The 57,671-nt window shown below is 70.9% G+C and carries 45 protein-coding genes and 1 pseudogene (1 of these 46 running past the window's edge); 15 read left to right on the top strand and 31 right to left on the bottom strand.

Annotation, left to right across the window (positions count from 1 at the left end):
• On the top strand, positions 1-381 hold the final stretch of the coding sequence (gene hemG / locus ACWFR3_RS28290; RefSeq protein ID WP_453737464.1) for a protoporphyrinogen oxidase. It extends 1,014 nt beyond the left edge of the window; the window shows 381 of its 1,395 coding nt (coding positions 1,015-1,395); its start codon lies beyond the left edge, outside the window; its stop codon occupies positions 379-381.
• Positions 382-451: 70 nt separating this feature from the next.
• On the opposite strand, the gene ACWFR3_RS28285 is transcribed toward hemG, so the two are convergent.
• Together ACWFR3_RS28285 and ACWFR3_RS28280 are read right to left on the bottom strand one after the other, a co-directional pair.
• Positions 452-3,436 carry a CARDB domain-containing protein gene (locus ACWFR3_RS28285; protein ID WP_453737463.1) on the bottom strand — a complete coding sequence of 995 codons (2,985 nt, stop codon included), beginning with the start codon at positions 3,434-3,436 and terminating at the stop codon, positions 452-454.
• 456 nt (positions 3,437-3,892) lie between these two features.
• Entirely contained in the window at positions 3,893-5,203 is a 1,311-nt protein-coding gene (locus tag ACWFR3_RS28280) for a PAS domain S-box protein (RefSeq protein WP_453737462.1), read from the bottom strand.
• Positions 5,204-5,554: 351 nt separating this feature from the next.
• On the opposite strand from ACWFR3_RS28280, the gene ACWFR3_RS28275 reads away from it, so the two are divergent.
• Genes ACWFR3_RS28275 through ACWFR3_RS28265 form a run of 3 tightly spaced genes read left to right on the top strand, consistent with a single transcriptional unit; the run spans position 5,555 to position 10,307 of the window.
• Positions 5,555-6,919: an ATP-grasp domain-containing protein gene (locus ACWFR3_RS28275; RefSeq protein WP_453737461.1), complete on the top strand. Its 1,365-nt coding sequence runs from the start codon at positions 5,555-5,557 to the stop codon at positions 6,917-6,919.
• On the top strand, positions 6,916-8,955 hold the full coding sequence (locus ACWFR3_RS28270) for a PEP/pyruvate-binding domain-containing protein (RefSeq protein ID WP_453737460.1): 2,040 nt from the start codon (positions 6,916-6,918) through the stop codon (positions 8,953-8,955). The genes ACWFR3_RS28275 and ACWFR3_RS28270 overlap by 4 nt, the downstream gene beginning before the upstream one ends.
• Positions 8,895-10,307, top strand: coding sequence for an MFS transporter (locus ACWFR3_RS28265; protein ID WP_453737459.1), 1,413 nt, complete (start codon positions 8,895-8,897; stop codon positions 10,305-10,307). Before ACWFR3_RS28270 ends, ACWFR3_RS28265 begins: the two co-directional genes overlap by 61 nt.
• Before the next feature lie 18 nt (positions 10,308-10,325).
• Here the strand turns inward: ACWFR3_RS28265 and ACWFR3_RS28260 are convergent, their stop codons facing one another.
• The gene (locus ACWFR3_RS28260; protein ID WP_453737458.1) at positions 10,326-10,994 is read right to left on the bottom strand and encodes a hypothetical protein; all 669 of its coding nucleotides are present in this window, start codon (positions 10,992-10,994) and stop codon (positions 10,326-10,328) included.
• Positions 10,995-11,308: 314 nt separating this feature from the next.
• On the opposite strand from ACWFR3_RS28260, the gene ACWFR3_RS28255 reads away from it, so the two are divergent.
• Positions 11,309-12,409 carry a hypothetical protein gene (locus ACWFR3_RS28255; protein WP_453737457.1) on the top strand — a complete coding sequence of 367 codons (1,101 nt, stop codon included), beginning with the start codon at positions 11,309-11,311 and terminating at the stop codon, positions 12,407-12,409.
• A gap of 19 nt (positions 12,410-12,428) precedes the next feature.
• Here ACWFR3_RS28255 and ACWFR3_RS28250 read toward each other — a convergent pair whose 3' ends face one another.
• Positions 12,429-12,878, bottom strand: a complete 450-nt coding sequence (locus ACWFR3_RS28250) for a MarR family winged helix-turn-helix transcriptional regulator (RefSeq protein ID WP_453737456.1) — start codon at positions 12,876-12,878, stop codon at positions 12,429-12,431.
• A gap of 207 nt (positions 12,879-13,085) precedes the next feature.
• Here ACWFR3_RS28250 and ACWFR3_RS28245 point away from each other — a divergent pair, with 207 nt between their 5' ends.
• Positions 13,086-14,615, top strand: a complete 1,530-nt coding sequence (locus ACWFR3_RS28245; RefSeq protein ID WP_453737455.1) for a CoA transferase — start codon at positions 13,086-13,088, stop codon at positions 14,613-14,615.
• A gap of 18 nt (positions 14,616-14,633) precedes the next feature.
• Here ACWFR3_RS28245 and ACWFR3_RS28240 read toward each other — a convergent pair whose 3' ends face one another.
• From ACWFR3_RS28240 to ACWFR3_RS28200, 9 genes are all read right to left on the bottom strand, one after another.
• A complete protein-coding gene (locus ACWFR3_RS28240) occupies positions 14,634-15,698 on the bottom strand; it encodes an LLM class flavin-dependent oxidoreductase (protein ID WP_453737454.1) in 1,065 nt (354 codons plus the stop codon).
• A gap of 57 nt (positions 15,699-15,755) precedes the next feature.
• Positions 15,756-17,258, bottom strand: coding sequence for an MFS transporter (locus ACWFR3_RS28235; protein WP_453737453.1), 1,503 nt, complete (start codon positions 17,256-17,258; stop codon positions 15,756-15,758).
• On the bottom strand, positions 17,259-18,083 hold the full coding sequence (locus tag ACWFR3_RS28230; protein ID WP_453737452.1) for a TauD/TfdA dioxygenase family protein: 825 nt from the start codon (positions 18,081-18,083) through the stop codon (positions 17,259-17,261).
• Between the two features lie 467 nt (positions 18,084-18,550).
• Positions 18,551-19,522 (bottom strand): fumarylacetoacetate hydrolase family protein, encoded by a 972-nt coding sequence (locus tag ACWFR3_RS28225; protein WP_453737451.1) that lies wholly within the window; start codon positions 19,520-19,522, stop codon positions 18,551-18,553.
• 94 nt (positions 19,523-19,616) lie between these two features.
• Positions 19,617-20,555, bottom strand: a complete 939-nt coding sequence (locus ACWFR3_RS28220; RefSeq protein WP_453737450.1) for a VOC family protein — start codon at positions 20,553-20,555, stop codon at positions 19,617-19,619.
• 12 nt (positions 20,556-20,567) lie between these two features.
• A complete protein-coding gene (locus ACWFR3_RS28215; RefSeq protein ID WP_453737475.1) occupies positions 20,568-21,566 on the bottom strand; it encodes an amidohydrolase family protein in 999 nt (332 codons plus the stop codon).
• Positions 21,567-21,622: 56 nt separating this feature from the next.
• A complete protein-coding gene (locus tag ACWFR3_RS28210) occupies positions 21,623-22,777 on the bottom strand; it encodes an FAD-dependent oxidoreductase (protein ID WP_453737449.1) in 1,155 nt (384 codons plus the stop codon).
• Between the two features lie 73 nt (positions 22,778-22,850).
• A complete protein-coding gene (locus tag ACWFR3_RS28205) occupies positions 22,851-23,834 on the bottom strand; it encodes a cyclase family protein (RefSeq protein WP_453737448.1) in 984 nt (327 codons plus the stop codon).
• Positions 23,810-24,793: a fumarylacetoacetate hydrolase family protein gene (locus tag ACWFR3_RS28200; RefSeq protein ID WP_453737447.1), complete on the bottom strand. Its 984-nt coding sequence runs from the start codon at positions 24,791-24,793 to the stop codon at positions 23,810-23,812. The genes ACWFR3_RS28205 and ACWFR3_RS28200 overlap by 25 nt, the downstream gene beginning before the upstream one ends.
• Positions 24,794-24,910: 117 nt before the next feature.
• Between ACWFR3_RS28200 and ACWFR3_RS28195 the strand changes: the two genes are divergently transcribed.
• Together ACWFR3_RS28195 and ACWFR3_RS28190 are read left to right on the top strand one after the other, a co-directional pair.
• The gene (locus ACWFR3_RS28195) at positions 24,911-25,825 is read left to right on the top strand and encodes a LysR family transcriptional regulator (protein ID WP_453737446.1); all 915 of its coding nucleotides are present in this window, start codon (positions 24,911-24,913) and stop codon (positions 25,823-25,825) included.
• 116 nt (positions 25,826-25,941) lie between these two features.
• Positions 25,942-26,976, top strand: a complete 1,035-nt coding sequence (locus ACWFR3_RS28190) for a sulfotransferase family protein (protein WP_453737445.1) — start codon at positions 25,942-25,944, stop codon at positions 26,974-26,976.
• Between the two features lie 282 nt (positions 26,977-27,258).
• Here the strand turns inward: ACWFR3_RS28190 and ACWFR3_RS28185 are convergent, their stop codons facing one another.
• Positions 27,259-28,395 (bottom strand): protein-L-isoaspartate O-methyltransferase family protein, encoded by a 1,137-nt coding sequence (locus tag ACWFR3_RS28185; protein ID WP_453737444.1) that lies wholly within the window; start codon positions 28,393-28,395, stop codon positions 27,259-27,261.
• 580 nt (positions 28,396-28,975) lie between these two features.
• Here ACWFR3_RS28185 and ACWFR3_RS28180 point away from each other — a divergent pair.
• Positions 28,976-30,313, top strand: coding sequence for a hypothetical protein (locus ACWFR3_RS28180; RefSeq protein ID WP_453737443.1), 1,338 nt, complete (start codon positions 28,976-28,978; stop codon positions 30,311-30,313).
• Between the two features lie 187 nt (positions 30,314-30,500).
• Here ACWFR3_RS28180 and ACWFR3_RS28175 read toward each other — a convergent pair whose 3' ends face one another.
• The 8 genes from ACWFR3_RS28175 to ACWFR3_RS28140 all read right to left on the bottom strand — a co-directional run bounded on the left by ACWFR3_RS28175 (position 30,501) and on the right by ACWFR3_RS28140 (position 39,164).
• Positions 30,501-31,646 (bottom strand): acyl-CoA dehydrogenase family protein, encoded by a 1,146-nt coding sequence (locus tag ACWFR3_RS28175; protein ID WP_453737442.1) that lies wholly within the window; start codon positions 31,644-31,646, stop codon positions 30,501-30,503.
• Between the two features lie 10 nt (positions 31,647-31,656).
• A complete protein-coding gene (locus ACWFR3_RS28170; RefSeq protein WP_453737441.1) occupies positions 31,657-32,484 on the bottom strand; it encodes an SDR family NAD(P)-dependent oxidoreductase in 828 nt (275 codons plus the stop codon).
• Between the two features lie 28 nt (positions 32,485-32,512).
• Complete coding sequence (locus tag ACWFR3_RS28165) at positions 32,513-32,923, bottom strand: MaoC/PaaZ C-terminal domain-containing protein (protein ID WP_453737440.1); 411 nt, start codon at positions 32,921-32,923, stop codon at positions 32,513-32,515.
• The gene (locus tag ACWFR3_RS28160) at positions 32,920-33,378 is read right to left on the bottom strand and encodes a MaoC family dehydratase N-terminal domain-containing protein (protein WP_453737439.1); all 459 of its coding nucleotides are present in this window, start codon (positions 33,376-33,378) and stop codon (positions 32,920-32,922) included. Before ACWFR3_RS28160 ends, ACWFR3_RS28165 begins: the two co-directional genes overlap by 4 nt.
• Complete coding sequence (locus ACWFR3_RS28155) at positions 33,375-34,565, bottom strand: lipid-transfer protein (protein WP_453737438.1); 1,191 nt, start codon at positions 34,563-34,565, stop codon at positions 33,375-33,377. The genes ACWFR3_RS28160 and ACWFR3_RS28155 overlap by 4 nt, the downstream gene beginning before the upstream one ends.
• Positions 34,566-34,652: 87 nt before the next feature.
• Positions 34,653-36,191 carry an acyl-CoA synthetase gene (locus ACWFR3_RS28150; protein WP_453737437.1) on the bottom strand — a complete coding sequence of 513 codons (1,539 nt, stop codon included), beginning with the start codon at positions 36,189-36,191 and terminating at the stop codon, positions 34,653-34,655.
• A 223-nt stretch (positions 36,192-36,414) separates the two neighbouring features.
• A complete protein-coding gene (locus ACWFR3_RS28145; RefSeq protein WP_453737436.1) occupies positions 36,415-37,896 on the bottom strand; it encodes a carboxylesterase/lipase family protein in 1,482 nt (493 codons plus the stop codon).
• Positions 37,897-37,994: 98 nt separating this feature from the next.
• Positions 37,995-39,164 (bottom strand): TetR/AcrR family transcriptional regulator, encoded by a 1,170-nt coding sequence (locus tag ACWFR3_RS28140; protein WP_453737435.1) that lies wholly within the window; start codon positions 39,162-39,164, stop codon positions 37,995-37,997.
• Positions 39,165-39,498: 334 nt separating this feature from the next.
• Between ACWFR3_RS28140 and ACWFR3_RS28135 the strand changes: the two genes are divergently transcribed.
• Positions 39,499-41,589 carry a DUF6351 family protein gene (locus tag ACWFR3_RS28135; protein ID WP_453737434.1) on the top strand — a complete coding sequence of 697 codons (2,091 nt, stop codon included), beginning with the start codon at positions 39,499-39,501 and terminating at the stop codon, positions 41,587-41,589.
• Positions 41,590-41,634: 45 nt separating this feature from the next.
• On the opposite strand, the gene ACWFR3_RS28130 is transcribed toward ACWFR3_RS28135, so the two are convergent.
• Complete coding sequence (locus ACWFR3_RS28130; protein ID WP_453737433.1) at positions 41,635-42,624, bottom strand: LacI family DNA-binding transcriptional regulator; 990 nt, start codon at positions 42,622-42,624, stop codon at positions 41,635-41,637.
• Positions 42,625-42,743: 119 nt separating this feature from the next.
• Here ACWFR3_RS28130 and ACWFR3_RS28125 point away from each other — a divergent pair, with 119 nt between their 5' ends.
• The 4 genes from ACWFR3_RS28125 (at position 42,744) to ACWFR3_RS28110 (ending at position 48,035) form a co-directional block, all read left to right on the top strand.
• Positions 42,744-43,745 (top strand): alpha/beta hydrolase, encoded by a 1,002-nt coding sequence (locus ACWFR3_RS28125; RefSeq protein ID WP_453737432.1) that lies wholly within the window; start codon positions 42,744-42,746, stop codon positions 43,743-43,745.
• 13 nt (positions 43,746-43,758) lie between these two features.
• On the top strand, positions 43,759-44,709 hold the full coding sequence (locus tag ACWFR3_RS28120; RefSeq protein ID WP_453737431.1) for an alpha/beta hydrolase: 951 nt from the start codon (positions 43,759-43,761) through the stop codon (positions 44,707-44,709).
• 31 nt (positions 44,710-44,740) lie between these two features.
• Positions 44,741-46,009, top strand: coding sequence for an MFS transporter (locus ACWFR3_RS28115; RefSeq protein ID WP_453737430.1), 1,269 nt, complete (start codon positions 44,741-44,743; stop codon positions 46,007-46,009).
• 97 nt (positions 46,010-46,106) lie between these two features.
• Positions 46,107-48,035 carry a glycoside hydrolase family 15 protein gene (locus tag ACWFR3_RS28110; RefSeq protein WP_453737429.1) on the top strand — a complete coding sequence of 643 codons (1,929 nt, stop codon included), beginning with the start codon at positions 46,107-46,109 and terminating at the stop codon, positions 48,033-48,035.
• Here the strand turns inward: ACWFR3_RS28110 and ACWFR3_RS28105 are convergent.
• From ACWFR3_RS28105 to ACWFR3_RS28090, 4 genes are all read right to left on the bottom strand, one after another.
• Positions 48,032-48,190, bottom strand: coding sequence for a hypothetical protein (locus tag ACWFR3_RS28105; RefSeq protein ID WP_453737428.1), 159 nt, complete (start codon positions 48,188-48,190; stop codon positions 48,032-48,034). The genes ACWFR3_RS28110 and ACWFR3_RS28105 overlap by 4 nt on opposite strands.
• A gap of 164 nt (positions 48,191-48,354) precedes the next feature.
• The gene (locus ACWFR3_RS28100) at positions 48,355-49,152 is read right to left on the bottom strand and encodes an SDR family oxidoreductase (RefSeq protein ID WP_453737427.1); all 798 of its coding nucleotides are present in this window, start codon (positions 49,150-49,152) and stop codon (positions 48,355-48,357) included.
• Between the two features lie 92 nt (positions 49,153-49,244).
• Positions 49,245-50,558, bottom strand: a complete 1,314-nt coding sequence (locus ACWFR3_RS28095) for a cytochrome P450 (RefSeq protein WP_453737426.1) — start codon at positions 50,556-50,558, stop codon at positions 49,245-49,247.
• Positions 50,559-50,801: 243 nt separating this feature from the next.
• Positions 50,802-51,737, bottom strand: coding sequence for an endo-beta-N-acetylglucosaminidase H (locus tag ACWFR3_RS28090; RefSeq protein WP_453737425.1), 936 nt, complete (start codon positions 51,735-51,737; stop codon positions 50,802-50,804).
• A 698-nt stretch (positions 51,738-52,435) separates the two neighbouring features.
• On the opposite strand from ACWFR3_RS28090, the gene ACWFR3_RS28085 reads away from it, so the two are divergent.
• Positions 52,436-52,861: a hypothetical protein gene (locus ACWFR3_RS28085; RefSeq protein ID WP_453737424.1), complete on the top strand. Its 426-nt coding sequence runs from the start codon at positions 52,436-52,438 to the stop codon at positions 52,859-52,861.
• Here ACWFR3_RS28085 and ACWFR3_RS28080 read toward each other — a convergent pair.
• The 4 genes and pseudogenes from ACWFR3_RS28080 to ACWFR3_RS28065 all read right to left on the bottom strand — a co-directional run.
• Entirely contained in the window at positions 52,796-53,923 is a 1,128-nt protein-coding gene (locus ACWFR3_RS28080; protein ID WP_453737423.1) for a peptidase C39 family protein, read from the bottom strand. The two genes, ACWFR3_RS28085 and ACWFR3_RS28080, sit on opposite strands and share 66 nt — an antisense overlap.
• A gap of 182 nt (positions 53,924-54,105) precedes the next feature.
• Complete coding sequence (locus ACWFR3_RS28075; RefSeq protein ID WP_453737474.1) at positions 54,106-56,211, bottom strand: iron ABC transporter permease; 2,106 nt, start codon at positions 56,209-56,211, stop codon at positions 54,106-54,108.
• A 35-nt stretch (positions 56,212-56,246) separates the two neighbouring features.
• Positions 56,247-57,311: an iron-siderophore ABC transporter substrate-binding protein gene (locus ACWFR3_RS28070; protein WP_453737422.1), complete on the bottom strand. Its 1,065-nt coding sequence runs from the start codon at positions 57,309-57,311 to the stop codon at positions 56,247-56,249.
• Between the two features lie 135 nt (positions 57,312-57,446).
• Positions 57,447-57,671, bottom strand: a pseudogene (locus tag ACWFR3_RS28065) (hypothetical protein); the annotation flags it as partial.

Genomic DNA, 57,671 nt, shown 5'->3' with positions numbered 1-57,671 from the left:
AAGGCCGCCACACTCCTGTCCCACAAGTGGGCCTGGCAGCGTGAGGAGGCACCGTCGAAACTGATCGTGCGCGCCTCGGTGGGCCGGGTGGGCGAGGAGCACCTGCTCGATCTCGACGACCGGCGCCTGGTCGCTCTCGCCCGGGCCGAACTGAGCCAGGCCCTGGGCCCGATGAGCGACCTGCACGCCTCGAAAGTCACGCGCTGGCGCCAGGGCCTGCCGCAGTACGAGGTGGGGCACGCGGATCGGGTCGCCGCCATCCGGGAGGCGGTCGGCAAGCTATCCGGTGTCGCACTGTGCGGGGCGCTGTACGAAGGGGTGGGCGTCGCCGCCTGCGTCGCGACGGGGCGGGCAGCGGCCCAGCGGCTGCGGGAGGAGTAGGCACAAGCGGTGGAGCCGCCCGCCCCCAGGGGCGGGCGGCTCTTTCCTGCATACCGGGCAGGTGTCGCCGTCAGCGGGCGGTGAACGACCGGACGGAGGACTTCTTGACACCCCCTCCGTTGATCACGAACTGGGATCCGGGCTCCTTGAAGATGTCGCCGTCGCGCGAGCCGCTGATCGTCACGTCCGTGAGCGTGGCACTGCCGCGGGCGCCGCCCATGGCCAGGATGCCCGAGCCGTTGTTGGACTTGGAGATCGTCACGTCGGAGATCTTCACGTCCGGCATGGCGCCGCCGCCCGTCTTGAACTGGATGCCGTCGTAGGTGGAGTCATGGATGTCGGTGTCGCGGATCGTGACGCCGGGGATGTCCGGGCCCTGGGCGAACAGCGTGATGGCGCCGAACTCCTGGTCCTCGTTCCAGAACGCGCCGCCGGTGCGGTAGAGCCCGTTGTTGGCGATCAGCGTCTGGCCGGTGAAGGGGATCGGGTCGTGGTCGGTGGCGAGCATGATGCCGGGGTAGTTCATGGTGTCGTACACGAGATTGTTCTCGATCTTGTTGCCGTAGCCGCCGTACACCGCGATGCCGTTGGCGCGCCAGGGCAGCTGCACGGTGTTGTTGCGGAAGACGTTGTCGTGGCCGACGTCCGTCGAGGTGTCCTTGACGTACTTGCTGGCCCACACGGCCAGGGCGTCGTCGCCCGTGTTGCGGAAGGAGGAGTTGAACACGGTTGAGTTGCGGGTGCCGTTGGTGAAGTTCACGCCGTCGGCGTAGGTGTTGCGGATGCGCATCCCGTTGAACTCCAGGCCGTCGCCCGGACCCCACAGCTCGGGGATGTTGCTGTAGTCGCGACCGACCCACGTTCCGACGTTGGCGTGCTCGATCCACACATCATTGATCTTGGTGTTCTTGCCGAAGCGGCCGTTGAGGCCCACGCCGCCTTCCGCGTTGCCGTCGCCGCCGCGGATGGTGCCCGAGCCGAAGATGGCGATGCCGGAGATCTTGGTGTTGTCGTCGATGTCGAAGCCGAAGTTGCCCTCGTGCGGGTGGTTGATGCCGCCGGCCTCGTGCGGCGGGGTCAGGGTGTAGAGCTGGGAGTGCCACATGCCCGCGCCGCGGATGGTCACGTCACGGATGCCGACCTGGTTGAACTGGCCGCGGTTGAGCGGGTCGTCGGTGAGGATCTTCTGTTCCTGGCGCCACTGTCCGGCCGGGATCCACACGCAGGCGATGTCGCCCTTCTGGTCGGCGGTCACGGCCTTCTGGATGGCGTTCGTGTCGTCGATGCCGTCGTTGGGGACCGCTCCGTAGGCGGTGATCGAGGTGCATTCGGCGGGCTTGCTCGCGGCGGGCGCCACCTGCTCCAGGTCGACCAGGTCGACGATGTAGAACGCGGCGTCGTCACCGGCGTCGCGCTGCAGCTTGAACTTGGTGCCCTGCGGATAGGTCTGGGTGAGCAGGGCGTGCGATTCGTCGAAGAGGCGCCGCGCGTCGCCGCCGGGCCGGTTGGTCAGGCCCTCGGGCTGGTCGGTGTTGCCGTAGAGCCAGCTGTGCTTGGAGGACAGGGTCAGCTTCTGCACGAACTTGCCGTCCGCGTACAGGCTCAGGGTCTTCTCCTGGCCGCCGCCGCCCGCGGCGTCGGGGATCGAGTTGCGTACGACGATGGAGTTGGCCGCGCTGGTGGAGGTGAACTCCACGAACTGGCCGGCGGAGTTGAGGCGCACGGACTTGCGGCCCGAGGACTCGGTGGCGAAGTTGGTGTGGCCGAAGGTGCGCTCGGCGTCGGCCTCCAGGAGCGTGCCTTCGTAGCGTCCGTCCTCCGCCTCGTACTCGGCATACGGCACGGCCGCGCCGCGTCCGACCACGATGGAGCGGGCGAAGACGTTGTTGTTCTCGTTGGTCTCGGCGACGGTGTTGGTGGCGTCGGCGGTGGCGGTGAGCGTGGCGCCGCCGCTGGTCGCCGTCCAGCTGCCGCTGATGTCCACGGTGGCCGTCTCGCCCGCGGCGATGGCCGGGGCCGAGCCGTTGAGGGTGGCATCGCCCACCGTCAGGCGGGTCACCGATCCGGCGCTCACCCCGCTGGTGCCGCGGTTGTGGACCTTCGCGGCGAAGGTGACCTTGGCGCCCACAGCGGGGTTGGCGGGATTGGACGTGATGCCGGTGATTTCGAGGTCGGGGCCGGGGCTCTGGCCGACCGTCAGCTTCTCCTCGGCGGTGCGGCTGTTGTTGTCGTCGTTCTGCTCGTCGATGGTGTCGGTGGGGTCGACGACCGCGGAGACGGTGTAGCTGCCCTGGGCGCGCTTGCCGATGTCCACCTTGACGGTGGCCGACTCGCCGGCGCCGAGTGCGGGTACCGCCGCGCTGCCCGCGACGGTACCGCCGAGGCTGACGTTCACCGTGGTCGCGGCGGCGGCCGCGCTGCCGGTGTTGCGCACCGTGGCGTTGACGTTGATCTTGTCGCTCTCGGAGGGCTTGGCCGGATCCCAGGTGAGGTTCGAGACGGTCAGGTCGGGATTGGGCGCCGGGGTGCCGATCACCTGGAACTCGGCGGCCTGGGCACCGTATCCGGAGCTGTTGCTGTAGATCTTCAGCTGGACGTCGGCGTACCGGCCGCTGACCGGGATGCTCACGGAGTTGCGGTTGCCGGAGGGGCTGAAGCTGTAATCGGCGCGCGCCTTGAGGGACTTGAAGCCCTGGGCGGACTGCTCGCGGCCGAGCACCTCGATGTTCTGCGTGCGCGTCGCCCAGGCCGCGTCGGGGTTGAGCTTGACGACGACCGAGTCAAGGTCGGCGTTGGCGCCGAGCTTGACCGTCAGCGTCGAGGGGTGGCCGCTCGATTCCCAGTAGGTGCTCGTGCTGTTGTCGTTGGCGTTGGTGGCGAAGTAGTTCTGCGTCGACGAGGACGCCTCGATCGGCTTGTTCAGCGCGAGGTTCGCGGGCTCGGCCGCGGGCCGCGCGGGGGCCGCGCCGGCGGTGGCGGGCACCAGGCCCAGGGCTATCAGTCCGGCACTGAGCGCGGCGGTGATCAGCCGTCTGCTGCGTGGCTTCCATCTCATGGCGTCCTCTGTTCCACGGGGGCTGCGGGTGCCGCGGTGCGCCTGGCCGGCGCAGCGCGGGGAGGAGCGGGGGCTTGCTGAGCGGTCGGATCACCCGCGTGAACTCATGACGCATCCGGGCCTGTTGGGGCGGCAGCCCGGATGGGACGGTGCGGGTGTATATGACATTTTCTTAATCCAGTCGATTTCTTGCTCCCACGAGAGCACAGATTTGCCGCACACCCCGGGAATGTCAACGCTTCGCACACACCCTGCAACTCCCGCCCGCCCCGGCGCAGTTCAGATCCCGCAGCCGCCGCTGACGCCGCATCCCAGGCCAACGAGGTGATGCAGCGGTGCGGCGGCGCCGCCAGACCCGGCCGGGGACGCGAATTTCTTGCTCGATTCCATCAGAATCTTGCGATCTTGCATTGCGGCCGGGCGGGCGGGGCCAGGCGGGCGGGCGGCCCGCGCTCGTCAGGCTGTGCTCAGCGGATGGGCCGCCGTCGCCGAACGCGGGGGCCAGGCGCGCGGGGCAAGGATGCCCAGGACATAGGCGCGGGCGACGAGGGCCGGGCGGGTCGCGGCGCCCAGCAGGTGCCGCAGGCGGCTGAGGTGGTAGTCGACCGTCTGCCGCGACAGCTTCAGCGAGGCGGCGATGTCGCCGTTGCTGCTGCCCTCCGCCAGGAGGGAGAGGATGCGCAGCTGCGCAGCGGTGAGCGCCGGATGGGCCTCGTGGGCCAGGCTCTGGTGGGTGACCACGACCCAGACGTGGCGGGCCCGGCCGGCGGAATGGCCGATCGTCGTCAGGTGCAGCTGCGCCCGGCGCTGCAGCCCCTCGGTGTCGACGAGCACCGCGGATGTCTCAAGGCGTCTGACACGGCGGGCTATCAGGCCCTTCCACCGTCGGTGCAGCCGGTCGAGGTCGGGCTCGGGGGCGAGCAGGGTGTGCGCCCGGCGCCCGACCAGATCGGGCAGGCTCAGGCGGAACAGTTCGGCGGCCGCCGCGCTCGCCTCGATCACGCGTCCGTTCGCCGAAAGCAGCGCACAGGGCAGGCCGCTGTGGTCGCGCAGGGCCTGCAGGTTCTCCTCGGCCTCCTGGCGCTGGACGGTGGCGCGCAGATGGTCGGTGACATCCACATAGATCCCCGCGACACAGGTCTGCGCGTTCTCCCGTACGGGAAAACGGTGGCCCACCGCCCGGCCCGCGCTGCCGTCCGGGCGGCGGTAGCCCAGCGTGTGGCGCACCGCCGTCCCCCGCGTGAGGATCTCCTGGTCCAGGGTGCGGAACTGGTCGGCCTCGGCGGGCGCGTCGAAGTCCTCGATGAACTTGCCGACGACCTGCTCGGGGACGGTGCCGTAGAGGTGCGCGTAGGCGTGGTTGGCCCACAGATAGCGTCCCTCGCAGTCCCGGATGAACGCGGCGGCCGGGGCGAGGTCCACGAGCTCCGCGAAGGCGGCATACCGGCGCGGCGCCGCGGCCCGGGCATCGACCTCCACCGCCAGGCCGCGCCTGCGACCGCGGACGCCGCCCTCGCGGACGCCGTCCTCGCGCAGGGGCCAGCTGACGTCGAAGGTACGGCCGTCGAACCGGGCCTGCCAGCGGCCCTCCTGCGGCCGATGCCCCGGGCCCGCCAGCTCCTGGCGCATCCGGTCCAGGAAACGCTGCGCCGTACTCGTATCGGCGAAGGCGCCGCCCCCTCGCTCCAGCACGTGCCACGGCTCGTCGACTTCCCACCAGAACACGGGAAGGTGCTCGAGCAGTGCCTTGAGGCTGGAATCGTCCACAGCGGTCTCCGTCCGTATACGACTGGCTGACGCACAGTCACAGCGCATTGGATAACCCGCCCCGGCTCTACGCATGCCCTAATCCCGGCCGGTGTCCCGAAATGACGGTCGGACCCGGCGGCCCAATACGCCCTGCGACTCAGGCATTTGCCTGAGTCGCAGGCGCCCGCGGCGGCCTCGCACACCCCTGCGGCCTGGTCCCCTTGAGTGAGCGGGTGAACACGCCCCGCCACATACGAGAGCCGCCACATACAAGGGCCGGGAGATTTCCCCGGCCCCACAGGTATCGCCGCCGCAGACGGCGATACGCGACCCACCGGATGAATCGGGAGACGAGTTTCAGTGAGCAAGGTGCTGTTAGTGCATGCCAAGGGCGGTCCGCCGCTCGGTCACGTCCTGTCCCGGACGGCCGCGAGAGCGGAAGTGCACCTGCTGGCCCTCAGCGCTCTTCCTCCCTCCGTCGCGGACTCCGCCCGCGGTCTCTGCGCCTCGATCACCACGCCTTCCGACGCCCAGCGCGCCGACCTCGTGTCACTGATCGTCTCGGAGGCCGGGGCCGTGGGCGCGGACGCCGTGCTCACCTTCTCCGAGTACGCGGTCGTGGCCGTCGCCGAGGCGTGCCAGGAGCTCGGACTCGCGGGGGCGGGCAGTGCCGCCGCGCTCGCCCGTGACAAGCGGCTGATGCGCCGCACCTGGCAGGAACACGGCCTGGCCCAGCCCGCGTTCCGTCCCGTCGCCACGGAGGCGGACCTGCACGCGGCGGCCCGAGCGCTGCCCAGCCCGCTGCTGCTCAAGGCGGCCTGGAGTGCGGGGTCCACCGCGCACCAGATCATCCGCTCCCCGCACGAGGCCTCGGCCGCCTGGACCCGGTCCCGTGCCGTGATGGCCGAATCGGCCCAGTTGGGCTACGCGGAACTGCATGTCGCCGAGGCCGAAGCGGACTTCGTCGTCGAACAGATCGTGACCGGCACCGCCGCGCACTGGTTCGACGAGCCCGGCTGGGGCGACTACGTCAGCGTCGAGGGCGTCGTGGCGGGCGGCACTTTCCACCCGGTGTGCCTCAGCGGCCGGATGCCCACCATCGAGCCTTTCACCGAGCGCGCGGGCATCACCCCCGCCCTGCTGCCCCGGGACGCCCAGGACCGCATCGTGGATCTCGCGCGCCGCGCCGTCGACGCCCTCGGCCTGCGCGACTGCGGGATTCACACCGAGATCAAGCTCGGCGCGGACGGCAGCATGTGGCTGATCGAGACGGCCGCCCGGTTCGGCGGCGCCATGACCGTGCCGCAGATCGAGGAGGTCTTCGGGCTCGACCTCATCGGCATGCTCGTCGACCACCTCCTCGGACTCCCGGTGACGTGGCCCCAGCAGTGCCTGACCCCGGCGCAGGGGCGCGGCGCGGCAGGATCCCTGGTCGTCCTGGCGGTCGACGGCCACGGCGAGGCCTGGCGGGACCGCAGGGTCTGGGACTTTTCCGCCGTAGCCGGGCAGGTGCCCCTGAGCCACGGCAGCCAGCTGTCGGTGGTCCAGGAGAGTTCGCTCCCCGACGGCAGCGTCGTGCCGGTCTACGACCCGGCCGCGGGCGCCAACACCATGGCCGCCCTGTGCCTGCTCTCGGCCACCGACCCGCGCACCGTGCTGCACGACTTCGAAACCCTGGTGGGCGCCCTGCCCCGGGTGCTGCCCGCCGCACAGCCCGAGGAGGTATCGGCATGACCGCCCCACTGCTCACCGGCTCACCCGAACCGGCCACCGACCGCACGGTCATCGGCGAGAACCTCTCCCTGCCGCTCTTCCGCACCCTCTCCGGCGTCCTGGCAGGACACCCCTACCTCAAAGTCGTCGTCGACCGCGCCGAGAACACCTGGCACCTGCTCGACACCGCCGCGCACCCCTTCCACGTCAACTACATCGCCACCCGCGTCCTGGGCATGGAACTCACCGCCCTGGACGCGGAGCTGGACGCCTTCAACGCCTCGGTCTACATGGCCCCCGGGCGCCGCTTCCTGCTCGGCGTGCTGTCCCTGCACACCGAGCAGGAGACGGAAGGCCCCGAACGCACCTTCCTGGTCCTGGAGACGACCGAGGCCGACACCATGCACGGCGAACTGCTCGACTTCTTCTACGAGTTCGTCCGCACGCGGGTCGACGGCAGGCTGCCGCTGCTGCTCAAGCCCGCCAACCACGGTCAGGAAGAGGCCCTTGCGGCCGTCAGCGAACTGCGCGTGCCGCGCATCCTGAGCCACGAACTCTTCGGCACCCGCACCCGGACAGCGCTGAACACCGGCGAGGCCACCGGACGTCTGCGGTACTTCTCCACGCACGAGGCGTACGCGGCGGCCGAGGCCGGGCTCGGCTGGTCGGACATCGTGGCCATGCCGTGCCTGCCCGACGACGTACCGCGGGTGGCCGGCTTCCTCAACACCGCGCCGATCACCCCGCTCTCGCACACCAACGTCCTCGCCTCCGGCTGGGGCATACCCAATGCGATCGTGCGCGACCTGGAAGAGATCGTCGACAAGGACGGCCTGGACGGCGCATGGGTGCGCTACCGGGTACGCGAGGACGAGATATCCCTCGAACGCCTGGCCCACGAGCCGGCCCTGCACGCTCCGGCCTGGCATCAGCAGCGCATCCGCCTCGAACCGCCCCTGCTCGAAGACGCCCCCGTCCTGGCCCTGCACCGACTGCGCAGCGCCGATCGCGACCGCTACGGCACCAAGGCGGCCAACCTCGGCGAACTGCACCACGTACTCGACAGCCGCACGGCCGACCTGACCGCCTTCTACGGACAGCCCCGCCCGCCGCGCGACCACCTCTTCGGCCACCTCGCGGCCCGCCTCGGCCTCGATGCACCCTCTGCCGGTGAACTGCGCACCAGGGCAGCCGAATTCGTGGCCGGATCAGTCGCCGCCCCGCAGGGCGTCGCCCTGCCCTTCGCGCTCCAGCAGCGCTTTTTGGCCTCATCGCCCGCCCTCCAGCAGGGCATCGGCAAGCTCAAGATGGCACTCGAACTCGACGCCACCGACGTCCTGGACTCGCTGTGCCTGCAACTGCAGCACCTGATCCGCAACACGCCCGTGCCCGACTCGGTCACCGCGCAGATCAGCCAGGCCTTCACCGCCGCCGCGGCCTCACGCGGGCGCCTGGTGGTGCGCTCCTCCTCCAACGCCGAGGACCTGCCCGGATTCTCCGCGGCCGGCGTCTACGACTCCGTCACCACCGTCCACGGCACCGGCGAACTCCTGGACGCCGTACGCCAGGTGTGGGCCTCCCTGGTCTCGCCCCGCAGCGTGCGCCTGCGCCACCAGGTCGGCATCTCCCTGGACGACACCTACATGGGCGTGATCGTCCAGGAGTACGTGCCCGCCTCCCTCGGCGGCGTCCTGGTGACCTGCAACCCCACCCGCCGCGAGGACTTCCGCAACGTCTACCTCAACTGCTCCCCCGGCTCCCCCGAGCAGGTGGTCGACGGTTCGGTCCTGCCGCAGCAGTACCTGTACAACACCGTGGAAGGCGGCGGCCGCACCGTCGCCCTGGGCTCCTGGAGCGACGGCCTTCCCGCCGCCACCCGCGCCCGGCTCGCCGACCTGTCCCTGACCGGACGGCTCCTGCAGTCCCACTTCAGCGGGGCCGACATGAGTGGGGCCGACTCCGATGGCTCCGACGTGGACCGGCCGCTGGACATCGAATGGCTGATGACCGAGCAGGGCGACTTCCGCCTGGTCCAGATCCGCCCGTACGCGCTGTGAGGGCACGCTCGCGCCGACCGGGTGCGGAGACCGGCCTGACGGCCACCGCCCGCCGCATCATCCACCTCAACTACGGCTTCCAGCTCCTGTTCAACCTGCTGTGGTGGATGCCGGTCTTCTACGCCTACCAGAAGGCGGCCGGGCTCTCGGACGGGCAGATCTTCGGCATCCAGAGCATCTACTACGTCGCCTTCTGCCTGTTCGAGATCCCCACCGGCCTCATCGCCGACCGGATCGGCACCCGGAACTGCCTGCGGGCCGGAGCGGTGGTCATGACGGCGGCGAACCTGGCACCGGTGATCAGCGCCTCGTACACCGGCTTCCTCGTCCACTTCCTGGCCATCGCCGCAGGCCGCTCCCTCACCTCGGGAGCCGCCAGCGCCTACCTCTACGACGGGCTGCGCGCCGAGGGATGCGACGAGCACTACCTCAAAGCGGAGGGCACCGCGCGGGCCCTGGGCCTTGCGGCCAAGGTCGTGTGCTGGCCCCTGGTCGGGCCCCTCATGGCCCTCGCGCACCCGGCCCCCTACGTGCTCAGCGCCGTCAGCGCGGCGGGCTCCCTCGCCTGCGCCGTCGCGCTGCCCCGGCTCGCGGGGCCGGGCCGCGGCAGGGGCAAGGCCGCCGACGCCAAGGACGGAGGGCGCCGGGGCGGCGCGTTCCTGCGCGACGCGGGCTCCGCGCTGCGCTGCGTGGCCTCCTCGCGGTGGCTGGCCCTGGTGATGGTGCAGGGCGTGGCGGTCTTCACGCTGTCCCGGATCTGCCAGGTCAACCTCTTCCAGCCGATCCTCCTCGACCACGGCATCGCAGAGGCCTCGCACGGCGGCGTCCTGGCCGCGATGACCGTGGCCGAGGCGGTGGCATCGGCCCGCCCCCAGTGGCTCAGCCGCCGACTGCCGCCGGTCGCCTGGGTCTCCATCCTCAGCCTCGCGCTCGCGGGCACCCTGGCGGCCATGACGCTCGGCGGGCCGTGGGCCGTGGTGGCGCTGCTGTGCCTGTTCGCCGCCGCGACCGGCTTCGCCTACCCCATCCAGCGCAAGCTGGTGAACGACGCGGTGCCCGCCAACGCCCCGCGCGCCACGCTCCTTTCGGTCGAGAGCATCGTGGACCGCGCGGTGTGCGCCCTGGCCGCGGTCGCCGCGGGCGCCTACCTCTCCGCCGGGCACCTGGACGCCCTGCTGTGGCACAGCGCGCTGGCGACGGTCGTGCTGCTGGGAGTCTTCCAACTGCTGCTGCGCAGCGGGGTGATCAAGCGGGAGCAGGAAACCCGGCCCGCGGGGGCACCGCCCGCGCCCACCGAGGCCCCCAAGGCCGTGGACGCGGACGGAGGGGGACGCGGCAGGCCGCGGCCGTAACCGTGACGTAGGCGTCGGTCAGCCGGACCGCCGGCCGAGCAGGTCGACCAGCCCGACCGGCAGGAACGCGGGCCGGTGGGGCCGGCCGACCTGATACCCCACGAAGCCGAGCGAGGAGGCGACTGTGACCTCCTCGGCCGTCTCCGCCTGGTAGACGACGCGGCAGTGTCCCGAGTCGGCCTTCGCCCGCTGCCACAGGGCGGGAGCAGGCTTACGTTCGGCCTCGGTCCGCGGAGTGAGGATCCGGTCGCCGAAGTCCTTCCAGGCGAACGGCGCGGAACCCTGCCACGTGGCATCGACCTCCTTCTTCAGCCGGGCGGCACGCTCGGCGTCGGTCGCGCCCCAGGCGGACGGGACATTGGTGATCAGGCCGACCCTGATGTGGCGTTCGCGCAGGGCCCGCAGGTAGGAGGCCGCGCCGGGCTGATAGCCGGTGCTTCCGTCGTCGGCGGTGTGCACCAGGGTCTCGCCCAGGTCGAAGTACACGATGGGGCAGGCACGTTCGGCACCCGTACTGCGCGCGACGGCGGCCGTTCCCGTGCCGCCGCTCGCGTCCGCGGGCACGGCCGCGCTCGCCGCGGCGCACAGCACGCTCGACACCAGGGCTGCACCCAGCGCGAGGCTCACACGGACCGAGCCTCTGGAGGCGGATCTGTTCATGGCGTCGTCGCCCTTCTCCGTGCGCATCCCGAGGATGCGCGCATGTATGTCCGGTCCATGACAGGCGAGGCGTCGCGTGATCTCTCACGCGGCGGCCATGAGTGCCTGATGGTCCCATCCCCGGTCCTGCGGTCCAGATCGCTCTACCCCTCAACACCGCACGGCACTCGGGTCCGGCCAGACCGCGCCTTCTCCCACGGGCGCCGGAAAAGCGGCATGAGTCCGGTTGTTGACTGCCCGCACCGTCCCCCCGGCCAGCCTCACTGTCCGCACGCTGTGCGATTATGCGGACGCGCCCCTGGGGAGTGGGCTGCGGTCTGCTGATTGCCAGGGGGTTGGGGATGGCTGCGGGTACGGAGCCGGATGGCTCGTCCACGTCCGATGAGGAGTGGGAGCGTTTTCTGCGCGAGTCGGTGGAGGGTAGTGCCAACGCCCCCAAGGAACCGTCCGCGCGGGCCCGTGACGTGGCGAAGCGCCTGCGCGCGGAGCCCGGCGGCACCCCGGAGGGCTGGCGCACCCACACCCCCGCGCAGCCCAAGCGGCGCACGGGCTGGTACGTGGCCGGGCTGCTGACCGCGCTGGTGCTGCTGGTGGTGGCGCTCGCGCCGGGGCGGGTAGTGGATCTGTTCTCCGGCGACGATTCCGACTCCCCGCCACTGGCGGCCGAGACCGCTCGCCCGGGCCAGGCGCCCCCGACGGGGCCGGCCCAACGCCCCACCGAGGACAAGCCGTTCCGCGGTTCGCCCGCGGCCAGGTGGGCCAACGGAGCGGCGGGGATCACCGTGCCGACGGCCAAGGCGGTCGGCTGGATGAGCAAGGCCGAGGTCGAGCGGGCCCTGGCCCGCAGCCGGGACTTCCTCGTCGAGTCCGGCCTGGACCGCGGGGTACTGCGGGGCGAGCGCCCCGAGAAGGCGATGGCACTGATCAACCCGCACCAGGAGGACGTCCAGACCTTCCTCAAGACCTCTCTGCGCACCCCGAGCGAGAAGGCCGACCCGCTCCTCCTCTTCAGCCGCTTCCAGCCTTCCCGCACCGACTTGGTCGGCGACGTCGTGAAGACCCGGGGCCTGCTCACCTACAAGGAGGGCACGCGCGGCGCGCTGGAGGTGACCGCCGACGTCACCTTCGTCTACCCGACGACCCGCGCGGACGCGAGCGGCGACAACGAGATCGTGCGCACGATCGTCCGGCGCGAGCTGGTCCTGAGCTGGGACGACCCCGACAAGGTGATCACCGAGCCGGGCACGTTCTCGATCGTCTCGTACAAGTACGACATGACCAACGGCGGCTGCGGCGCCCCCACCGGCTACCTCACCCCGCCCTACGGCAGCGACCGCAAGGAAGACGTCACCGGCACGGAGACCGACCCGTACGACCGCAGCGCGCCGGTCGCGCCGGGCAAGTCGTCCGGGGACGAGTGCAACAAGGCGACTCGGTCCTAGCGGGCGTCGCCTCGCCCCGTCAGGAGCGGGTGTCCTCCGTGACGGCGGAGGCGGCCGCGTTGTAGCGGGTGAGCAGGCCGCGAAGGACTCCGACCTCGTCCGGGGACCAGGCCCGAGTGCGGGTGTGCACCTCGTGGTGCATCAGGGCGTCGGCATGGGCGAGGAGTTCCCGGCCGCGGTCGCTGGGGTGCAGCAGCTGACCGCGGGCGTTGTCCGGGTCGGTCCCGCGCACCACCAGGCCGGCGTGCTGCAGAGCGGCGACCTGGCGGCTGATCGTGGACTTGTTGATGCCGTAGAGACCGACCAGGTCGCGCGCGCGGGCCCCGTTGCGTTCGGCCATCTCGGACAGCAGGGAGTACTCGACGAAGGTCAGGTCCGGGTGGAGCCGCTCGGCGTTGGCCCGGAAGCGCCGGGAGAGGGTCACCAGCTCGCGGACAAGGGCCTGTATGTCGCGGTCGTCATCGGCCACGCGTGCACGCCCTTTCCTCGTCCGTTTTCGCGTCAGTGAGTTGCATTTTGCATCACCGCCAGCCCGGGACTACGCTCGTGTTGCACAATACAACTTAATGCGGTCGCGCGCCCTCCGGACGGCACGACGTGCGACCGCTCGCCGGATCGAGCCCGCCCCGACATCCGCTCAGTACGCACCACGCACCACGCAAAGGCGGCACCACCCATGAGCGCCGAAGAACTCACCGACCGCATCCGACAGGCCATCGCGCACCCGCTCACCCACGACGAGGGCTTCGACATCCACCAGGCCCTGGGCGAGGTCCTCGCCTCGGTCGGCCTTCGCCCCGAGGACAGCGGCGGAAGCATCAGCTTCATCGGCAGCGACCCGATCGTCCCGAGCATCATGCGCCTGGGCGCCGTGCCCGCCCTGGGCATGACCGCCAAGTCCGTTGCCCTGGCGGCGCTTTGGCGCCGGCGCGGCGGCGAAGGCCAGGACATCACGATGGACCTGCGCAAGGCCCCGCACCGGCTCTGCCCCTTCTACGACAAGAAGTGGGAACTGCTCAACGGCTACCCGGGCGGGACACCCTCGGACCCGGCCAACCCGCTCGGCTTCGACTTCTACCAGGCACGCGACGGCCGCTGGGTGATGCCACTCAACCCCTACCCGAAGATCAAGAACGCCGTGTACAAGCTCCTGCGCACCTGGCCCGAGAAGCAGGCCGTCGCGGACGCCGTCGCCCGGCGGGACGCCGCCGACCTGGAGCGGGCCGGCGAGGAGATCGGCGTGGTGATGCCCGTGCTGCGCACCACCGAGGAGTTCCTCAGGGAACCGGCCTACGAGCACATCGCCGGTGAGCCGCTCATCAGGATCGAGAAGATCGGCGACAGCGACCCCGAGCCCCTCGCCCCCGCCGCCGACCAGCCCCTCTCGGGCGTACGCGCCCTGGGCATGGGCCACATCATCGCCGGCGCCGGTGTCGGCCGCGACCTGGCCCAGCACGGCGCGGACGTGCTGAATATCTGGCGGCCCAACGAGCTGGAGCACGACTCCACGTACAACAGCGCCAACGTCGGTGTCCGCTCCACCACCATCGACCCGTACGGCCCCCGGGGGCGGGCGCAGATCCGCGAACTCCTGTGTGACGCCGACCTCTTCTACGCCAACCGCCGCCCCGGCTATCTGAAGCAGATCGGCCTGAGCGCCGAACAGGCGGCGGCGATCCGCCCCGGCATCATCCACGTCAGCCTCTCGCTCGCCGGTGAGACCGGCCCGTGGGCACATCGCGTCGGCTTCGACCAGACCGCCGGGGCGCTCAGCGGCATCATGCTGATGGAGGGCGAGGACGGTGTCACGGCCGGGCCGACCAGCACGCCGGGCCTGCCCTACATCAGCGTCGTCAACGACTACGTGCTGTCCTGGCTGGCCACCACCGGCGCGCTCGCCGCCCTGATGCGCCGCGCCACCGAGGGCGGCAGCTACCGCGTCACCCTCAACCTCACCCGCATCGCCGCCTGGATCCTCAGCCTCGGCGTCTTCGACCGCACCTACGCCCGCGAGACCGCCCTCAATCCCGACCCCGGATCCCCCCACGCCTACCTCGACCCGGACACCTTCAGCGCCGACACCCCCTGCGGCCGCTACCAGGGCGTCACCGACCAGGTGATCATGTCCAGGACGCCGGGCCGCTTCCGCGACGTCCTGGTCCCCCGCGGCAGCAGCGCGCCTGCCTGGCTCCCCCGCCCCGGCTGACCGCCCCCGCACTGGTCTTTAACGCAGCCGGGGCAACAGCTGGTCGCCGATCCGGCGGGTCTCCTCCTTGTAGGGGGTGTCGGAGAGCACGAAGTGCGTGACGCCGAGCGCCCGGTAGGCCTTGAGGGCCGTCGCCACGTCGTCGGGTGAGCCGACGAGCCATGTGGTGCCCGCTCCCCCGCCGCCGAACTTGCCGGGCGTGGTGTAGAGGCAGGTGTCCAGGACCTCGCCGCGCTCGGCCAGATCCAGGAGGCGCCGCTGGCCGACCGCGGTCCTGCGGTTGCCCATCCACGAGCCGATCTCGCCTGCGTCGGCCGCCATCTTGGCGACCTTCTCCTCCGCCGCGCGCCAGGCCTCCTCGGTGGTGTCGCGTACGACGGTCGTGATCCGCAGCCCGAACTCCAGCGGCGCGTGGCGGCGCCCCACCTGCTCGCTCAACTCCTCCAAGCGTGCGATGCGTTCGGCGATGCCTTCCAGCGGTTCGCCCCAGAAGAGCTGTACGTCGGCCTCGCCGGCCGAGACGCGTTCGGCCGCCGCGGACGCGCCGCCGAAGTAGAGGGTGGGGTGGGCCCGCTCGTCGCCGGCGTAGGGGTGCGGGCTGATCGTCGAACCGGTGACCTGGAAGTGCTCGCCTTCGAACGTGACGTTCTCCTCGGTCCACAGGCGCCGCACCAGATGCAGGAACTCCCGGGTGCGGGCATAGCGCGCGGCGGGATCGACGTTCGTGTCGCCGTAGGCGGCCGGGCTGTCGATGCCGCTGACGATGTTGACCAGGACGCGGCCGCGGCTGAGCTGGTCGAGCGTGGCGGCGGCGCTGGCGAAGTGCGCGGGCTGCCAGTAGCCGGGGCGCACGGCGATCAGGGGTTTGAACGTCGTGGTGCGCGCGGCCAGGGCGGTGGCGACGGTGAAGGTGTCCGGGCGCCCCCATCCGGTGCCCAGCAGCGCGCCGCCCCAGCCGTGGTCCTCTGCTGTGCGGGCGAGTTCGGTGGAGTATTCGATGGATCCCCAGCCCGATGTCGTGTCGTCGCCGCGGTGACCGGGCTGGATGGTGTTGGGGATGTACCAGAGAAATTGCGGGCTCATCAGGCTTCCGATCGCTGGGGGTTCCGGCGGTACAAGTGGTGCTGAGGCGTGGCGAGTTCAGGTCGTGCGGTGTCCGGGCGTACGGGGACACTGCCGGCCTGGTTCTGCCGGCGTGAGGGCGTGGGGCGTTGGGTTCGCCGCGGCGGTTGGCGGAGGCGGCCCGGTCGCGTCCCCGCGCAGTCGTGACAGCACCAGTGCCATCGCGAGGAGCCCGGCGCAGACGCACGAGGCGAGCGCGTACGCGACGCGAGGTCCGTTTCCGGTCGGCGCCGTCGGCGCGGAGTGCAGATACACCGCCGAGACCGCGCTGAGGCAGACCGCTGCCGCGATGCGCTGCGCCATCTGCAGAATGCCGCCGGCCACGCCCGCCGCCTCGGCCGGTGCGTGCTGCAGGACCCGGGTCTGGTTGGGCGAGACCGTAAGCCCGGCGGCGGCGCCGGCCAGGACCTGCACGGCGGCGCACACCAACGGCAGCGCCGCCGACGGCACGGCGAGCGCGGCCGCCGCCCCCGCCAGTGCGGCGCCGATACCCAGGGCGAGGCCGAGGTCCACCGTGCGCGGTCCGATGCGGCGCACCATCCGCCACGCCAGCGCCGAGACGAGGCCCATCGCGAGCGCCGAGGGGAGGCTGACGGCCGCCGTGGTCAGGGCGGAGAGGCCGAGTCCTTCCTGGAGGAAGACGGTGAGCACCAGGGCGGAGGCGAGTGAGGCGCCGAACTGGGCCATGGCCACGGCGGTGCCCAGCAGGTACGGCTTCGAGGATCTGAGCGCGGGATGCAGCAGGGGCGGGCGTCCGCGTCGTATGCGCAGTCTCTGGTGCAGGGTCAGGGTGAGCGCCAGGGCACCCACCAGGGCCGCCCAGAGGAGAGCCTCTCCCCCGCTGCCGGGGGTTCGGATGAAGGGCACCATCAGCGTCAGCGTGCAGCCGCAGGCCAGGGCGAGTCCGAGGGCGTCGAGGCGGGAGTCGCCGGCGGTGCGCCGGGGCGGGGGCAGCCATCGCACCGCCAGGGCCAGAGTGAGCAGGGCGCACGGTGCACTGAGCAAGAGGCAGCAGCGCCAGCCCAGTTCGGGGCCCAGCCCCGCGACGAGCGCGCCGCCCAGCGGTGGGCCCAGTGCTGTGGCCACGCCGGCCGTCACCGCGTACAGGCCAAGGGCGCGGCCCCGGTCGTGGCCGTGGAAGACATCCTGCAGGGTGCCGATCACCTGGGAGTTGACCAGCCCCGCCGCGGCCCCCTGCACCAGCCGGGCCCCGATCACGGTGCCCGGCCCGCCACCGGTCGCGGCCGCCACCCCCGCCAGGAGGAAGACGGCCACGCCGATGAGGAAGAACCGCTTGCGCCCGTGCGCGTCGCCGAGGCTGCCGCCGGGGACCAGGGCGAGACCGAAGGCCATCGAGTAGCCGGCCACGATCCATTGCACGTCCGCGGCACCGGCCGCCAGCGACTGCCGCATGCTGGGCACCGCGATGTTCAGCACCGCCTGGTCCAGCAGGGTCGTCGCGCCCGCGGCCAGGCAGACCAGCAGGACGCGCCGGGCGGCGCGGTCGTCTCCCGGGAGCATTCAGGAACGCGCCCCCGGCACCACGCCGGCTTCCGGCTCCACGCCGATGACCTTGCGGTAGACGCGCGCGCCGTCGCCGTAGTCGTCGACTGCGTAGTGCCAGGTGGCGCGGTTGTCCCACAGGACGAAGTCGCCGGGCCGCCAGCCGAAGCGGATCGTGTAGTCGGGCGAGGAGGCATGCCGCAGGAGGTGGTCGAGCAGTACCTTGCTCTCCGCGGGGCTCACGCCGGTGAGGCCGGTGGCGGAGGTGCTGATGAACAGGCCCTTGCGGCCGGTGGCCGGATGGGTCAGGACGAGCGGGTGCTCGATGGTCGGTCCGCCCGCGGTCTTCTTGCTGCCCTGCGCATAGTTCTCGGCGTTGCCGTCGTAGACCGCGCTCACGGATTCAAGGAGCTGCTGGAAGGGCGCCGACAGATCGTCGTACGCCGCCTGCAGATCCGCCCACAGCGTGTGGCCGCCCAGCTCGGGCACCACCTCGTAGGTCAGTGACTCGATCGCGAAGACCGGGTCGCGCCACAGGCCGCCGATGTGCCAGGTGCTGGCCTTACCGGTCTGCTGCACGTTGTAGGGGTAGACCAGCGGGTTGGCCTGGTCCTTCACCGCGGTGGGGTGGTCGAAGGGCTCGGCGAAGAGCCGTACGGCAGCCACATGCTGATCGGGGTTCAGGTGCTGGCCGCGGAAGACCAAGACCTTGTGGTCGTGGAAGGCCTGCCGCAACTCATCGGCGGTGGCCTCGTCGACGGGGGCGGTCAGATCGACGCCCGTGATCTCGGCGCCGAAGCGCGGTCCTGCCCTGAGGATGTCCAGAGTGGCGACGGTGGTCATGGTCTTCTCTCCTCCTTGTGCGGTGCGGCTTGCGCCCGCAGAGCGCCGGAACCGCACCTCAGGTGGTCGAACACGACGTGTTGAACCGGACGTCCGGCAGGCGGGGAAGCCGGGTGCGACGGAGGTCAGGTCAACAAGGTCCGCATGCTGCGGAGTGCCGAGGCTGCGCGGAGCGATGGAGCAGGGCATTGCACGGCCCGGCTCGGCGCAGAGGAGGGGGTCAGCTACAGACCGCGGTGGCGACGCGCATCAGATCGATGGCCCGTCGCTTACGAAACCGCTGGCAGATGCACATGTCGCAGAAGCTATGCCCGCGCGGAAGGCCGGTCAAGGCACATGTGCGGAGCGCCACCAGGATGCAACGACCCCGCCATGGTGCTGCCATGCGCACGTTACGACCTGCGGTGCCGATGCGTGATGGGTGCCCGGCCGGGCCCCGGGTAGCGGCGACCTTGGCCGTGAAGGGATCAGGGCCGTTCCCGGGGGCGGCGCCGGCCGGAGGGCAGGGGGACGGGCGCGGTGCCGGGCACCACGGTGCTGGTCAGCGTGCCGATGCCTTCGACGGTGAGGGTGACGGTGTCGCCGGGGCAAAGGGGCGGCGGGGTCTGTTCGCCGCGCCGCCCCCACAGTTCGGCGAGGCAGCCGCCGTTGCCGCAGGTGCCGGAGCCGAGGACGTCACCGGGCACGACCCTGGTGCCGCGCGAGGCGTAGGCGACCATCTCCTCGAAGGTCCAGCTCATGTTGGAGAGCAGGTCCTTGCCGACGGTCTCGCCGTTGACCTCGGCGGTCAGCGCGAGGCGCAGAAAGCCGTCGGCGTCCCGGTACGGCTCCAGTTCGTCGGCGGTGACCAGGTACGGGCCGAGCGTGGAGGCGGTGTCCTTGCCCTTGCACGGGCCGAGGCCGACCTTCATCTCGCCGGACTGGAGGTCGCGGGCCGACCAGTCGTTGAAGATCGTGTAGCCGATGATGTGGTCGCGGGCCTGCTCGGGCGTCAGGTCGCTGCCCTCGCGCCCGATGACGGCCGCCACCTCCAGCTCGAAGTCCAGGACGGCCGAACCGGGCGGCACGGGAACGGGATCGCCCGCGGCGTAGATCGCGTGCGGGTTGGTGAAGTAGAAGGTGGGGGCGGCGTACCACTGCTCGGGTACGCCCGCCACGCCGTCCACGGAACGGCGTACGCCCTCCACGTGCTCCTCGAAGGTGACGAAGTCCCGTACGGACGCGGGGCGCAGCGGGGCGAGGAGGCGCACTTCGGACACGTGGGGTCCGGGCGGCACGTCGAGGGCGGCGGCTCCCGCGGCGAGCAGCCCCGGCAGTCCGTCGCCGGCTGCGAGCTGCTCGGTCAGCGACCGGGTGCCGGGCAGCGGGTGCAGCGTGCCGTCCTCCTCCAGCACGGCGACGTGGCGGCGGTGGCGGTACTCGTACGAGGCGAAGCGCATGCCCGTTCTCCTTTGCAGAGGGTGCCGGGGACGCGGCGGGCAGCATGTGCCGGGGCATGGGCAGGGCCCGGCACGTCCCCGGAGATCGAGGGGTTCAGACCGGCGGGGCGACGAAGCAGCCGCGGTCGGGGTCGTTGAACGACTCCTTGGCAACCAGTTCGTTCATCGGGTTGGCGGTGCCCCACTGGTCGGTGACCTCGGGCTGCGAGAAGTCGTAGACGTGCGGGTGCCAGGTGTCCTCGTCGAGCAGTTCCAACTCCGTCGTGTACTCGATCGTGTTGCCGTGCGGGTCGAGGAAGTAGGTGAACGTGTTGTCGCCCGCCAGGTGCCGGCCGGGCCCCCAGATCTTCTGGTACCCGGCGCGCATCACCCGGCCGGAGCCGCGCATGTACTCGTCCAGGCCCCGCATCTCGAAGGAGACATGGTGCAGGGCGGTGTGCGGGCCCCGGGCGATGGCCATGGAGTGGTGCTGGTTGCTGATCCGCATGAAGTGCATGACCTCGCCCATGTGCGGCGAACTCAGCGTGTCGGAGAGGGCGAAGCCGAGATGACGCTCGTACCACTCGCGGGTGCGGTTCAGGTCCGGGGAGTTGAGGACGACGTGGGAGAGCTTGACCGGGATGGCCTCCTTCTCCTCGACCTTGCGGTGCTGCCGTACCTCGACGTCGGCGGAGACCTCGATGGTGCGGCCGTCCACGTCGAAGAACCGGAAGCCGTAACCGCCGCCCGGGGTATCGACCGCGCCGGGACCACTGATCAATTGCACTCCCCCGGCCAGGAGTTGCTCGGCGAGCGTGTCGACGTCGCGGGACGAGGCGGCCCCGTAGGACACGAGGTCCAGGCGCTTCTCGTCGGCCTTGCGGAGCCGGATCACGTACCGTTCGGGGCTGCCCTCGGCGGCGAGGAAGGAGATGCCGGAGTCCTCTTCGACCTTGGTCAGGCCCCAGACGCCGGAGTAGAAGTCGAGCTGCTTGTCGTAGTCGGGCACGGCGAGGTCGACGTGCCGCAGGTGGGTGAGCAGGCGAGCGCTCATGGTGGGGCCTCCTCAGGCGAGGTTGAGCAGGGCGGCCGCGTTGGCGCCGCGCACGGAGTGGAAGTCGGCCTCGGGCAGAGGGGCGTCGCGCAGTGCGCCGACGGGGTCCTCGCTGCCCATGTCGAAGGGGAAGTCCGAGCCGAGCAGCACCCGGTCGGCGCCGGCGACGCGCACCAGCTCCCGCAGAGCGTCCGGGTCGTGGACCAGCGAGTCGAAGTAGAGGTTCTTCAGGTAGCCGGAGGGCTGGCGGGCGCAGGCCTGTGCGTCGGGGCGGACCCGCCAGGCGTGGTCGGCGCGGCCCATGTGGGTGGGCAGATAGCCCCCGCCGTGTGCGGCGATCACCTTGAGGCCGGGGTGGCGGTCCAGTACGCCGGAGAAGATGAGGTGGGACAGGGCGACGGCGTTCTCGGTGGGCTGCCCGACGGAGTTGGAGAGGTACCACTGGTCGAGGCGCTCGTCGAGGGTGCAGCCGAAGGGGTGCAGGAAGAGCAGGGCGCCGGCCTCCTCGGCGCGGGTCCACAGCGGCTCGTACGCGGGGTCGGACAGGTCGCGTCCGGGGGCGTGGCTGGACAGCTCGACGCCCGCGAGGCCGCTGCCCAGGGCGTGTTCGAGCGCCGTGGCGGCGAGGTCCGGGTGCTGCAGCGGTACGAGGCCGAGCCCGCGCAGCCGGTCGGGCGCGGCCGCGCAGTGTGTCGCGGTGGCCTCGTGGGCGAGCCGGTAGACCTTCTCGGCGGTCTCCTCGTCGGCCCAGTAGTGGTAGTGCGACGGGGAAGGGCTGACGAGCTGGACGTCCACTCCTTGCGTGTCCATGGCGGCGAGGCGGGCGGCCGGATCGGTCATGAGGGTGAAGCGTGCGCCGACCATGGGGCCGTTGACGGCAAGGGCGTCGGGGCCGTTGCGGCGGGCGTCGAGGGCCCGGGCCGCCGCGTGCCCGGGCAGGCCCGCGACGAGGGCCTCCACCTCGGGCAGCAGCAGATGCGCGTGGATGTCTACGGTCGGCGCGTCGGCCAGGGGGTTCGCGGTCGGGGTGTTCGCGGTCGTGGCGTTCACAGCCTGCGTGTTCGCGGTCACGGGCGGTCCTTCAGAGCGGTCATGGTGCGGGCCATGAGTCCGGGTACATCGGCGTCGCGCACGCCGTCGAGCTGCCACTGCCCGAGCTGGACGGATGCATCGACGACCTGGCGCACGCGCGGCAGGCGGCGGGCGTGGAATGCGGTCAGGAGCTGGTCGTCCCAGACGGGGCGGGTGGTGAGGAGTTCGGCGAGGACCGAGGCGTCCTCCAGGGACAGCGCCGCGCCCTGGGCGAGGGTGGGCGGGCAGCAGTGGGCGGCGTCGCCGATGAGCACGACGCGGCCGCGGTGCCAGGGGCCCTCCACCAAGTGCCGGTCGAACCAGGTGTAGTTGACCGCCGCCGGGTCGGTGATGTGCGGGACGATCTCGGGCCACTGGCCCCCGTAGCCCTCTGCGAGCCGGCGCATCTCGTCCGCGTACGTCTCCGGCGGGATCGAGGCGCGGTCCCGCTTGTCCTCGACGACGAAGGCATACAGGGTGTCGGCACCGGTGGGACAGTAGCCCGCGATGTAGGCGGGCCCGCCGTAGGCCAGATCGGCGCGGCGTACGCCCTCGGGGCGCGGGGCGGCGATGCGCCAGATGGCCATGCCGGTGAGTTCCGGCTTGTCCTCGATGCCGATCATGGCGCGGGTGGCGGAGCCGAGGCCGTCTGCGCCCACCACAAGGTCGTAGCGACCGTGGCTGCCGTCGCTGAACCGCGCCAGCACGTGATCGTCGCCCTCGGTCAGGGCGTTCACGGTCTCTCCGAGGCGGATGGTGGCGCCGCTCGCCCGGACCTGCTCGATCAGGATTTGCTGCAGGCGCGGGCGCTGCATTCCGACGGTGGCCGGAAGGTCGTCGCCGCCGGTGCGGATGTCCTCGGCGACGTGCAGGACGGTGCCGTCAGGTGCGGTGACGCCCACCGAGCCGAAGGCGAAGCCGGCCTGCTCCACCTGCTCCCAGACGCCGAGTTCCTTCAGGACCCGCAGGGCGTTGCCCTGGAGGGTGATGCCGGAGCCGGTGGTGGCGTTCCAGTCGCTCTTGGCCTCGACGAGATCGACGGCCACGCCGGCGCGGCGCAGCAGGACGGTGATCGCGCTGCCGGAGGCGCCGCCGCCGATGACAAGAACACTACGGGTACTCGGGTCGGTCACGTCGGTTACGTCGGTCATGGCAAGGACCTTCGGATCGGGCCGCGCGGCTTCGGGCGGCAAGGGGTGAGGGGCACGTAGCGCATCCCGACGGTTACTTGACGGCGATCGGGTTGACGGGCGAGCCGACCGCGCCGGTGATCGGCAGCGGCGCGGCGGTCAGCCAGAAGTCGTAGACACCGTCGTCGGCGCAGTCGGCGGCAAGAGCGTCCAGGTCCCACATCTCACCGATCAGCAGACCCATGTTGGGGATGACGACCTGGTGCAGCGGCTGGAAGGCGTGCTCGAACTCGTTGGGGCGGACCTCGAAGCCCCAGGTGTCGGTGGCGATCGCGGCGATCTCGGTGCGGTGCAGCCAGCCGGCGGTGGTGAAGGACAGGCCGGGCGCGGGCCCGCCGGCGTAGTCGCCCCAGCCGTCGCGGCGGGCCCGGGTGAGCTGTCCGGTGCGCACCAGGATGATGTCGCCGCGGCCGATGTGCACGCCGTGCGCCTCGGCGGTGGTGGTGAGGTGTTCCTCGGTGACCGGGAAGGCGTCGGGCAGTTCGCCATCCGTGCCGATCGCGCGTCCCACGTCAAGGAGGACGCCGCGCCCGGCGACGTGCGGGGCCATGTGCTCGATGCCGGTGACGAGGTCGCCGTCGGAGGTGACGACGCGCTCGGCCGGGCGGCCGTTCCACGCCTTGCCGTGGTCGAAGATGTGGCCGAGCCCGTCCCACTGGGTGGAGCACTGCAACGGCATGGCGATGACGTCGTCGGCGCCGCCGAGTCCGTGCGGGAAGCCCTGGTTGCCGAGGGCGGCGTCGGTGCCGGTGTCGAGCATGGTGTGCACCGGGTTGGTCCGTCGCCGCCAGCCCCGCTGCGGGCCGTCCATGTCGAAGCGCTGGGACAGGGAGAAGCTGGCACCGCGCCGGACGAGGGTGGCGCCCTCGCGGCGCTTGGCCTCGGTGAGGAGGTTCAGGGTGCCGAGGACGTCGTCCTCGCCCCAACGGCCCCAGTTGGAGAACTGCTTGGCCGCCCGGGCGATCTCGCCCTCGGGGTCCGTGCGCTTCACGGTCACGACGCGGCCTGCGCCACGCATCGGGTGCGCTGGGCGCCGAGCCCGGTGATCGAGCCGTCCATCACGTCGCCGTCGCGCAGCAGCCGGCCCCAGTGCATGCCGTTGCCCGCGGGCGAGCCGGTCAGCACCAGGTCGCCGGGCAGAAGCTGTGCGGACTGCGAGATGTAGGAGATGAGCCGGGCGATGTCGAAGAGCATGTCCTTGGTCGACTCGTCCTGCATCGTGTCGCCGTTGAGCTTCAGCGTGACCCGCAGGTCCCCGGGGTCGGCGACGAAGGCGGCGGGTACGAGCCAGGGGCCGAGCGGGGTGAAGCCGGGGGCGTTCTTGGAGCGCAGCCAGTCCGTGCCGATCGCCTTCATGTCGCGGCGGAAGACGCTCGCGCGGTCGGTCAGGTCGTTGGCGATCGTGTATCCGGCGACGTGGTCGAGCGCGTCCTCCTGCGATACCCGGTGCGCGGGTTTGCCGATGACGACGGCCAGCTCCAGTTCCCAGTCGGGCTGTTCGGCCCAGGCGGGCAACACCACGTCGTCGTACGGACCGGTGATGCTGCTGGGCAGACCGATGAAGACGTACGGCAGGTCCTCCGCCGCGCGCCGGTCCATGATCTCGGCGGTCTCCGCGCGCGCCTGCTCGACGGTGCGCGGGTCGTCGGGGGCGCGGTGCGCGACTTCGAGGTCGATCACATGCTGCCGGTAGTTCGCCCCGGACTGGAATATCTGACGCGGGACGAGCGGCGCGTGCACGTGCAGACCGGCCGACGGCTGCCACTCCGGTGTGTCGTCACCGGCCAGGGTGGTCAGGAGAGGCAGGTGCTCGTCCCAGTCCTGGACGATGTCCCGCAGCGTCCCGGGGCCGGAGTCCAGGGCGCGCCGGAGGTCCAGTACACGGTCCGCGACCCGCAGGCCGGGGAACGCGGGACCGTCGGGGGCCGAGAAGGTGCCGAGCGCGAACGGGCCCGCAGGCTGCGCCAGTGTTGCCATGAGATTTCCTCCCGCTGTGGTGCGTCTACTCTGGCCTCCGACGCAGAATCATGGAAATCAATCTTTGTTATGGCTGTTATCCATGGCGTGGATAGTGAATTTCTCTAGGAGTACGCGATGAACTCGCCCCGCCTCGACCTGAATCTGGTCATCGCCCTGCGCGCGCTGCTGGAAGAACGGAACGTCACCAGGGCCGGGGCGCGCGTGGGCCTCAGCCAGCCCGCCATGAGCGCGGCCCTGGGCCGACTGCGACGGCACTTCGACGACGAACTCCTGGCGCGCGCAGGCGGCTCGTACGAACTGACGCCCCTGGGACTTGCCCTGCGCGAGCGCAGCGCGTCCGCCTGCGATCTGCTGGACCGTCTGTTCTCCACGCAGGCCGACTTCGACCCCGCCGCGGAGACACGCGAGTTCACGCTTCTCACCTCCGACTACGGGGCCTCCATCTTCGGAGCGGAGCTGTCACGGCGGCTGCACCGGGAAGCCCCGGGCGTCCGGCTGACGTTCCAGCAGACCGGGCCTGTGGTGGTGGAGAACCCCGCGACGGCCCTGTCCACCGTCGACGGCCTGCTCATGCCGCACGGCATCATCGACGGTTTCCCCACGGTGGAGCTCTATGAGGACCGCTGGGTGTGCATCGTCGCGGACGATCATCCCGATGTCGGCGACGCTCTCACCCTCGACGATCTCGCCCGGCTGCCCTGGGCCGTCTACCAGCGCCCCTACGACGCGCCCGCCGCCCGCCAGCTCAACATGCTCGGCATCAGCCCGCACGTGGAAGTGTCCGTGCAGTCGTTCCAGCTGCTTCCGCGCATGGTCGAGGGGACCCGCCGCATCGCGATGATCCAGGAGCGCCTCGCCCGGCGCGTCGTACAGTTCGCCGCAGTGCGCATCCTCGCGTGCCCGTTCGATGCCGTACCGGTGCGGGAAACGATGTGGTGGCATCCGATGCACGAGCAGGACGGCGCCCATGTCTGGCTGCGCCGCATGGCCACGGAGGTCGGCGCCTCGCTAACGGACGCGCCCCGGTAGGGCTTCGTGAGTCTTGGCAGACGCCCCGTGGGCCCTGCCACCTGGTGCCCCCGGTGTGAGTGTGCTGAGGTGCACACAGCCCCGGAACCCCCTCCCCCGGCCCTCGGAGAGCGACCTTGCGCAGTCTGACCTTCGTCATCGGTACGGGCCGCAGCGGCTCCACCGCGCTGTCCCGCATCCTCAGCACCCACCCCGACGTGCTCAGCCTCAACGAGTACATGGCCTCCGTCGGGGACGCGGCCTTCCCCGAAGGGCAGGTCTCGGGCGGCGAGTTCTGGGAGGCCCTCTTCCGGCCCACCCCGTACTTCGCGAACATGATCCGCAGCGGGCTGTTGATGCCCGAGTTCCTCTATACGCGCCGTCCGGGGCGGTATTCGGAGCACAGCACCGGCATCCCCGCACTCTCCCTGATGGTGTTGCCCCACCTCACCGACGACCCCGACGGCCTGCTCGACGAGATCGGAGCGGCGGTCATCGACTGGCCCGACCGCACCGCGGCCGGACACCACGAAGCGCTCTTCGAGTGGCTCAAAGCGAGGTTGGGGCGTACCGCCGTCGTGGAGCGCTCCGGCTATTCGACGGGCTGGGCCCGGGGGCTGCGAACCGCCTTCCCCTACGCGAAGTTCGTGCACCTGTTCCGCGACGGGCCCGACTGCGCCCTGTCCATGAGCCGCCACCCCGGATACCGCGTGATCACCTTGATGCGTGAGATCAAGGAACGGACGGGCGTCGAGAACTTCGCCGACCTCACCGACGAGGACGTGCGTTCCCTGCCACCGGAGCTGGCGCCTCTCCTCAATGAGCGCTTCGACCCCGCCCTCGTACAGGAACGGGACTTCCCGCTGCGCCGTTTCGGCACCCTGTGGTCCGAACTCGTCACCCAGGGAGCGCGATTCCTCGACGAACTGCCCGCCGCTCAGCGCATGCCCCTGTCCTACGAGGATCTCCTCGACTCCCCCCGGCAGGAACTGACCCGCCTCGCCGAATTCGCCGGGGTCGAGCCATCGCCGCCATGGCTGGAGAGCGCGTGCGCCCAACTCGACAACAGCCGCCGCGGCTCGGCCGGGAAGCAGCTGACGCCGGTCGAACTCGACGAGCTGAGGGAGAGCTGCGCTGCGGGCAGCCTGGCTCTGGGGATCAGCCCACTCTGACGGGCCGCACGTGACGGAATGACGCGCTGAGCGAGCCGACACACCGTCCGCACAACCGGTGCAAGGGCTGCCGACCGGCACTGTATGACCTCGACGGCCGCTGTCGCGTGGCACGTCTGGGCCACCATGTCGTGCAGTTCTGTGTCCACGGTGACGCAGGTCGTCGTGTACGCGTGCACGGTGAGCCCGAGGTTTTCATTTGCTCGTGGACGAGTCCACTGCAGGACATGAGGCATCCCCCTCGCTCTCGCGGGCGAGGGGACGCGCTCGGGCAGGCGGGGTCTAGGACCGCACAGTGTTGGCGGGGTGGTCGAGCCAGAGGCGGGTGCCGTCGTCGTCGAAGGTGAGGCCGTAGCGCGTGAAGTGCGGCCCACCGGCGTGTTTCCACCGGCTGTAGGCGTTCACGATCTCATCCCACAGGTTGCGGGGCCCATATACGGTCACCGCCCCCTTCTCCCACCAGTGGTCGTAATTGACGATGGTGACAGAGGTGCCGACGGCGTCCCAGAACTGCACCTGCCGCTCGGCGCCCTCGCCGCGCTTGGCCTGGCTGATGTCCGGCACGTGCAGGCCGATGACGAAGTCCTGGCCCCAGTCGCGCTCCAGCACCACGGCCGGGGAGATACGCGAGGCGACTTTGACGTTGTCGGTGGGCGGATTGAGCTGGCGGCTGGGGCGGTGGGCGCGGGCCGGCATGTAGAACGCGCTGCTCACGAACCGGCCGCAGGCCACGGTGTGGTCGACGGTCAGCTCCAGCACTCCGCCCGCAGCGTAGGACGTGATGAACGGGACCAGGAGGACCGCCTGGTCGGCGGCCTGGTGGCGCCAGGCGTCGGGGATGGTGCGCACGGCGGCCGTCGCGATGATCCGGTCATAGGGCGCCGTTGGCTCCCAGCCCTCCAGTCCGTCCCCGCAGATGGTGGTGGGCGTGTATCCGGCCGCGCGTAGGTTCGTCTCTCCCCATGCGGCAAGAGCGGGGTCGTACTCGACGGTGGTCAGGTTGCCGCTGCCCACCCGCTCGCTGATGACGGCCGAGTCGTAGCCCGAGGCGGTGCCCAGGTGCAGCACCCGGTGACCGGGGTCGAGGTCCAGGAGGTTGAGCTTTTCGAAGACGATGTCGAGTGCGGAGATCGACGAGGAGAAATCCCCCTCGGCGGGCCCGTGCTCGGGGCGGGTGGCGCCGTCGTTCATCTGGGTGATGAGGGACTCGTGGGTGCACCAGACGGTGCGCCGCCAAGTCTCCTCGTCCTGGTCGCGGTCGATGACCGGATACAGGCCTGCCTCCGTGCTGGTGGATGACCAGAATGTCGAAGGCGCGAAGGCTTCGCGGTCCACGGCGTGGAACGCCGGCCGAAGCCATGGGGCCCTGAAGGCTCCCATGGCCTCAAGCTCTGTGCTGGCGATGGTGCGGTAGTCCATGAATGCGAGCCTCTACTTCTTGGGTTCGCTGCCGTCGGGGGACGGCGGGGCCGGCGGCGGCGTCCACGGCTTGTCGCTCGGCTCGCCGCCGTGCTTACCGGCCATGCTCGTAGTGTTGATCACAATCGTTCTCCTTTGCCATGAGGGGTCTTGTGGTTGCGGGGCGGAAGCGGGCCGGGGTGCGGGTCCGGTCCGGGCGTGGGGACGCTCATGGTGCTCCTCTCGGGTGGTGCCCGTGCCGGGCCGCCCGCAAGGGGGAGCCCGGGGGTGGGTGGTCAGGCCCGGCGCGGGAGTTCTAGGGGTTGTTCACTACGGCGATCAGGGCCGCGCCGGGCGAGGACTGCATCTGCTCACCACGATGAGCCAGGTGTGGGGGACTCTGCTCACGGCGGCTGGGAAAGGCCGGGTGCTGTGAGCGGGAGGGGTGGTCATGAGGGTCACCGTGGGCTCCCTGGCTGGACTTCGGCATTCCGTCTGGATCGTTACCTACAGCCAACTCCCGGTAACGCTGCGCGGGTACCGTGAGAGAAGAGCGCGCACGTAAACGCCGTAAAAGCTGTCCGAGCTGTCGGGAGTACTGATGCCGCGTACGCCGAATACAGGGCTGTCCGCCCTTCTTGACCAGGCACAATGCCAGCGCGGTGAACTCGCCCGTGCGGTCAATCGCATCGGCTCCCTCGCCGGGATGCCGCTCACCTACTCCGGGCAGTCCGTGTCCATGTGGCTGGCCGGTCATCAGCCCAAAGCCCAGGTCAGGGTTATAGTTGTCGCCGCGTTGTCGGAGAAGCTCGGGCGTCCCGTCACGCATGAGGAGGCCGGGCTCACCCCTGCCGTGTCCGCCGAAGGCTCTCAACACGTCGACGCTGTCGCAGAGTTGATTGATCTGGGAAGAGCGGACATGGACCCCTCACGGCGCGGAGTCCTCGCGGCCGGTGTCTTCACCGCGGCTCTCGCGGTGCCCGTCTTCGGGTCGGCGGCGCACGCAGACGAGCCGGTGTCGCCGGGCAAGGCCACCACCCGAATCGGCGCATCGCAGGTGGAGTCCGTACGACGGACGACGGTGCGGATCGCCGACATTCTGGACGAGGACGGGGCGGGGCACGCCCGCCCGATGGCGGCCGCGTTCCTGGTGAACACGGTGGGCCCGTGGATGCGGGCGCAGGCCTCGGAGAAAGTCGCGGCCGACATGCGGGCCGCGGCGTCGGATCTGACGTATCTGACGGGGTGGATGGCGATGTACGAGAAGGACCATGCCGCCGCCCAGCGCTGGTATCTCAAAGCTCTTTCCCTGGCGGACGAGGCGGGGGATCACGTGACGTACTGCCGGACACTGCGGGGCATGTCCTTGCAGATGACGAGTCTTCGTCACGGGGCGAAGGGGCTGGAGTTTGCCGATAGTGCGGCCGAGGCCGCACCGCAGGCGGGCCCGCGCCTAGTGGCGTTCCTGCGCGGTCAGCAGGCGCACGCGGCGTCGATGGTGAAAAACCGCAGGCAGGCTCACACCCGGCTCGCCGAGGCCGAGAACGCGCTCTCGCACGCCGACAACCGCCGCGATGCGGTGGGCGGATACGACCGCACCGCCTGGCTCTTCCATCTCTCCCACGTCCTGTACGAGGAGCGCGACCTGCCCGGCAGCATCAAGGCCCTGAAGGACTCCATCAAGGTCCAGCCCGTACAGGAGCGGCAGGGGCGCGTCCACTCCTACGCCCTGCTGGCACAGCGCCAGCTGGCTCACGGTCACCTGGAGTCTGCCTGCGCGTCCTGGGGGCGGTTCCTGGACGAGTACGAGCTGGTCTCCTCCGCACGCGGGGACGAGCACTTCCTCACCATGCGCACACAAATGCGGCGTCACGCGGGGGCGCGGCCGGTTAGGGAGTTGGCGGGGCGGGCGCGGGAGGTCGCCGCCCTCAAGGCCTGATCCGGGATCGGCGACGACATGGTGAAGTACTCCAAGACGGTGGAGAGGCCCGCCGGGACCGATTCGGTTCCCGCTCGCCAGCGCTGACTCGCACCCGCACCGCACGCGTACCCCATCGGCTGATGCCGGTGGGGCACGTGGCGTGACACCGCTCCATCAGGTGTCCCGCACAAGCGTGGGCGCTCTGCTAGGCGACCAGAGACCGTCCGATGATCTCCTTCATGATCTCGGTGGTTCCGCCGTAGATACGCGTGGCCCGGCTGTCCGCCCACGCTCTGGCCACCGCCTGCTCGAGCATGTAGCCGTGGCCGCCGTGCAGTTGGACGCACGCGTCGAGGACCTGGCCCTGGAGTTCGGTGCACCACCACTTGGCCTTGGCCGCGTCCTGCGGCGTCAGGGTGCCCTCGTTGCATTCGCTGACGCTGCGATCGAGGTACTGCTGGGCGACGTCGGTGGCGGTGACGAGTTCGGCCAGGCGGTGGCGGACCGTCTGCTGTGCTGCCAGGGCCTTGCCGAAGGCGTGGCGTTCCCGTACGTACGTCAGGGTCCAGTCCAGGGCGGCCGTTGCCTGGGACAGAGCGCTGACGGCGATGGAGAGGCGTTCCTGGCTCAGGTTGCGGGTGAGCGCCTTGAAGCCCTCCCCTTCCTGGCCCAGCAGGTTCGCCGCGGGGATGCGTGCACCGGTGAAGGCGAGTTCGGCGGTGTCCTGGGCGTGCATGCCGACCTTGCGCAGGCGGCCGGCGCGGTGGAAGCCCTCGGTGTCGCGTTCCACCATCAGCAGGCTCAGGCCCTGGTGGGGGTGGGGGCCGGTGCGGACGGCGGTGATGATGAGGTCGGCGTTGATTCCGTTGGTGATGAAGGTTTTCGCGCCGTCGACCACATAGTCGTCGCCGTCGCGAACGGCCTTGGTGCGGATGGCGGAGAGGTCGGAGCCGGTGCCCGGTTCGGTCATCGCGATCGCGGTGATGAGCTCTCCGGAGGCGATTTTGGGCAGCCAGCGCTTCTTCTGCTCGTCGGTGGTGAGGGTGAGCAGGTAGGGAAGGCAGACGTCCGCCTGAAGGGTGGGTCCCAGGAGGGCGGGGGCGACGGCGGCCGCGGCTGCTTCTTCTTGCAGGATGACGCTGTAGCGGAAGTCGTGGATGCCGGCGCCGCCGTACTCGGGCGGTATGGCGATGCTCAGGGCGCCGAGCGCGCCGAGGCCGGTGAACAGCGTGCGGGGCACGATGCCGTCGGTCTCCCAGTCCGGGTAGTACGGCACCACGTCCTTCTGGAGGAAGGCTCGGACACTGTGGCGGTAGTCCTCGTGCTCGGCGTCGAACAGAATGCGCTTCATGGGGTCTTCCTCACATCGAGAAGCCGCCGCCGCAGACGAGAGTCTGGCCGCTGACGTAGTTGGAGTCGGGGGTGCACAGGAGGTAGACGGCGCCGGCCGCTTCGGCGGGCGTCCCGGTGCGGCCCAGTGGGATGGTGCGCTCCATGGCGGAGAGGAGGTCGGGATTGACTCCGACCTTGATGTCGTTTCCCTCGACGTGGATCGTGGCGGCCTGGTCGGCTGCCGCTTCGGTGAGTCGGGTTTTGATCAGTCCGAAGGCCACGGTGTTGACCGTGACGTTGTAGCGCCCCCATTCCTTGGCCAGGGTGCGGGTCAGGCCGGTGACACCGGCCTTGGCGGCGGCGTAGTTGGCCTGGCCGGCGTTGCCGCCGAGGCCGGCGATGGAGGAGATGTTGACGACCTTGCGGCAGCGCGGGGTTCCGGTCTGTGCTTCCTTCTTGGCCGCGGCGCTGATGACGGGCTGAGCGGCGCGCAGAATGCGGAACGGCGCCTTGAGGTGGACGTCCAGGACGGCGTCCCACTGCTCGTCGGTGAGCTTTTGGATGACGGAGTCCCAGGTGTATCCGGCGTTGTTGACGATGATGTCCAGGCCGTCGAAGTGGTCGAGGGCGGTTTGGACGAAGCGTTCACCGAAACCGTCGTCGGTCACGTTGCCCACGCAGGCCACTGCTGTGCCGCCGACGGCTTCGATGGCGGCGACCGTGTCCTTGGCCGGCTCGGGGTCCAGGTCGTTGACAACGATCCTGGCGCCTTCCCGGGCCAGCCGGAGTGCGATTTCGCGGCCGATGCCGCGGCCCGAGCCGGAGATGATGGCGGTTTGTCCTTCGAGTGTTCCCATGGTGGCTCCTCTGTTGGGTGGGGTCTGGCTAGGCGTCGGGCAGGGCCACGGCTGCCTCGCCGCGCAGGGTGGTGGTGCCGTCGGCGAGGGTGACGGTGACGGCGAGGGTCGCCACGCGCTCTCCGTCGATGTCGTCGATGGCGGTGACCCGGCCGTGGCAGGTGGGCGCGGCGTGCACCGGAGTGATCGCCGTGAAGCGGACGGCGAAGCGGCGGATGGCGGACTGGTCGGCCCAGCCGGTCAGGAGCCGGCCGAGGTAGGCCATCGAGAGCATGCCGTGGGCGAAGACGTCGTCGAGTCCGGCCTCGCAGGCGGCGTCGATGTCGATGTGGATGCGGTTGTGGTCGCCGGAGGCGCCGGCGAAGAGGGCGAGCGTGGTGCGGGAGATCTCCGGCAGGCGCAGGGGCGGGAGTTCGGTGCCCACGGTTACGGGGATCACGGCGCGGGGACCTCGTTTCGTACGACGGTGATGGTGCGCAGGTCGGCGACGCGGGTGCCGTCGGCGCGGGTCACGGTGGTGTCCTTGGTGAGCAGGTCCAGTGCGCCGCCGTTCTTGCTGCGCACGTCGACGATGGTCGAGCGGGCGGTGAGGGTGTCTCCGGCGTGTGCGGTGGAGTGGTAGGTGAATTCCTGTTCCCCGTGCAGGACTTGCAGCATGTCGATGCCGTGGGCGCTGAGGTAGGCGAAGGGGTCGGGCTGTTGCAGTTCGATGCCGAACAGGAAGGTGGGCGGTACGGGCAGGTCGGGGTGTCCTGCCTCGCGTGCGGCGGCGGGGTCGGTGTAGAGGGGGTTGTCCTCGCCGATGGCCCGGGCGAACAGCTGCAGCCGGCCGCGTTCGACGGTCATGGTGACGGGGGGCAGTTGGGTGCCGATCGCGGTGGCGGGCAGGCTCACTTGGCGTCCGCCTTCGCGTAGAGGGTGACGACGGCCGCGCCGCCCAGGCCGATGTTGTGCTGCAGGGCGAGTCGGGCTCCCTCCACCTGGCGGGCGCCGGCCGTGCCGCGCAGCTGGCGGACCAGTTCGGTGCACTGGGCCAGGCCGGTGGCGCCCAGGGGGTGCCCCTTGGAGAGCAGTCCGCCCGAGGGGTTGGTGACCACGCGTCCGCCGTAGGTGTTGTCGCCGTCGGCGATGAACTTCTCGGCGGTGCCTTCGGGCGTCAGGCCCAGCGCCTCGTAGGTGATCAGTTCGTTGGTGGTGAAGCAGTCGTGGAGTTCGACGACCGGCAGGTCCAGGGGGTCGACGGCGGCCTGCTCGTAGACCTGCGCGGCGGCTGCTCGGGTCATGCCGTAGCCGACCAGCTTCATGAGGTCCTGCTCGGCGAACGTGTCGGGGGTGTCGGTCGTCATGGCCTGGGCGGCGATGGTGATGGAGGAGTCCAGGCCGTGGGCGCGGGCGAAGTGCTCACTGGTGATCACTGCGGCGGCGGCGCCGCAGGTGGGCGGGCAGCACTGCAGGCGGGTCAGCGGTCCGTAGATGGCCGGGGCGGCAAGGACTTCCTCGACGCTGACGGGGGTGCGGAAGACGGCGTCGGGGTTGTGTGCGGCATGGGCGCGGGCCTTGACCGCGATGCGGGCGAAGGTGTCGGGGGCCAGGCCGTGCCGTTCGGCGTAGGCGGCGCCGGCGCCGCCGAACAGCTGTGCTGCCGCCGGTGCGGTGCTGGGTCCCTGTACCGCGGCGGCGGTGTCCTCGAAGCGGGCCAGCGGCTGGGGGCGGTCGGGCCATACGGTGCTCAGGGCGCCGGGCCGCATCTGTTCGAAGCCCAGGGCGAGCACGCAGTCCGCGGCGCCGCTCGCCACGGCCTGGCGGGCCAGCCAGAGGGCCGTCGATCCGGTGGCGCAGTTGTTGTTGACGTTGACGATGGGGATGCCGCTCTCGCCCAGGGGGTAGAGCGCCCGCTGTCCGGCCGTCGAATCGCCGTACACGTAGCCGACGTAGGCCTGCTGGATGTGGCGGTAGTCGAGTCCCGCATCGGCGAGGGCCGCGCGTGCGGCGCGCTCGGCCATGACGTCGTAGGGCTCGCTCTTGCTGGGGGTGGTGAAGGGGATCATTCCCACGCCGGTGACACGTGCCGTTGCAGTCATGTGCTGTTCCGTCCAAGTGGTGTGCGGAAGGTGCGGTGCGCAGAAGGTGCGGTGTGCGGAAAGTGCAGGGTGGTGGGGTGCGCGGGGTCAGTGGACCGAGCGGTCGCTGTGGCGCCAGTGCGGGGTGCGCAGTTCGCGCTTGAGGATCTTTCCGGCCGGGGACAGCGGCAGGGCGTCGGTGAACTCGACGCTGCGGGGCGCCTTGTAGCCGGCGATGAGGGACTTGGTGTGCCGGCGGATCTCGTCCGCGGTGAGGGTGTGGCCCTCGCGCAGGACCAGGACGGCGTGGACGCGTTCTCCCCACTCCTGGTCGGGCAGGCCGATCACGGCGCAGGCGGCGACGGCCGGGTGCTGGGCGATGGCGTTCTCCACCTCGGCCGAGTAGACGTTCTCGCCCCCGGTGATGATCATGTCTTTGAGCCGGTCGACGACGAAGAGGTAGCCGTCGTCGTCCATGTAGGCGCCGTCGCCGGTGTGCAGCCAGCCCTCGCGCAGGACCCCGGCTGTTTCCTCGGGTCTCCCCCAGTAGCCGCGCATGATGTGGCCGCCCCGCAGGGCGATCTCGCCGACGGTGCCGCGCGGGACCTCGTTCCCGCCAGGGTCGATGATCTTCACTTCGCAGTGTGCGGCAGCCCGGCCCGCCGAGCGCAGCCGTCGGCCCGCCCGGTGGTCCTCGCCGGTGAGCAGGGTGGCCATGGGGGCGGCTTCGGTCATCCCGTAGGCCTGGCTGAACGCGACGTCGGGGAAGGCGTCCATGGCGCGTTTCAGGACGGGTTCGGGGATCGGGGAAGCACCGTAGACGATGGAACACATGCTGGACAGGTCGTGTTCGCCCAGGCCGGGGTGGTCGACGAGGGCCTGGATCATGGTGGGCACCAGCAGCGCGGAGGTGGGCCGGTGCGCCTGGATCGCCTCCAGTACGGCGCCCGCCTCGAAGCCGGGCAGGATGACGTGGCATCCGCCGACGAGGTTCTGCGTGACCCACATGGCGAGGTCGGCGAGGTGGAACATCGGCGCCGAGTGCAGCAGGCGCCCGCCCGGCGTGGCGAGCCGGGCGGTGACCTGGCTGCCCATGGCGGACAGCATCATGTTGGTGTGGGTGAGCATGACGCCCTTGGGCGTGCCGGATGTGCCGCCGGTGTAGAAGACGCCCGCCAGGTCCGCACCCCCGCGGCACACGTCGTCGGCGGGTGCGGTGGCCTCGATGAGGTCCTCGTAGGCGAGCATGCCGGGCGGTGTCGGTCCCTCGCCGCAGTGCACGACGGTGGCCGGCGCCTTGTCCAGTGCGGCGACCAGGCCGGCGAAGGTGTCGTCGACGAACAGGATGCGCGCGTCGCAGTCATGCAGCGAGAAGCTGATCTCCTGTGCGCTCCATCGGATGTTCACCGGGACGACGGCGGCGCCCGCCCACCACGTCGCCAGCAGGGTTTCGTGGTAGCGGTCGGAGTTGTGCGCGAGGATCGCGACCCGGTCGCCCGGAGCGGCATGCAGGGCCTGGAGTGCCCCCGCCAGACAGGAAATGCGGTGCGCCGATGCGCGCACGGTGCGGGTGCGGTCCTGGTAGACGGTGAGCGGGGCGTCAGGGGTCTGCTGGAGCATGCGGTGCAAGGGCTGGGTGAGAAACATGGTGCCCCTTTCGTGTGTCGTCAGCGCACGCCCGGGGCGGGCGCGATGGCGCATGCGGAGAGGTCGGCCGGCACGGCGGCGGGCGCAGGGTGCGCGGTGCCGCCGGTGCCGATGATCGGTGCGGCGGGGGCGGGGCGGGTGCCCGGGCGCCCGCCTCGGCGTGTTCGCCGGCCGGGGTGCCCGGCAGCGGGACGTGCCGTCCCGGGCGGCGGGGCGAGGGTGCTCATCGGATGCCGTGCCACAGTTGCCGCTCGGCGCCCGCCAGGTCGTCGACGGGGCCGCTGTCGGCGTCGAAGCGCATGGTCACGCGGCGCGTGGTGTCATAGCCGTTCCAGCCCGGGCCGCGGCCGTGGGCGAACGCGGTCCAGGCCTGGTGCATGACGGTGGCCAGGTGGTGCGGCGGTTCCTTGCCGAGCAGGCCGCTCTCGGCCGGGACGGCGGCCAGGTTGTCGTGGACGAAGGGCACCTCGAGCGTGTGGGCGGCGCCGCTGCCCGGCGGCAGCGCCGGGCTCTGCCAGGTGAATTCGTAGGCCCAGTGAGGGCCTTGGTGGGCTTCCAGAAGGCGCAGCGTGGGGATGCGGATGGCCCAGTCGGTCCAGGCGGCCTGCACGAGTTCGTGCAGGGAGGCGCCGGGCCGTGAGGCCTGGTCGTAGACGGCGAGATCGTCGCGGGCCAGTCCGAAGGTCTTCAGTGCCTGGTCCGCGAAGCCCTCGTGGAGGCGGTCGAGTTGGCCGCGCTGGGCCAGGAAGCTGATGGTCTCGTCGCGGGTGGTTCCGGCGAGCACCTCGACGTCCGCGGAGGCTCCTTCTGCCAGGGCGGTGAGGACGTCCTGCGGGAGGGTTTCCTCGTCGATCACCGTGCGGAAGGGGCTGACGAGGAACGACTGCGCGCCCCAATGCCGCGGTTCGTTGTATTCCAGGGCCAGTTGGAGCACCGCCTCCTGCGTCGCGGCCTGATCCACGCTCTGGAAGCCTTCGACCGTGGCGGGCACGCCCAAGAGCCGGGCCAGCCGGTCGGTGACTTCGTGGGCCTGCGTGCGCGGCACATCGGTCATGCAGACGCCGCTCTGGGCGATGGCGCGGCGGAAGAGCCCCCGGGCGGAGGGCATCGCGAGCAGGTTCATGACGCTCACCGCACCGGCGGACTGGCCGAAGACGGTGACGTCGTCGGGGTTTCCGCCGAACGCGGCGATGTTCTCGCGCACCCAGGTCAGTGCGGCCACCTGGTCGCGCAGGCCCAGGTTGGCGGGGCGGTCGGCGACGGGCAGGAAGCCCTCGACGTTCAGCCGGTAGTTGATGGATACGTAGACCACGCCGTCCCGGGCGAAGGCCGAGCCCTCGTAGCCGGGTGCGGATCCGGCGCCGAAGGCGTAGCCGCCGCCGTGGATCCACACCATGACCGGCAGGCCGGCGGGAAAGGGGCCCGGGTCGGGAGTCCAGACCTCCAGGGTGAGGCAGTCGTCGCCGGTCGCGGCCGGGTTGTGCAGCCGGGCCATGGGGTCGGGACCGGGCAGCGCGGGCTGCGGGCAGCCGGGGCCGCTGCGGGTGCCGTCCCGTACCCCGTCCCACGCAAGCGGCGGCTGCGGGGCCGCGAAGCGCAGGTCACCGACCGGGGGCCGGGCGAAGGGGATGTTGCGGAACACCGCGTACCCGTCGGCTGCCCGGCCTCGGATCCTGCCTGTTGTCAGGCGTGCCTCGACGTCCACAGACTGCTCCCCTTCGCCGTTCCGATTGGCTAATCGTGATTAACTTATGACGGCATGGGGCGGCGCTGTCAAGGGAAGCGCCGCGAGGAGGAAGGAGGTCAGTCGCCGGGCAGCAGGAGGCTCTCGCCCAGGACGACCAGGCCCTGCGCGAGTGCGGGCCGGCTCCGCAGGTGTTCGGTGCGCAGGACGTCGTTGACCAGTCCGAGCACCGCGCGCACCCGCACCTGGCGCTCGGATCGGGGCAGGTCGGGGCGGCACTGGCCCAGCAGGTGCTCCCACTCAAGGACGTGGTCGCGCTGGGTGCGCCGTACGTCGTGGCGCTGGTCGTCGGGCAGGTGGATGACCTCGGTCACCAGGGCCGCGAAGAGGTCGGTGTGCGTCTGGACCAGGCCGACATAGGCGCGCAGGAGCGCCGTCAGGACCTGCCGGGGATCGTCGGCGGATGCCATGGCCTCGGCCAGGGCCAGCTGCAGCGCCTGGGCTCCGCGGTTGAGCGCGGCGTAGAGCAGATCGCTCTTGCTGGCGAAGTGCTTGTACACGCTCGGGCCCGCGATCCCGGCCGCGGCGCCGATCTCCTCCAGGCGCGCCTCGTGGAATCCCTGCTGCCCGAAGAACCGGGTCGCGGCGCTCACCAGGGACTCCCGCCGCGAGGCGGCCACCCGGTCGGCCGACGGTGCGGCGCCGCGGGGCACCGGCACCCCGGAAGGTGTCGGCAGTCGCGCGGCGAGCACCGTGTGCGACATCTGCTCCAGCAGCGCGGCGAGCCGCCCTTCGGAGACCGCGATCCGCGCATGGGAGGGACTGCCCAGGACGGCGACCATCGACCACACCAGCAGGTCGGCGTCGGTCGCGCTCAGCTCGGCGCGCCGGTCCCCGAGCAGCCCCTCGAGCCGGGCGACCAGGTCACGGAAGCGCTGGCGCGTCTCTCCGCGCACCGGCTCGTCCAGATGCCGGACCTCGCGCTGCCACAGCACGCCCAGCTCCCGGCGCTCCACGGACAGCTCGGCCATGGAGCGCACCGCGTCATCCAGGGTGGCGGCGTCGCGCACGGCTGCGTCCATCACCGCGAACCCGTCGGCGACCACCGCCGCAAGCAGGTCGCGCTTGCCCCGGAAGTGCCGGTAGAGCGCCGGCGCCGAGATGCCGACCGCGCCCGCGATGTCCCCGAGGCCCACCTCGTGGAACCCGCGCTCGTGGAACTGGGCCGCGGCGGCGCGCAGGATCTGCGCTTTGCGGTCGGCAGGGCGTCTGGTTTTCTGCGTACTCACCCCTGCAGGCTACTTCGGATTAACTCCTGCCAGGGTTGGAATGCGGGCCGGACCGGCACGGACCCGCACCCCGTCGCTCGGCGCGAGCCACCCCGCGACGTTCACAAGTTAACGCCGGATCCCCACATGATGCCCACATGGCAGGCGGCAGATCCCGCACACATCGCTGCACACATCAATGCAACCATCCCTGCACGCATCTTGACCGCAACCACCCCCGCCTAGCTAAGTTAATTTTCATTAGCCTTCAACAGAGTCTGTGAAGGCCACCGGGAACGATCCGGATCAGAGAACAGGCGAGCCGCTGTCATGTTCCTGATCAGATGGGACACGCATGCACCGCAGAATCCAGCGCGCCGCGCTCCTGACCTGCGCCGTCATGGCAGCCACGGTGCTGCCGCCGGGGCAGGGAGCCTCGGCGGCGGACGAGCCGCCACCGGCGATCGCCCTCGCGACAGCGCCCGACCGGGGCCAGGTCACCGGCGGGGACGCGCTCGTGCGCATCACGACGACGGACCACCACCAGCCGGTCCGAGTGGAGGCGAACGGCACCCCGGCCGACGGCTTCCGGCGCCAGCCCGACGGCACCCTGCTCGGCCGGGTGACCGGCCTGAAGGACGGCAAGAACCGCATCACCGCCGAAGCCGGCGGACGCACATCGGCCCGCACCCTCACCAACCACCGCGCCACCGGCCCCGTCTTCTCCGGTCCGCGGGCCGTGCCGTTCTACTGCGAGACGACCGCCTTCGGACTGGCCCCGGCCAAGCAGCCGGACTGCTCGGCGCCCACCAAGGTCAGCTACAAGTACCGCAGCAAACTGGGCACGTTCCTGCCGCTGGCCGACCCCGACCACCGCCCGCTCGACCTCGCCACGGCGACCGTGGGCGGACGCAAGGTGCCCTACATCGTCCGCATCGAGACGGGCACCCTCAACCGTGCGGTCTACGAGACCGCCGCCCTGTACGACGGCTCCGATCCCTCGCCCCTTCGGCGGACGAAGAGCTGGAACGGCAGGCTCGTCTACACCTTCGGGGGCGGCTGTTCGGGCGGCCACCACCAGGGGGCGCAGACCGGAGGGGTGGTCAACGACACCTTCCTGTCACGGGGGTTCGCGGTCGTCTCCTCCACGCTCAACGTCCTGGAGACCAACTGCAGCATCCCGCTCTCCGCGGAGACGGCGATGATGGTCAAGGAGCACTTCGTCGAGACCTACGGACCGGTCAGGCACACGATCGGCTGGGGCGGGTCCGGAGGCGCCATCCAGCAGTACACCATGGCCGATTCCTATCCGGGGATCCTGGACGGGATCATCCCCATCGCCGGCTTCCCGGACGGCTTCACGCTGGAGAAGAGCATGGCCAGCGACTGCAAACTGCTCGTACGTCACTTCGCCGGGGCGGGCAGCTCCTTCAGCGCCGAGCAGCGTGATGCGGTCACCGGGATGCTGGAGTACGGCAGCTGCGTCGGCGCGGAGAACATCGACATCCGCACCGCCACCAAGCGCTGCGATCAGTCGATCCCCCTCACCGCGCGGTGGCACGCCACCGCCAATCCCGGCGGGGTCAAGTGCACGATGACGGAGGCCTACGCCAACCAGTTCGGCCGCGACCCGAAGAACGGCTTCGTGCGCAGCGTCCTGGACAACGTCGGAGTGCAGTACGGCCTCACGGCGCTCAACAGCAAGAAGATCAGTCCGGCCCAGTTCGTCGAGCTGAACTCGAAGATCGGCGGATACGACGCGGCGGGCACGCCGGTGGCCCGGCGTGCCCAGGCGGACCCGCGGGCGCTGAAGGCCGCCTACCGCGGCGACCTGCTCAACAGCATGCGGCTGGGGCTGCGCAGCACGCCGATCATCGACCACCGCCTCTACTCCGACCGGGTGCCGCTCGATGTCCATACCGCTCACTGGTCCTACGTGACGCGGGCGCGGCTGCAGGCGGCCAACGGGACGTCGGCCAACCACGTGATCATCGAAAGCCAGCTGGCGCTGGGCGAGCAGCAGACCGCGGACGCCTATGTGCTGACGTCGATGGACCGCTGGCTGACGAACGTCGCGGCCGACACGTCCTCGCGCAGCAAGCAGGCGAAGGTCATGGCCGGCAAACCCGCCGGTCTCGCCGACGCCTGCTACCTGACCCCGGCCAAGCGGATCAACGCCCGGCTGACGTATCCGGCCAGCGGACCGTGCGCGGATCAGTACCCCATCGGCGCCAACCCGCGGCTGCGGGCCGGGGCGCCGCTGGACCAGAGTCCGCTCAAGTGCGCCCTGAAGCCGGTGGACTTCGGCGACTACCGCGTGCGCTTCACCGACGCCCAGCAGGCACGGCTCCGCAAGGCCTTCCCCGGGGGCGTGTGCGACTACAGCCGGCCCGGTCCCGGCCAGGACGAACGGCCGGGCACGTGGAGGGACTACAGCGGGCGCTGACCTCCCCCGTCAGGCTCCCCGGTCAGGTGCTCCTGGACTCCCCCGTCAGGTGCTCTCCCTGGTGATCAGTTGCGGGACGAGGAGCGTGCGCACGGGGCTCTGCCGCGGATTCTCGATCAGGGAGCGCAGCAGTTCGGCGGCACGGCGGCCGGACTCGGCGAACGGCTGGCGGATGGTGGTCAGGCCCACGGTGTCCGCGAGCGTCCCGTCGTCGAAGCCCGCCACGGCGGCCTCGTCGGGCACCCGGGTCCCGGCGGCGCGCAGTCCCGCCAGGAAGCCTGCCGCCAGGACGTCGTGGTGGGCGATGACGGCCGTCGGCCGCTCGGCACGGCGGACGAAGTCGGCGGCCTGCGCGCGGGCCGCTCGTGCGTCGTTGCCCGTGAGCGCGATGTCCTCGATGCCGGGCTCCTCGCCCGCCTCGCGCAGCGCGCGGGCGATTCCCTCCAGCCGCTGCAGACCGGCCGAGGGAAGGCCCTGCGAGCGGTAGGGCTCGTGCAGGTACGCCAGGCGCCGGTGGCCACGGCCGAGCAGGTGGGTGGCCACCAGGTGGCCTGCCTGCTCGTCGTCGAAGGTGACGCTGGTGAACTCCGGGTTCGCCGCATCGACAAGGACGGTGGGCGGTCCCCAGCGGCGCAGGCGGTCGGCGCCCTCCCGGCCGAGCGGCACCCCCATGATCAGCAGTCCGTCGACGTCGCCGCGTACCGGCAGGGTCTCGAGCAGCGGCGTGGGGGACTCGGTGGCCGGCGGCGTGTCGTGCACCACCACTTCGACACCGTGGGGGCCGAAGGTCTCCAGGACGCCGACCAGACGGGTCCGGTAGGTCTCGTAGCTGCTGAAGGGCGCAAGGACCGCGATGCGGCCGCTGCGCTTCCGGGCGCGCTCGGAGACCGTGGCGCCGGCCCGGTAGCCCAGCTCGCCGGCGACCTCGATGACCCGGTCGCGCGTCTTCGGGCTGACCCGGTCCGGGTGGTTCAGCGCGAGCGAGACCGTCGAGATGCTCACGCCTGCGGCCTTGGCCACCTGATAGATCGTCACGTCCGAACTCCCCACGTCAGCACCCTATCCGAACCGGGCCCGCGCCCGTCATCCGGTGGTTGACCGTGCCGTCAAGCCATGTTTAAAGTGTTTCGTCGAAGCACTTCGATGGAGGTTTGATGGTAAATGTTCCAGACCTCGCCCGCATCGCGGGCTGCGAGCCGGCCGTAGTGGACTGGCTCGATGCCGTCGGTGAGATCGCGGGCGGACTTCCCCAGCTGCACTCGCCCGACCCGGCCCGGCGCCGCAGGGCGGCCCACCGGCTCTCCGACGCACTCGCCGCCCGGTTCACGCTGCCCGGCGACCCCCGATGCGAGGTGAGCGAGTACCGCGTGCCGACACGAGCCGGAGAGATCACCGTCCTGCGCTACCGGCCGCCGGGCGAGGAACCACCGCAGCTCGCGCACCTGTCCCTGCACGGCGGCGGCTTCGTCCTGGGCAGCGTGCGCGAAGTGGTCAACGACCGGCTGCTGCGCCACCGGGCGGCGGCCGGCCGCGTCGCCATCTTCGCCGCGGAGTACCGCCTCGCCCCCGAACACCCCTTCCCCGCCGGGCTCGAGGACTGCCTGGACGCCCTGCACTGGCTCATCGACGCCGCACCCGGCCTGGGCATCAGAACCGACCGGATCGGGATCGGCGGCATCTCCGCCGGCGGCAACCTCGCCGGTCTCGTCGCCGCACACGCCCGTGACAGCGGCCTGCGGCTGGATCACCAGGTCCTCGAGGTCCCCGGAGCGAGCCTGCACATCGACCAGGACGCCTCCTACCACCAGGCCGGCGCCCTGTCCGACTTCGGGGACCTGTCCGACACCCGCTCCGCCTACCTGAACGGGGCCCGCCCGGACGGCCGGTGGACGGCGCCCGCCGACATCACCGACCTGGCAGGGCTACCGCCCGCCCTGGTCCTCACCGCCGAGTTCGACCCGCTGCGCGACAGCGGCGAGCGCTACGCCGACCGGCTCGCCGCAGCCGGGGTGCCGGTCCAGACCTGGCGGGCCCCCGGGCACCTGCACGGCTCCACGTCGATCACCAGGACATCGGCGACCGCCCGTGCCTGGCAAAGCCGCGTCACCGACTTCCTGCGCAGCCGGGCCCACCGGCCCCTGAGCCCCCTTTCCTGACCGGAGACACTCCATGCCCATCGACGCCCACCTGATCCGCGCCCTCACCGAACTCGGCGTGCCCGCCCCGCCGGCGACCAATGACCCCCGGGAGCGGCGCAAGGCCGCCTTCGAATTCGAGCAGGCGGTCTACCCCCGCCTGGGAGCCAGCGGGCCCCAACTGCCGGTGCGCGAGCACGTGGTGGCGGTCGAGGGCCGGCCGGACGTACTCGTGCGCCTCTACTACCCGCAGGAGCCCGCCCCCGGCCTCGGCCTGCCGGTCTGTCTGCACTTCTTCGGCGGCGGCTGGCGCCAGGGCGGCATCCACCACCCCAGCGTCGCCACCCACTGCGCGGTGCGGGCGTCCGAGGCGAACATCGTCGTCGCGGCGATCTCCTACGCCCTCGCCCCGGAGCACCCCCACCCCACCGCGCTGGAACAGGGCTACGCCGCACTGGAGTGGCTGGTGCGCGAGGCCGGCGCGCTGGGAATCGACCCCGGGCGCATCGCGCTCTCGGGCCAGTCCGCGGGCGCCAACCTGGTGGCCGCGCTGACCCTCGTGAACCGCGACCGCGCCCGGCACCCGCTGGCCCTGCAGATCCTCGAGGTCCCCGGCCTCGACCTGACCCTCACGCACATCCACCGCGACGCCATCGAACTCACCGACGAGCAGTGGGCGGATCTGGAACGCATGATCGCCGACTACGTCCCGTGGGCCGAGGAGCGACGCTCCCCCTACGTCTCACCGCTGCTCGCCGAGGATCTGCACGACCTGCCGCCCGCCTGCATCATCACCGCCGAATGCGACCCGTTCCGCGGCGACGGCGAAGCCTACGCAGCCGCCCTCGCCGCGGCCGGGGTCCCCGTGGCGGCGCTGCGGCTGGTGGGCCTGACCCACGACGGCGGCCTGTACGAGAAGGCCTCCCTGACCGCACGCACGGCGCAGGCGGCCATCGCCACGGCGCTGCGCACCCTGCACGACTGACCCGAGCCACCCGCCAAGCAGAAGGACGACGATGTCCCCACTCACGGAGCAGGCTCACCACGCCGGTCCGGCGGCGTTCCCGGGCCGGCCGCAGCACCCGCTGTTCCTGCCGCTGTTCGTGTTCGCCTACTTCGGTGTCGCACTCGCCGCCGTCTCCGCGCCGGCGGTCAGCATCCCGCTGCGCCTGTCGGAACTGGACCCCGCACACAAGACCCAGATGCTCTCCCTGACCGTCGCCCTGGGAGGCGTACTGGTCGTTCTGATCACAGCGCCGCTGGGGCACTTCAGCGACGCCTCCACCGCCCGCGCCGGCATCCGGCGGCCCTTCATCCTCGGCGGCTCCCTGCTGGGCACCGCGGGCATGCTCGTGCTGGCACTGGCGCCCAACGTCACCGTCGTCATCACCGGCTGGGTACTCAGCCAGGCCGGATTCGCCTCCACCAGCATGGCGCTCAACGCGCTGCTCTCCGACCAGATCCCGGCCAGGATCCGCGCCCGCGTCGCAGCGACCTTCGGGCTCAGCACCGGCATCGCACCCGTCATCGGCAGTTCGCTGGTGGGGGCGCTGCCCGGCAATCCGCTGTACTGGTTCGGGATACCGGCCGCGATCGCGCTCGGCGCCAGTATCGGCGTCGTCCTGGTACTCAAAGACATCGTGCGCACCGAATCCGCGCCCGTGGACTGGCAGAGCCTGCTGCGCAGTTACTGGATCAATCCGCTGCGGCACAAGGACTTCGCCTGGGCGTGGATCTGCCGGCTGCTCGTCACCATGTCGCTGTTCACCGTGATCACCTATCTGCTCTACTTCCTCACCGACCGGCTCGGCATCGCCTCCGCGGACGCCCCCTCGGCGCAGGGCACCGTCCTGGGCGCCTTCTTCGTCTCCAGCATCGTCACCACCCTGGTCTTCGGCTGGGTCTCCGATCGCACCGGCAGGCGCAAGACCATCGTGTGGTGTTCGGCCCTGTTCACCGCCGTCGGGCTCCTCGTCAGCCTCTGCGCCACCGACCTGACCACTTTCACGGCGGGCATCGCCCTGGCCGGGATGGGGCAGGGAGCGTTCGTCTCCGTCGACGTCGCCATGATGACCGAGCTCCTGCCCGACTCCGCCAACGCCGGAACCGGTCTGGCCGTCATCGCGCTCTCCTACCAGCTGCCCGCCCTCCTGGTTCCCGGCCTGGCCACGCTGCTGCTGACGATCGGGGACAACGGGCCGAACTACGTGGCGCTCTTCGCCGCCGCCGTCCTGGCGTCCATACTCGGCGCACTCGCCGTGCTGCCGATCAAAAGCGTGCGCTAGCGGCCCGCATGCCGTCCCGCACGCCACTGCGGGGCACCAGGCCCCGCCCCGATCCCGCTTGCCTCCCCCGTACGACCCCCGCGAACTGGAGCACCACATGGCAGCCCGCATCGAGGACTACGCGCTGATCGGCGACATGCAGACCGCCGCACTGGTCGGCCGGGACGGCGCCGTCGACTGGCTGTGCCTGCCCCGCTTCGACTCCCCGGCCGTCCTCGCCGGGCTGCTCGGCACCGACGACCACGGCTTCTGGCGGATCGCCCCCGCCGGCTCGGTGCCCACCGCCGGGCACGGCGACCACCACCCCGGCGCGGACCCGGCCCCGCCCGCGGACCGCCGCCGCTATCGCGGCGACTCCCTCATCCTCGAACAGGAATGGGACACCCCCCACGGGTCCGTCCGGGTCATCGACTTCATGCCCCCGCGCCACCTCGGCGAGAGCCCCGGCAGCCCCACCGTGATCCGCGTCGTCGAGGGAATCACCGGCCGCGTTCGGATGCGCTCCGCCTTGCGCCTGCGCTTCTCCTACGGACGCATCGTGCCCTGGGTGCACCGCGTGGACGACGCACACGGCAGCCGGACCGCGGCGGTGGCCGGACCCGACTCGGTCTGGCTGGACGGCGAGCCCGGGAGCTACGGCCAAGACCTGACCACCTGCGCCGACTTCACCATCGCCGCAGGCGAACGCACCGCCTTCGCACTGACCTGGCAGCCCTCCCACCTGCCCCCGCCGCAGCACACGGACACCGAAGCCGCCCTCACCGCCACCGAAGCCTTCTGGAGCGACTGGATCGCGCACTGCACCTACCACGGCCCCTACCGCGAGGCCGTGATCCGCTCCCTGATCACCCTCAAAGCACTGACGTACGCCCCCACCGGCGGCATCGTCGCCGCCCCCACCACCTCGCTGCCCGAGGACATCGGCGGCGTACGCAACTGGGACTACCGCTACACCTGGCTGCGCGACGCCGCCATCACCCTCTCCTCGCTCCTGCGCACCGGATACCGCGAGGAGGCCCGCGCCTGGCGCGACTGGCTGCTGCGCGCGGTCGCCGGCGACTCCGAAAATCTCCAGATCATGTACGGCATAGCCGGCGAACGGGAGCTCACCGAAACCCAGCTCCCCTGGCTGCCCGGCTACGAGCACTCCACCCCGGTCCGCGTGGGCAACGGCGCCGCCACCCAGCTCCAACTCGACGTCTACGGCGAGGCCGTCGAAACCCTCCACCTCGCCCAGCGGTCGGGCCTGCCCCAAAACCACTACGCCGACCTGCTCCAACTGCGCCTGATCAGCTACTTGGAGCAGCACTGGCGCGAACCGGACGAGGGCATCTGGGAAATCCGCGGTGCGCGCCGCCACTTCGTCCACTCCAAGGTCATGGCCTGGGTCGCCGTCGACCGCACCGTCAAACTCCTGGAGACCACCTCCCTGGACGGCCCCCTGGATCGCTGGCGCACGCTGCGCGAGGACATCCACCAGGACGTCTGCACACACGGCTATGACGCCGACCGCAACACCTTCACCCAGTCCTACGGCTCCGCGGAGCTGGACGCCGCCCTGCTCCTAATCCCCCAGGTCGGCTTTCTGCCACCCGACGACAAGCGCGTGATCGGCACCATCGAGGCCATCCAGCGCGAACTGCTCACGCCCGACGGCTTCGTCCTGCGCTATCCGACCTCCGGCGGGGACACCGGCGTCGACGGTCTCCCCGGCGATGAGGGCGCCTTCCTGGCCTGCTCCTTCTGGCTCGCCGACGACCTGGCACTGATCGGCCGCACCGACGAGGCCCGCGCGCTCTTCGAAAAACTCCTCGGCATCCGCAACGACCTCGGTCTCCTCGCCGAGGAATGGGACCCCCGCCGCAAGCGCCAGGTAGGAAACTTCCCCCAGGCCTTCAGCCACGTCCCCCTCATCGACAGCGCCCTGCGTCTCGGCGCTCCGGTGCGACTCGATCCCGGCGGGCGCCCGGGCCGCGAGTCTGCTTTCCGCACCGTGGACGCGGACACGCCCTCCAGACCCCGCTAGACCCGGCCCGTACGCATCCGGCGACGCATCCACACACAGAACGCAAGCCCTGACACGACACCCCACAACAGCCCGGCGACCATCGCCGTCGGCCACGCGAGGCCGGCCGCGAACCGCATCAGCACTCCCCACAGCAGCCCCCCGACGAGCCACACGGCAACCACCTTCACCCACAACATGCCGTTCAACTACCCCCGAAAGAGGAGCCGATGACACCCGCGGCCCACACCGTCCGCCGCCTCACGGCAGCCGTCCTTACCGGGTCACCGCCGCCGGCGTCGCCTGCCGGGAACGTCCGCGCGCCCTCCCGCGCGCCTGCCTACCCGATCCCGCCGTTGCTCTGGAGCAGCTGGCCGTTGACCCAGCCGCCCTGCGCCGAGCAGAGGAACGAGACGAGATGCGCGCAGTCGCGCGGTGCACCGAGGCGCCCCAGGGGCGTGAGGCGGATCATGTCCGCCTTCTGCTCCTCGGTCATCCATCCGGTGTCGGTCGGTCCGGGATTGATCGCGTTGCAGGTCACTCCCAGCTGGGCAAGCTCGCGTGCGGCGGCCAGCGTGATCCGGTCCATCGCTCCCTTGCTCGCCCCGTAGGGAAGGTTTCCTGCAGTGTCGTCGCTGGTCAGGCTGACGATGCGTCCGCTGCCGTGCTGTCCGCGAAACCGCAGCCCGTACTCCCGGATCAGCAGCCAGGTGGCCCGCGCATTGACCGCGTAGTGCAGGTCGAAGCTTTCCACGCTGGTGTCAAAGAGGCCGGAGTCGACCGACTCGCAATGGCAGAGAACCAGCGCGGTGACGTTGCCCAGCTCACGCTCGACGCCCTCGAAGAGCCGAGCCGGCACCGCCGGGTCACTCAGATCCGCCTCGACCGCAAGCGTCCTCGCCCCGTGCGACGTCAGCTTCTTCTGCAGCTCGCCGGACGCACCCGGCTCCCTGCCCCACTGCATGCGCGCGTCGTACGGCGTCCAGTAGGTGAAGGCCACGTCCCAACCGGACCGGGCCAGATCCAGCGCCACGGACGACGCAATCCCCGCCGACCGCCCCGCCCCCGTGACCAGGGCAAGCGGACGCCCCGCCGCTCCCCCGCCCGGCCCGCTTTCCACGTGCGTCTCACCAGTCATGTTCCTCATCCTGACGGGCCGCCCGGCACACGGCACCCGTTTTTTGCCGCGCCCGGTCGCAGCCGCCACGCCCCGTCCCGCGGCTTCCCCGCCTAGTGTTCCCGTGGCCGCACCGTCATCCGGATCCCGTCCCGCGCCCACAGCACGAACCGTTCCACCGGCGTCACTTCGTGCCCCGGCGCGGGCCGAAAGCGCAGCCGCTTGAGGAGGACGGCAAGGACGAGCTGGGCCTCGACCGTGGCCAGAGCGGCGCCCTCGCAGCTGCGCGGTCCGATCCCGAAGGGGATGTACGCGAGGCGCGGACGTTTGGCCTCCTCCTCGGGCGTGAACCGCTCGGGGTCGAACCGCTCCGGCTCGGGCCAGTACTCAGGGTTCAGGTGCACCGCCCAGAACGGATAGAACACCGTCGTCCCGGCCGGGATCTCGTACGGGCCAAGCACCAGGTCCTCGGTTGTCTCGCGTGCGCCGTAGGGGCCGGGCGGGAACAGGCGCATCGACTCCTTGAGCACCCTGTCCAGATACGTGAGCCGCCGCAGGTCGCCGTAGCCGGGCGTGGCGCGTTCGCCCAGGACCTGGTCCAGTTCGGCGGCGACGCGATCGGCCGCCTCGGGGTGGCGGCCCAGCAGGTGCAGCGTCCAGGAGACGGCGACGCCGGTGGTGTGGTGGGCGGCCAGCAGCGTCACCATCACGGTGTCCCGGATGCGCGCCGGGCTCTGGCCGGCCTCGACGAGCGCCCCGATCAGGTCGCTGCGGTCGGTGCGCCCGCCCGGGCGGTGCGCCGCCACCACGCGGTCGACCGTCGCGCGCAGGTAGGCCAGGGCCGCGTCGGCCCGCTCCGCCGAGCGCGGGTCGGGTCGCGGCACCTGGTAGAGCCGCCCGAGGTGCTCGGTGAGCACCTCCTCGAATGCGTCGACGACCCGGCCGGTGTCGGTTTCCGCGCCGCCGAGCGCGAACCCGCAGATCATCCGGAGCGACAGCGCGGTCAACTCCTTCTGCAGTTCGACGGGTTCACCGCCGGGCTGTGCGGCCCAGCGGTCCGCGAGCTCTTGCGCCAGCTCGGCGAAGCGCGCGAAGTGCCGCTCGTGGGACGGGCGTCCGGCGAGCACCGAGAGCAGCAGGCGGCGCCAGGGGGTGTGCTCGTCGGCGGGCAGCACCTGCAGATTGCCCGCTTCGCACAGCGGGTCCAGGAACGCAAACAGTTCCTCGGGCCGCTTGTCGATGTGTGCCGTTGCTTCCAGGAGGACGGGATCGGCGACCGACACGGCCGTGTCCGCGCCCGGCAGTTGGAAGCGCACGACGGGTCCGTGCGCTTCGTGCAGACGCAGCTGGTATCGGTGCAGCCCTCCTGCGGCCGCAACGGCGCTCAGCCCGCCGTCTTCCTGGTGCTCGGGTCCGGGGATGCGCATTTCGGTGCCTCCTGTCCCACAGCCTGCCCAAGGCTGCGACCGGTCCGGGGGCTCGTCAACTCCCCCTCTACAGCGGCCAGTTTTCCCGACCTTGCCTCCTGCCTCACGGCGGCACGCGGAAGCCTTGGACCGACCCCACCGCGCTCTCGACATCGTTGTCGAGAGCGCGGCCTGCACGGATTTCAGCCCGACGGGACGGGGCGAGCCCCGAGAAAGCACCGCGCACGGGGGCGTGCGATCGCCTTACGGCTTGTAAACGGCTGCACTGCCGTACAGCTCCCTGGTGAACGCGGAGACATCGGCGCTGCGGTCGGCGCCGTCGAGGTTGTACGTGAGGTAGACGCCGTATCCCTCACTGACGGTGCGGCGGGCGAAGCTGGAGACCGTGCTCTGCGAGGTCCGGCCGATCTCGACGGCCGCCGGCGAGAGCTTCGACTTGGGCAGTGCGATGCCGGGGACCTGCCAGGTGCCGTAGTACGGGTTCCAGGCGTAGTCGAACTTGGACGAGACGTCGACACCTCCGTAGGAGAGACGCGTCGCGGCCGGGCCGATGTTGTAGAGGCTGATGATCTTGTCCGGCATGTTCGCGCGCAGTGCCGTCACCAGGTGCACGAACGAGCTGGCGTTGGGCTGGCCGGTGCCGTTGTTGCCGTACTCGGCGTACTCGTCGTCGAAGTCGATGCCGTCGAGGCCGTACTTGGTCACGGTGTCCGACATCTGCTTCGCGAACGCCGAAGCCGCTTGCTGGGAGGGGAAGTTCGCGAAGCCCGCACCCTGGTGGTTGCCGAGCACCGAGAGGACGACCTTGATGCCCTTCTGCTGCAGCGGCCGTATCTGGGTGTCGGCGTTGTCGAGAACCCGCTGCACGTTCTCGTTGAAGTGCAGGTACGCCTCCTTCTTGCCCGCGTCGTAGTTGATGTTCGCCGCGAAGATCACGGCGACGTCGAAGGCGTTGCCGCCTCCGTTGGCGAGGGTGTACTTGCCGACGTTCAGCATGCTGTTGTTGTTCACCTCGACGTACGCCACCGAGGTCGGTCCCTGCTTCGCGAGAGCGGGGGTGGGGGCGGGAACGGGGGCCGCTGCTGCGCCGGTCGTGGCGGTCGCGCCGAAGGCGAGCGCCGCGACGGCCGAGAGCGCGAGCGCGGCGGTCCGCACTCTGCTCCGTACCAGAGTGAACATCGTTGATCGGTCTCCCATCGCATGGGTCGGCGCCCGACCTGTTCGAAGGCGCCGAGTGAGCCCTCCGAGTTTTCCTCTCCCGTGACCGAATCCCAAGAATCATGCGCAGACTCTTCACGACTCCCACGCACCTCGCGCCGCAGCAGTGCGGCGCGCCGGGGCACGGGAATTGGCGCGTTCTGGCCCACGCCCGGCATGCCTGGCTCACGGACGGGAAGGCGGGTGACCGCACCTGTTCGTCAGCAAAGAGCGCCCTCCCACACCAAACGCCGCGGCGGCCACATAGGTCCACACGCCTCCACGCCCTGCGACCAGCAGCGCGGTGCCCAAAACGATGCAGACCACCGCAAGGATCGCGAAGGGAAGGGACGGGCCTCTGTGACGGGGCATGGAGTTGCATGTGCCCTCGGTCTCCCGGTTGAATCCCCTGTTCACAGCCACAGTTGACGCAGGCCGACTCGTTCAGCCGTCGCGAGAGAGCGCCCTGCCGTGACAGCTGCGGCCGGCGACGATACCCAACAAATAGTGAAGTAGCGGTCCTTGAGTACCGCTCAGTGAAGAATGGCTGAGCCAGATCCACGGATACCGAACTCATCGCGCGGGCCGCACTTGACCACCTGCGAGGCAACGGCGCGACCGGCGGCATCGCCGCCTCCCCCGCCGACCGGCGAGAGCCCGCTTATGCGAAAGGACCCCCGTTGCAGCACCTTGAACCGGCCCTGACCGCCGACATCATGCGTCTGATCTGGGCTGACGAGCACGCCCGCCCCACCCCATCGGTGGCAGTCGACGCGTACACGCGCCGACTACTCGCCGACCCCGCCATCAGCCCGGCCCTGCGCGAAGCAGGACCGGCCCCCGCCAATGACGAACCGTTCTACTCGGTACTGCACACCCGCGAACCTGTCCGACGCGGCGCCTACGTCTACACCCGCACCGGCCGCGTCAGCCTCCTCCTGGACGAGGAGCGCGCCCGCGACCTCGTCGGCCACCAGGCCGTCACCGTGGACCAGGGCAACAAGGAATGGCGCATCGCGGTACAGCTCACCGACACGGCGTCAGCGCTCGTCGCCGTCGAACTGACCCGCCGCGCCATGGACGCCATCCGCCCGCTCGACTCCTGACCCCGCCTCGCTCCGGTGCGGGCGGCCGATGGTCACGGCGCCGCGGAAGGGGTCTGCCGAGAGGACGGACATGGCGTCGAGCGACGGGTCGGGGACGGGCAGCAGGTGGGCGTCGAGCCAGGTGTCTCCCGTCGCATCGTTGGCCCACGGGTCGTCGATCACGATGGCGCCGGGTACGGCGCCATGGCAGAGCACCCAGTGCGGCACGTCGAAGCCCTGCATCCCGGCGAGCGACAGCAGGAGCAGCACGTGCTCCCCTTGGCCGATCGCGCTGCGGATCGCGGTCAGGGACAGGCGGTGCGGGTCGACCGGGAGGCCGATGTGCGCGGCGTCCGCCCGCGATGCGTGCTGGAGCAGGGCGCGCCACTCCTGCTCGCCGTCCGGGTAGTGGTCGAGCAGGACGGGGCGGTCCGTATCGAGGTGGACCGTGACGGGGGACGACGGCCAGGCCCGGCGCACGGCAATGCCCAGCCTGACGGGCTCGCATGCGGGGAAGTTGGTCGCCTCGCGCCACAGCGTCAGTTCGGCCTGGCGGTCGAGTGCCTGGTGCGGCAGCGCCCCCGCCCGGGTCTGCGCGACCAGGGCGGTGACGGCGCCGCAGGTGAAGTGCGTGGTCTGCCGATAGTACGGGGGTTCGCTCACCGTGGCGTCGTGCAGCCAGCGTACGTAGCCGGTGTCCGGTCCTTCCGAGTGCTCCGCCGGTGTCAGCGGCGGGCGCAGCGGGGTGAAGCCGGCGGCAGCGGCGGCCTCCGGACTCACCGTCCAGCCTTCCCACTTGACCTGCGCGAGCCCTTGGCCGCGTGCGTGGGCCAGGACGGCCCGGACGGCTGCCTGCACATCGCCGACGGCGTCCACGATCTTCAGGTAGGCCGTGTTCGGGCGTGCCGTGACCAGCGCGGCAGCGGTCCAGTCCGTGCCGTTGTCGCCTTCGACGGCCACGATGTGCGGGGCGTGGGCGGAGCGGCCGACCGTGTGCCAGCGTTCGGGCACCTCGTGCTGTCCGAGCCGCTGCAACTGAGTCGGTGGCGTGCCGGACTCGAACGGGACGACGACGAACTTCACGGGCGTTTCCTGCTGTTCTTGCTGGTTCTGCTGTTCTTGCTGTTCTTGCTGGTTCTGCTGTTCTTGCTGTTCTTGATGGTCTTGCTGTGCTCGTTGTTCTTGTTGATCCTGCTGGGGCGGCATATCAGTGCTCCTGGCCGATCGGAGGGGGCGGGGGTTTCGCCCGCGGGTTGACGGCCGTGTCAGGCGCGGGAGCGCCGCAGCACCCACACGAAGTACGGGCCGCCGACCAGCGCAATCATCAGGCCCGCCGGCACCTGGGCCGGTGCGACGAGCGTGCGGCCGAGCGTGTCGGCCACGCAGACCAGCACCGCGCCGAGCAGCATCGCGACCGGGATCGCGCGGCCGTGCCGGGCGCCCACCAAGGAGCGGGCGAGGTGCGGGGCGACGAGCCCCACGAAACCGACGGCACCCACAGCGATCACGCTGAGCGCCGCCAGCACCGCGGCGATCGTCAGAGCGCCGATGCGTACGCGCACCGGCCTCATTCCCACGATGCGCGGGGTGTCCTCGTCGACGGCGAGCAGGTCGAGCCGGTCGCGCATGGCAAAGAGCACGGGGAGCGCGAGCACCAGGGCCACCGCGACCGGTACGACGTCGGGCAGCGTGCGCCCGTAGGTCGTGCCGGAGAGGAAGGTGAAGATCCGGGGCGTGTTGTACGGGTCGGCGCGCAGCAGGAGGAAGGTGGTGATGGAGCTCAGCCCGTAGCCGCAGCCGATGCCGATCAGGACGAATCGGTCGGGCAGGAAGCCGCCGCGCCAGGACAGCAGCGCGATGACCGCGAACGTGGCGAGCCCCGCCGCGACCGCGACCGCGATGAGCAGCGGCCGTCCGCCGGGCAGGCCCGAGGTGGCGACGGCCGCCGCACCCAGTCCGGCGCCCGCCGTGATGCCGAGCACGCCCGGCTCGGCCAGCGGGTTGCGCACGGTGCTCTGTACGGCGCAGCCGGCAAGACCCAGTGCCGCGCCGGCGAGGATCGCGGCGAGTACGCGCGGGAAACGGTCGTCGAGCGCCTGGCCGATCAGGTCGGGGGCGGCTCCACGGGCCCAGAGCGCGAGGTCACCCGTCCGCAGCCAGAGGCTTCCCGCCAAGACCGCCACCAGGGCGGCCACCGCCAGGAGGATCACCGCGCCGAGCACGACGAACAGGAACGCGCGGCGTGAGCGTGCGGCGATGCGTGCGTGCGGCGGCTGGCGGAGCGCGCCGGTGTCGCGCAGGCGCAGCGCGAGGACCACGATCACGACGGCGCCGAGCAGCGCGGTCGGCACGCCGGTGGGTATGGCGGCGGCTCCGTCCGCGCCCTGGAGCGCGCGCAGCGACGCGTCCGCGAGCAGGACGAGCAGCGCGCCGAGCAGTCCGGCCGCGGGGACGAGGAGAAGGTGGCGGCGCAGTGATCGGACGCGTCCCGCGATCAGGCGGGCCAGGACGGGGGCGCCCAGGCCGACGAAGCCGATCGGGCCCGCCAGGGTCACCGCGGTACTGGTCAGAAGCACCGCGCAGAGCACCGCGGTCAGCCGGGTGGAACGGATCGGCACGCCCAGGGTGGACGCGGCGTCGTCGCCGAGGTTCATCACGTCCAGCTTGCGCGACAGCGCAAGGGCGACGCACAGCACCACGGCCATGAGCGGGAAGGCGCGCAGCGACGCGTCGATGTTCAGCTGGGCGAGCGAACCGCTGCCCCAAGCGAAGAGACCGGTCGTGTTCTGGTTGAACAGGATCAGGAGCGTCCCGGTCGCCGCGTCCAGGGCCAGCGCGATCGCCGATCCGGCCAGGATGAGACGGGTGCCCGCGGTACCCGCGGCCCGCCCTGCCAGGAGCAGCACCAGCGCCGCCGCGGCCAGACCGCCGGCGAAGGCGACGGCGCCCGATGCCCAGAGCGGGACGGTCAGGCCGAAGGCCGCGACGAGCGAGAGCGTGAAGTAGGACCCGGCCGTGACCGCGAGGGTGTCGGGAGAGGCGAGCGCGTTGTGGGTGACGGACTGCAGCAGCGCGCCCGCACAGCCCAGGGCGAAGCCCACCGCCACGCCCGCGAACAGGCGCGGCAGGCGCGAGCCGGTGAGGATCTCACCGACCGGCGCCCCGCCGGTGTTCTCGCGCTGCCCGGCGAGGTGGCGCAGCAGGTCGCCGAAGCCGACGCCCGATGTCCCCTGCGTCAGGTGCCACAGGCCCACCAGGACGGTCAGGACAAGGAGCAGTGCCAGGACGGCCACCCCGGCGGGCGCGCTGCCGCGCCCGGCGGGAGTACCGCCTTGCCCGGCGGGAGATCCGCCGTGCTCGGGGCGCGGCAGCGCTTTGCCCGCGGGGGCCGTTATCCGCGGCGTGTTCACTTCTTGTCGAGGACGTCGACGTACGCGTCGATCGCCTGCGCGCAGGAGCGCGGACCGCCGGCGCCCCATACCCGCGCGGGGAAGGAGTGCGCGCGGCCTTCCTTCACGGCGGGGATGGTCTTCCAGATCGGGTTCTTCTTCAGCGCGGCGACGTATCCGCCGGCTCCTTCGTCGTTGGCGTAGAAGAGGTTGGCGTTGCCCACCGAGGTGAGTCCCTCGACGTCGGTCTGGGCGAGGCCGTAGGACTTGTCGACGCCGCCGTCTCCATGGTTCTTGTTGACCTTGTCGGTCCAGGCCGGCTTCATGCCGAGTTCCTTGCCGATCTCGGTGAACAGAGCACCGTCGCTGTAGGGGCGGACGGTGAGGTTGCCTCCCTGCAGCCAGCCGTCGAAGAACAGGAAGTCCTTCGTGGGCAGGTCGGCGTCGGTGACCTTCTTCTTCGCCGCCGCGAGGTGGTCGTCGAACTCCCCCAGTACCTGGTCGGCGCGCTCGGTGCGGCCCGTCGCCTCGCCGATCATGCTGAACACCTCGCGCATGTTCCCGATCGGGTCCTTGGGGTTCGCCCCCCGGGTGGCCATCACGGGGACGCCGCGCTTCTCCAGCTTCTTGAGGGTCTCGTCGTCCTTGTTGAAGGCCTCCACGACGATGAGGTCGGGCTTGGCCGCGTAGAGGGTGTCGAGGTCGGGCTCCTCGCGGGTGCCGATGTCGGTCACCTTGCCGGGCAGCTTCTCGGCGCTGACCCAGGTGCTGTATCCCTTCGCGTCGGAGACCGCGGTGGGGGTGATGCACAGCGTCAGCGCGTCCTCGACCTGCTGCCATTCCAGGACCGCGATGCGTGCGGCGGGCTTGTCGAGCTTCACGGTGCGCCCGACGCCGTCCTTGAAGGAGACCGGCTTCTTCGAGGTGGTCGTGGTGTCCTTGGCGCAGTCCTTCGACGCGGGCGAGGCGCTGGCCTTGCCGCCGGCCCCGGGCTTGTCGACGGAGGTCGTGCCGCAGGCCGTTGCGGCCAGGACGAGGAGCCCGGTGGAGGCTGACGCCGCCAGGCGGTGGGCACGGTTCATGAACGTTCCTCTTTCTTGTTTTCCGGCAACGCGTCTTTCTGTCGACGCGTCGCGGCGGCGGATGCGCCGCTTCAGGCAGGGGCCGCCCGCGCCGCTCGAGGCACGGGGGGTCCGGCAAGTAGTGGGCGCCCTGAGTCAGGCGGGGTGGCGACCGATGGGGTCGATGCGCAGACGGCCCGTGCGCGGGTCGACGCCGACCTCGACGCGGATGTCGTAGACCTCGGCGATGTTCTGCTCGGTGAGGACGTCGGCGGGGGCTCCGGCCGCGTGCACGCGGCCGGAGCGCATCAGGACCAGCGTGTGGGCGACCCGGGGTGGCGGGTGGATGTGGGGCCGCACCCTACCCCCCCCGAAGACGGG

The sequence above is a fragment of the Streptomyces sp. NPDC055189 genome (assembly GCF_053606765.1).
This window is presented reverse-complemented; position numbering and strand designations above follow the sequence as displayed.

Excerpts from the sequence above, each read along its gene's own strand:
- ACWFR3_RS28185 (WP_453737444.1), bottom strand. The coding sequence starts at position 28,395 with ATGGACTACCGCACCATCGCCAGCACAGAGCTTGAGGCCATGGGAGCC.
- ACWFR3_RS28070 (WP_453737422.1), bottom strand. The coding sequence starts at position 57,311 with ATGAACCGTGCCCACCGCCTGGCGGCGTCAGCCTCCACCGGGCTCCTC.
- ACWFR3_RS28285 (WP_453737463.1), bottom strand. The coding sequence starts at position 3,436 with ATGAGATGGAAGCCACGCAGCAGACGGCTGATCACCGCCGCGCTCAGT.
- ACWFR3_RS28095 (WP_453737426.1), bottom strand. The coding sequence starts at position 50,558 with ATGCGCATCCCCGGACCCGAGCACCAGGAAGACGGCGGGCTGAGCGCC.
- ACWFR3_RS28180 (WP_453737443.1), top strand. The coding sequence starts at position 28,976 with ATGCCGCGTACGCCGAATACAGGGCTGTCCGCCCTTCTTGACCAGGCA.
- ACWFR3_RS28150 (WP_453737437.1), bottom strand. The coding sequence starts at position 36,191 with ATGTTTCTCACCCAGCCCTTGCACCGCATGCTCCAGCAGACCCCTGAC.
- ACWFR3_RS28120 (WP_453737431.1), top strand. The coding sequence starts at position 43,759 with ATGCCCATCGACGCCCACCTGATCCGCGCCCTCACCGAACTCGGCGTG.
- ACWFR3_RS28115 (WP_453737430.1), top strand. The coding sequence starts at position 44,741 with ATGTCCCCACTCACGGAGCAGGCTCACCACGCCGGTCCGGCGGCGTTC.
- ACWFR3_RS28270 (WP_453737460.1), top strand. The coding sequence starts at position 6,916 with ATGACCGCCCCACTGCTCACCGGCTCACCCGAACCGGCCACCGACCGC.
- ACWFR3_RS28255 (WP_453737457.1), top strand. The coding sequence starts at position 11,309 with ATGGCTGCGGGTACGGAGCCGGATGGCTCGTCCACGTCCGATGAGGAG.
- ACWFR3_RS28175 (WP_453737442.1), bottom strand. The coding sequence starts at position 31,646 with ATGAAGCGCATTCTGTTCGACGCCGAGCACGAGGACTACCGCCACAGT.
- ACWFR3_RS28235 (WP_453737453.1), bottom strand. The coding sequence starts at position 17,258 with ATGCTCCCGGGAGACGACCGCGCCGCCCGGCGCGTCCTGCTGGTCTGC.
- ACWFR3_RS28135 (WP_453737434.1), top strand. The coding sequence starts at position 39,499 with ATGCACCGCAGAATCCAGCGCGCCGCGCTCCTGACCTGCGCCGTCATG.
- ACWFR3_RS28155 (WP_453737438.1), bottom strand. The coding sequence starts at position 34,565 with ATGACTGCAACGGCACGTGTCACCGGCGTGGGAATGATCCCCTTCACC.
- ACWFR3_RS28245 (WP_453737455.1), top strand. The coding sequence starts at position 13,086 with ATGAGCGCCGAAGAACTCACCGACCGCATCCGACAGGCCATCGCGCAC.
- ACWFR3_RS28125 (WP_453737432.1), top strand. The coding sequence starts at position 42,744 with ATGGTAAATGTTCCAGACCTCGCCCGCATCGCGGGCTGCGAGCCGGCC.
- ACWFR3_RS28100 (WP_453737427.1), bottom strand. The coding sequence starts at position 49,152 with ATGACTGGTGAGACGCACGTGGAAAGCGGGCCGGGCGGGGGAGCGGCG.
- ACWFR3_RS28200 (WP_453737447.1), bottom strand. The coding sequence starts at position 24,793 with ATGGCAACACTGGCGCAGCCTGCGGGCCCGTTCGCGCTCGGCACCTTC.
- ACWFR3_RS28220 (WP_453737450.1), bottom strand. The coding sequence starts at position 20,555 with ATGAGCGCTCGCCTGCTCACCCACCTGCGGCACGTCGACCTCGCCGTG.
- ACWFR3_RS28240 (WP_453737454.1), bottom strand. The coding sequence starts at position 15,698 with ATGAGCCCGCAATTTCTCTGGTACATCCCCAACACCATCCAGCCCGGT.
- ACWFR3_RS28090 (WP_453737425.1), bottom strand. The coding sequence starts at position 51,737 with ATGTTCACTCTGGTACGGAGCAGAGTGCGGACCGCCGCGCTCGCGCTC.
- ACWFR3_RS28225 (WP_453737451.1), bottom strand. The coding sequence starts at position 19,522 with ATGCGCTTCGCCTCGTACGAGTACCGCCACCGCCGCCACGTCGCCGTG.
- ACWFR3_RS28210 (WP_453737449.1), bottom strand. The coding sequence starts at position 22,777 with ATGACCGACGTAACCGACGTGACCGACCCGAGTACCCGTAGTGTTCTT.
- ACWFR3_RS28205 (WP_453737448.1), bottom strand. The coding sequence starts at position 23,834 with ATGCGTGGCGCAGGCCGCGTCGTGACCGTGAAGCGCACGGACCCCGAG.
- ACWFR3_RS28265 (WP_453737459.1), top strand. The coding sequence starts at position 8,895 with ATGGCTGATGACCGAGCAGGGCGACTTCCGCCTGGTCCAGATCCGCCC.
- ACWFR3_RS28195 (WP_453737446.1), top strand. The coding sequence starts at position 24,911 with ATGAACTCGCCCCGCCTCGACCTGAATCTGGTCATCGCCCTGCGCGCG.
- ACWFR3_RS28260 (WP_453737458.1), bottom strand. The coding sequence starts at position 10,994 with ATGCGCACGGAGAAGGGCGACGACGCCATGAACAGATCCGCCTCCAGA.
- ACWFR3_RS28170 (WP_453737441.1), bottom strand. The coding sequence starts at position 32,484 with ATGGGAACACTCGAAGGACAAACCGCCATCATCTCCGGCTCGGGCCGC.
- ACWFR3_RS28230 (WP_453737452.1), bottom strand. The coding sequence starts at position 18,083 with ATGACCACCGTCGCCACTCTGGACATCCTCAGGGCAGGACCGCGCTTC.
- ACWFR3_RS28110 (WP_453737429.1), top strand. The coding sequence starts at position 46,107 with ATGGCAGCCCGCATCGAGGACTACGCGCTGATCGGCGACATGCAGACC.